The organism is Caballeronia sp. 11_S32 (genome assembly GCF_056930355.1).
The window spans coordinates 286,091-343,761 of the sequence record NZ_JBXOWH010000006.1 but is presented as its reverse complement, the minus strand read 5'-3'; the positions used below and the strand labels follow the sequence as shown (position 1 = coordinate 343,761).

Sequence of the window (57,671 nt, the reverse complement as noted above, 5' to 3'; positions counted from 1 at the left end):
GCGAACTTATGTCTTTCGGTTCACCCTTCCTCAACCATCGGACGGTCATCATGCGATTCATCAGCTTCGTACGCGAGGGCTCGCGCGGTCTTGCCATCCGCGCCGTGGATGGGCAATATCTGAGCTCGACATGTCTCGACTCGGATTATCCCGGCGATCTCGATACACTCCTTGCCAGCGGCTCGGCGGCGTTGATGCAAGCCGGCCAGCAGCTGCTTTCGAGCGGTAAACCACTGCATCTATCCGACTGCACACTCCTTCCGCCCGTCACGCGGCCGGAGAAAATAATATGCGTCGGTCTCAACTATGCTGAGCACTCGCAGGAGGCCGGCTACGAAGTACCTTCTTATCCGACACTGTTCGCACGATTTCGCAGCAGCCTGATCGCGCACGGCGCAGCGATCCGCAAGCCTCCCGAATCCGATCAACTCGACTATGAAGGGGAGCTGGCCGTCGTGATTGTCAAGCAAGGGCGGCGCATAGGGCGAGACGACGCATTGAACCACGTGGCTGGATATACGGTCTTCAACGACGCGACCTTGCGGGACTATCAATTCAAGACGCCGCAATGGACGGTCGGAAAGAACTTCGACGAAACTGGCGCACTAGGCCCCGAACTAGTAAGCGCAGACGAACTGCCCCCTGGTGCAGCCGGTCTCAAGATTCAAACCCGCCTCAACGGCGCCGTCGTTCAGGAGAGCAATACGAAGGATATGATCTTCGATGTCGCGACGCTGATTGTCACCATCAGCGAAGTGATGACGCTCGAGCCCGGCGATGTAATCGCGACCGGCACGCCCGCAGGCATCGGCATGGCGCGCCAGCCGCAACTCTGGATGCGTCCAGGCGATGTCTGCGAGGTAGAGATCGAGCAAATTGGCATCCTCAGGAATGTCGTTGACGCGTCGTGATTCGAATCCAGACGTTAGGGGCGGCGCGGTTCGGCCCAGCGCGGGCTCGCCCCCACCGCAGTGCCTTTGAGAAGATTTCTCAAGCAGGCGGTCAACACAGCACCTCACTGGCCAGAATCATCGCGCCGAAATTGGCCGGCCGCGGGCGTCCTGCCGGACGAAACACTTCGTCGCCACGTTTTATCTGCTTGCGCGAAAGCACGCAGATGCCGCAGCGACTAGCGATCCCGCGTCGCCAGTATTGCTCGCCGAAATGCCGGACACCGGGTTCGACCCAGCGAACCATCAACGCGCTTCCGACGCATTCCAGCACCGTCACCTGAACGTGCGCAAACTGACGAAAGAATTCCGCCCTTGCCACCTCATCCAATCGTGAACTCGAGTCAAGCATGTCGCGCTCTCAAAACCGTGCTGTCGGATATGGTTCCTGGACAGACGCGCATGCGGGACGCGGTGAACTCTACCGTAGCAGCGCGCTACGAGGTCGCCGAGCGAGAACACATTTAGCGCGCAGCCAATCACCCGGCCGACCGCGGGACCGATCATCATTTTATAAAGTTGAAAGGTTCGATATACGACGGCCTATTGTCCATTCACCCTCATCTACGGAGCGGACGAAATATACCTGTCGTGTACACGAACCGCCCCAGCAGCAACGGTGGAAGCGATATTTCGACCGCCAGGAGATCGTCGGCAACGAACCGGCCGTTCGACCATCTCGCCGATGAGGTCGCGTGCTGAGATCGGGAAGCTCCACTGCTCCATCTCCTCGCAAACGATATACGAGCAACGCCCGACGAGTGCGCCAAGCGCGAGCGAAGATGGACAATTTCCTGCGCGCGGGGTGTCAGACTTCGCGCATGTGCTCGACCGACGGCGGACCGGCGAAGAAAGGCCCGGCTAGTTCGCGCCAGCGCTGGTAATCGGCCGTTGCACGAAATGCATCATGGCGTTCGACACTTTCCCATTGCACCATCAAACGGTAGTGCGCCGGTTGCTCGATGCCGCGGTACAAATGCGCGCCCTGGCAACCGGGCGCGCGCTCGATCAGAGGCTTCGCCTCGGCGACCGCTCGCTTGAACCCCGGCTCGTCGTTTTCCAGGATGTCGATCTCGGCAATCTCGAGAATCATGGTTGGTTACTCCAGCTTCCTCGATGGTCGCGCCGCTATTGAGGTTTTGGGTTCGAGGCAGATCCGGCCCGGTCCAGCGACACTCACAAAGCGGATGAGGCGGGCCGAGCGACGCGCATCCTGCATAGCTGTCGAGTTGACCCACGTCGCGAACACCCGTCTGATTGCCCGACGCTCGGGCCGCCTCGCGCAGCATTGCCACTCTCCCGAAACGAAACATGTGCCGCGATTCAGCTGCGCTCGTCGCGAGCGTCGTGGTTTCTCGAACGCCGACCTTCGGCGTAGTCAAATCAACCATAGCGCCAATCCGCGGACTGCTCTACCCCCTCTCCCGGGGGGGTGAAAAAGGACCGCCATGTTGTCATGTTGGCGAGGGCGACTATCTTGCCGGGAGCAATCTCGCATTTTTGCGCTGCGTCGCCCGAAAGCCGCCACCATTGCCGGGCCACACTCAGGAACTGCCATGATTGCCGAGATATCCCATGCCCTAATTCCATTCTTCTTTTCAATCTTGGCAGGTTACTTCGCGGGAAAGCGCAATGGGAACAACATGCCGATCGCGTCAATCAACAAGATGCTGGTCGACTACGCGCTCCCGTTTGCCCTCTTCGTCTATACCGCACGGATACCACGCGCACAGCTCGACAGCCACTTGATGCCTGTTGCAGTCATTGTGATCTTCATGCTGGCGCCGTACTTCGCTTCGCTTGCGTTGTCGAAGTATGTCTTTCACGTAGACCCGAGCCGCGCTGCCGTGCGAGCGGTAACGATTGGCATGCCGAATTTTGCGGCAGTCGGCCTGCCGCTACTCGTCGCCATATATGGCGAATCGAGCACATTGACCGTAGCGTTCGCGATTACAATCGCCTCTGTCGTGATGTCGCCGGCCTGTCTGATCCTGCTCGAGCGAGCCCGCGGCGCCAAGCCTCCCCGCCAGCCACAAACACAGCTGCTCGCTGCGGCGCTGCTCAACACCTTCCTGAAGCCTGTTGTCCTCGCACCGCTTGCGGGTATCACCTTCTCGCTGGTCGGAATCCGGATGCCTGACCTGATCGCCCAGTCGCTGGGCATCATTGGGGGCACGACGGCCGGTCTCGCGCTTTTCTCCACCGGCCTAATCCTCGCCGCTCTCCCGATCCGCCTGAACACGGAAGTGTTCGTCTCGCTGTTGCTCGGGCATGTCGCTCAACCGCTGCTCGCGTGGCTATGCGTGCTGGTTTTCTCCGTGCCCGCACCCATCGCCGGTCAGCTCGTGCTGCTGGCTGCGATACCATGTGGCTCGTTCGGCATCCTTTTCGGGCTTGCTTACGACATCGACGATACGACCGCGGGTTCGACACTGGTCGCATCGAGCATCTCGTCCGCGGTGACCCTGACGATCACCATCTATCTGCTGCGTTTCGTTTAGAGGCTAGGCACACGCGGCTTATTGGTCTCCGTTGCCTCCGACGACCCGCTGCCATGCAGCGGCCTGTTCGTCGCGCACTAGCTGCTCCGCGGCTGCGGGCTTGACCGTGCGATATGCTGGCGCGTCCGCTTCGACCGCCTCGACGATTACCTGGATCGTTTCGGCTGACCAGTGGTGGGATCACGGCGAGCGCGTGGTGGCCCACTGTCCTAGACGAGAGCTGACTCGCCACGATCAAGCTCGCATTGGACGGAACCTCGACCTCGAACCTTTCCAGGGGGAGGAGCACATACTCGTCTCGAGCCGCCGGCGCGGCAATGGAGTCGAGGATGCTGCACTCGCCGAGCTTTGCGTCAAGCGGCGCGTGCGGCTGCAAAGCAGCCACTACTTCGTCGCATGCCGTGTTGTCGCGGAGACAGATCTCCTGATCACGATGCCCAAGCGCTATGCCCGATTGCTCAATGACCTGTCTGGCGCCCGGAGACTGGTGCCCCCGTTCGATACGTCACTCGACGTCGATCTGTACTGGCACACAAACACGAATGCAGATCCAACCAATGTCTGGTTCCGGGAGCGCCTCGGCGACGCGCTAGCGCATGCACCAGGCGCCACTGCGCCGCCGACGGACCGCACGGCCGCCGACGCCGAGCAAGCCACAGGTCACCCTCTTAGCTCGCGCCTCAGGATCTTCCCGGTCGGCGTCTTCGGCAGATCATCCATGATCTCCACGATACGTGGATACTTGTAGGCCGCCATCCGTTCCTTGCAGTGCGTAGTCAACGCGTCGGGCGTCGTCTGCGCGCCGGGCCTCAGGCTCACGACGGCTTTCACCGTCTCGCCGCGGTAGCTGTCGGGTACACCCACTACTGCCGCCTCGCGGACCGCGGGATGCGTGTATAGCACGTCTTCCACTTCGCGCGGCCAGACCTTGTATCCGCCTGCATTGATCATGTCCTTCTTGCGGTCGACGAGATAGAACCAGCCCTCCTCATCCATGAAGCCAACATCGCCGGTGCGGAAATAACCGTCGACGATTGCCTTCGCGGTCTCCGCAGGCTTGTTCCAGTAGCCTGGCACGACCATAGGTCCTCGCGAGATGATCTCGCCGACCTCACCCGCTGGCAGGGCTCGCCCGTCTTCATCACCGATGTACGACTCAACGTTGAACACCGGCAGGCCCACCGCAAGGGTCCCCGACGAAGGATCGACGGGCGCCTCGCACCCAGCCGGCACGCAGTGCGTAGGCGAGCTCGTCTCTGTTAGCCCGTAACCGTTGTGAATGTACAGGCCAAAGCGCGTGCGAAATGCTTCGATGATGCTCGGCGGAATCGGCGCGCCGCCCGAGTAGACCCGTCGCATCGACGCCAGATGTTCGCGCGTGGCCTCGGGATGAGACATCAGTGCATTGAACGCGGTGATTGAGCCAATCGTGAATTCGGCGCGATGCTCGTGGATCGCGTCGAGGACCACGCCGGGTTCGAAACGGCATGCGAGGATCAGCGGCGCCGCACTGATAAAAGCCGCACCGATATGGCCGACTAGTCCAGTGATGTGGAACAGCGGCGCAATACCTAGGATCGGGCCACCTTCGCGCAACCCCATCCAGTCTCGATAGACCTGCGCGTTAAACGCAATGTTTCGGTGCGTGTTCATCGCACCTTTCGGCACGCCGGTCGTGCCTGAGGTGTAGACGAGCATCGCCACGTCGGCCGGATCGAGCCGAAGCTCCGGCGGCCGGTGGCCGCGATACGCGGCAATCACCGCCGACAAATCCACCGCTCCCTCCGCGCTCTGGCGCTCCATATTGGCAAAAAGCCGCGCGTCGTTGCGGCGCTGGTATTCGAACTCGGATGTCGTCATCACGGCCGGCTGTACCGCCGGCTCGCCGCGCGCCGATGTCTCGCCTTCGCGCGCGAGAAGTGGGCGCACAACGTCGGCGAAGAGCGACTCATGGCAGACGAGCATTCGCGCGCCGGAGTCGGCCAACAGCAGACGCAGCTCGCGCTCGCGATTCATCGGATTCACCGACACAGCAATCATCCCGAGCTTCCATGCAGAAAGCAACGCGATCACAAATTGCGGTATGTTCTGCAGATGAATTCCGACCCGGTCGCCGCGCACACACCCTCGCTCGCTCCATGCGCAAGCGAGCGCATCCGATTGCGCGTCTAGTTCCGCGAAGGTCAGTACGCCGTCGAAATAGAGTACGGCCGCTCGTTGCGGCGCCCGCGCGACGGCCGCTCGAAACATGCTCAGGGCGTCTGTGAAGATCGGCGAGATCGCCGCCGGATAGTCGGCTGCGTACATCGCGAGCCAAGGCTTGCTGTCATATGGCGTCATGGGTGCTCCAGAAAAGGGGGCGGCGAGGCATCGCTCGCACGACTCGCCGAATTCGCTCGACGCGCCCGGCCGCTGGCGGACGCCGGACGCAGTGGGACTGCGAAGCGAAAACAACCTATTTGATGACCACTGGATTGACCGGCGCGCCGCTGCCGTTGACGACCTTGAGCGGCGCGGCCGTATAGAGGAACGACCACTGGCCGTCGCCGTCGCAATCGGCGGCGAGCGGATCGAGCTGCGCGATCTCTGTGAGCGTCACCCCCAAGTTGCGCATAAGCGCATTGTGCAGCGGCAGCGCGACGCCCGATTCGGGGTCAATCGTTACCTCGTTCGCGATTGTGTCGGTCACCAGATTCGGAATCTCCATCTTCTGAAACCATTCGATTAGCTCGGGACTGTGGGTCAAGCCCGGCTCGATAAAATTACTGTAAAACTCGGCCTTGTCACGCTCGTAAAATGAGCCGATCCAGCCCGTGCGGATCACGAGGACGTCGCGCTTTTCTATGCGCACGCCCTGCGATTCGGCGGCTTCGAGTAGATCTCGGTGCGTGAAAGTTTCGCCCGGATCGAGAACATCCTTGCCGCGATGGCGCGCCATATCGATCAGGACACCCCGCCCGACTACACCTCGTTCCGCAATCGGCAGCACGCTCGCCTTCGACAGCCCGCCAATCGTCGATTTCGCATCGTAGCCGTTCCAGATCTGGTCGCCGTACCAAACGTGGCCGAGTGCATCGTACTGCGTAGACCCTTGCAGATACATGATCATCATGTCATCCGCATATTCGAGAAGCCCCGGAAACAGCGGCCCCTTTCCGCACATGTAGTGACCCTTGTCCATCACGTTCATGCGGCAGGCCTGGGAGCGTCCCGGCCAGACTGGATCGCCCTTCGGGTTGCCCATCTGGATCTGCAGCGTGAACGTCTTGCCAGATCGCACGGCGGCCACGCCACGCAGCACCTCCTCCCGGGTCAGATAGTTAAGCGAGCCGACCTCATCCTCGGGCCCCCACTTGCCCCAGTTCTTCGGCGAGTCACGCAGCAACTCCGCCATCTCCGGAACGTTTTTCGATTCCACTTATCGTCTCCTATAAATTTGCTGCATACATTTCGCAACACGAGCTTAATGGTGAATGACAGCTATGAAAACGGAATTCTCGAAGCAAATGTACTGTTTTTACGACACTCGAACGGCCGCGCACATACCTAGTACTGCTACGGTATTTAATTCGGATCGGGACCTAGTCTAAGATCGGTGCGATAGTGAAAAGCGCGATCACATTGGAGATCGATAAACATGACGGATCACGTCAGAAATTGCGCCCTCACTCCGATGCGCACGCGACGCGGCCCATAATCTCGCGCGGCGCGGACTCCCGGTTCGTGAGGCGCGTGCCGGGCTCGTTGTCCTGCAGGTGCGGCACGAACAGGTTCCACAAGCCCTCCTCACTCGCACGCCCCTTTAGGTCCTCCATAACGACACCGAATAGCGGCCTGCATGGACCTGGTCGTGCAATTGCCGGATGCGCGGGACGATCAGCTCGTCCATGAATGCGCGCACGCGGCCGCGGAGAGTCTCCACTTTCCGAATATAGCCAAAGGCCATTAGCGTTTCCTTGATTCTGTTCGATCAGAAGGCCGAGACACCGCCGTCGACAGCGACGATCTGCCCGGTCAGATAAGAATTTTCCTTCGCGCACATCATCAGCATCGTCGCGACAACCTCCTCGGGCAGGCCGAGGCGTTTCATTGGCGAGCCTTGTGCGAGGAATTCCTTCCGGCCGCCCATATCGCTCTCGGTCACCATCGGCGTTACGCTGTAGAACGGGCATATAGCGTTCACGCGGATCCCGCGGCGCGCATACTCCACAGCCGCAGTTTTCGTAAGCCCGACGACCGCATGCTTGGCTGCCGCGTAGGCAGCGAGTTTCGGTGCGCCGCCAATTCCGGCCACGGAAGCGACATTCAGGATAACGCCGCTCCCCCGCGCAAGCATCTGGCGGATCTGATGCTTCATACCGAAGAACACTCCCTTCACATTGACTGAGAGGCTCAGGTCCAGATCGGCTTCTTCGGTGTCGATCAACGCCCTCATCGGCAATGCAATGCCGGCATTGTTGACACCGACGTCGAGGCGCCCGAAGCGCTCGGCAGCCGCCCGCACCATCGAGGCCACATCGGCTTCCAAGCGAACGTCGCAACGACGCGCGATCACATCGGCGCCGGCCTCGCGCAACGGCGCAACAACGCGTTCGAGCCCATCCGTGTTCAGGTCACCAACAACAAGCCGCGCGCCCATTGCCGCAAGCTCGCTCGCCAGGAGCGCACCGAATCCGCTCGCGGCGCCCGTGATCATCACGACCTGCCCTGCATAGCTGTCAATCTTCATCGCGTCCCTCAGATCGTGAGGCCACCGTCAACGACAATACACTCGCCATTCGTATAGCTCGACGCGTCCGACACGAGATAGAGCGTAGTGCCCGCCATCTCGCGCGGCTCCGCGTGGCGGCGCCGCCGAATCCTCGACTCCAGTCTTCGTAGACCGTCGGATCCTCGAACAGCGCATGCGCAAATCTTGTTTTCGTGAGGCCCGGCAGAAGCGCGTTCACACGAATGCCGAACGGCCCGCATTGCTTCGGGAACACCCGCGTCATGTTGACGACGGCGGCCTTCGTAGTCGAGTAGATGCCTTGCCTGTCGCCGGACTGCAACGCGTTCACGGACGCGGTGTTGACGATCGCGCCACTGCGCCTTGATCAGCTTTCCGGCCTCGACTGACATGAAGAAGGAGCCTCGCATGTTCACGTCGACGGCTTTCTGGTAGGCGGCGAGGTCCGTATCGAGGATATGGCCGAAGTACAGATTCGCGGCCGCATTGTTAGCGAGAATGTCGAGCCGGCCATGCTTGCCGCGGATGTGCTCGAACGTGGTAGCGATGGCTTCCATCCGGCCTACATGGCGTGCGTGTGCCTCGGCGCCGCCGCCAACTGCAACGATCCTGTCGGCGACTGCCAGACAGTCGACGAGCTTGCGGCTCGACACGACCACATAAGTGCCCTGGTTTGCGGGCAATTTCGCGATTTCCTCGCCGATTCCCCGGCTCGAGCCCGTAACCAGCACACTTTTCCCAGACAGGTCGAACAGATCCGTTGCCATACTTCGCTTCTCCATAGTGCTTAATTCGTCCCGCTTCTCAGCGATGCGCGTCGATCATACGGACAGCCGCCTCGGCCAGCTGCCCGGTCATTTCACCGACACGCAGTGCCGCGTCGCTCGATGCGTTGGATTGCGGCGCGCGCGACTTCACGCCTTACGCGATCGCTGCGAGCCTGAAGAAGCTGAACGCGAGATAAAAATGCCAATCACGGATCAGTTTGATCCTGCGAAGCGCGCTATAGCGCGCGACGATACTCGCCCTTCATCCGGCACGCCAAGCGCGAACCGGTCCTGGCCCGCGAGCCCCGAATATGGCCCTCTGGAGGCAACCGCAGGCACATGCGGAAATACGCGAGATCCGCCAGCGGAGTGCCGAGCGTCGACAGTTCCCAGTCAAGCAAGGCCTTCACGCCATGGCCGTCGCGTTCGGACATGACGTTGTCGAGGCGGAAATCGCCATGCACGAACGTCGGCCGGCACGAAGCAGCGGGACGGGTCTTTGGCAGCCAGTCGATCGGCGTTTCCATCGCCTCGGCCCGTCCGGTCTCCGCTGCGCGATATTGCCTGGTCCATACGCCGATCTAGCTCATCACGTAAAACATGCTGCCGATCACGCTACGGTCCGCGCACAGTTGATACGGCTGTGCGACCGGCACCCTCGTGGCGAACAGCGCAGTCAAGATGCGGAATTCACAATCCACCGCATGCGCAGACTTCAGTAGTTCGCCCAGCGGTTGTCGCCGCAGCACATAACGGCCGCTGCGCGCACGCAAAAGGAAAGTCGGATTTGACTGGGCGCCGGCAAACTTCTCCGCATCGATCGGGCCTTCAAATCCGGGCACGTGGTCTTCCAGATAGCGTGTGAGGCGGGCAACGTCGAGTTGCTGGGGGTGTTCGTCATCGTCCCGCTCGTTCGTGAATGCATGAGTACATGTGTACATCGGCTCCGGTCAGCCGTAGGTCCGGAAGGCATGTCGTTCAGGTTCCTCCAGATGTGGGATCCCATTGAACGACGCCAAGTGGAACGCGTTGGCATTGAAGAAGAACTGAGACAGGCTGCTGTTCCGGATCTGCAGGTTCAGCGCGATCGCGCTCGACGGGGAAGCGGCGAGCACCTGCTGCAAAGTGACCGCGATCGGGCCGCCGGAGCTCACTGCCAGCACGTGCTGGCCGCCCGCGCGTTGGATTGCGGCGCGCGCGTCGGCGACGCGTTGCTGGAAGCCGGTCCAGGTTTCGGGTGCTAAGTCGCCCAGCTTGCCTTCCGACCACAGGTGCAGCACCTGCCGGAGTGCACGGAAATGCTCTTTCATCGAACCGGCCGCGAGGCGCGCGATTTCAGGGTAGTCGTGGGCGGCCGCCGCGAAGAGGCCGTGGAAGTCGTATTCGTTCAGGCCAGAATGCTGCTCGTAACGAATGCCCTCCCGGCCCATGCCGCGCAGTATCGCGTCCACTGTCTGCGCGTGCCGGTGCAGCGTGCCGCTGATCACGTAGTCGACAACGAAGTCCTGCTGTGAAAAGTATTCGCCGAGCCAGACGCTTTGTTGCTCGCCCGCCGCGGAGAGTCTGTCGTAGTTCTCCGCTCCGAACGACGCCTGCCCGTGCCGTACCAGATAGAGTTCAGCCATTGCATGCTCGCCAGTCGAGATTCCCCGAATATCGGACACACATACTTTCTCGAACGTTATTTCGAGAATAAAGCCTCTTCGACCGCGCGAGGCGTGTCTGCGTCGCTACTGCGGTGAAGCCAACAGCCTGCACGACGCATCCCAAACTCCGGATGTTCTCAAGTATCTTCATTTGGCTCGTCTTCAATCACTGCCCCTGGACAGGACGTTCGATCGGAAATCCGGTCCGCTGCGAAACGTGCAAATTGACGGCTTCGGCCGTCTGGCGAACGCCCGCTTGTCGCGTCTGCTGCGTACTCCGCTCGCAACCACGCGCACAGTGATCAAGTGTCCTGCATTTGGCGCCGCACACTAGCCCCCTGCATGGGGGGCCGGTGTAAAGATTTGATCATGGTATTTTAAAATCGTAGTGCTTATCTTACGAGTTCTCACACTCGATCGGAGACGGACGTGTAGGTGGATCCTCGAGCATACGTCGTCTTTCTTGTGATCACATGCGAAATTCCGATGCTAACTGGCGAGAACGAAGAATCCTTCCTCTGGTATGAACCGCGCGTCGCTTGCTCATCCGACGGTCTTTGCTCAATTGAGGTGTTGAGGTTCTTTACCCCCTGATCTCGGCAGGTACTAGGCGGCGTCAATCCGGCGGAGCTCGACGCGAACTTCTGCGGGGAATAGGGTGTCACTCATCGGTGCCTCTTCGACCACTGACCGGTGTCGCCGTCCGCCTCCGTGGTTACGTGCACTTCGCGCCTAAGCTACCCTTTCGAGAGCGGCCTCGTGCGCCGCAACATTCGCCGGCATTAGTCCACCTACGGCTCGATAAAGTAACCGCCCCCCTGTTTGGGGGGCAGTGCTTTGCCCCGCTTCCGGCTACACTGGCTTCCGGTATAGAAAATACCCGCGTATCGTTTAGGCTCCTCCGCCGCACTATTCACAGGCGGCTGCTATGTCAGTTCGAAATTCGTTCACGAATTGTTGCTTGCCAGCACGGCGTCGTGCGGCAACCGCGGGGCACGCCATTCACTAGCCGGGATTGGCACGACGAGAGGGATGATGAATTCCCCGCGCACGCTACCTCGGCGAATCTACTGTCTACAATTTCCGCAGATGGAAGCCTCGCCCAATGCGGTCGTTCGAGCAAGCGACTACGGCCAAAGCCGCACGGATGGGCGTATCGCGGAATGCTCTCGCAAGACGCCAGTTCTCGTGTGGAGACGGTGCTCGTCAGGCAATGCAGGGGCTCTCGGGTACTCGATACGAAGAGGAAAACTCAGGATTACAGTTGATGTCGCGAAATGATTTTCTGACGGATGCGAACATCGTTATTCTAGGTTGAATTCAGCGTCAATTAAACTCACCGGAGAGGGCTAATGGCTTACGATGACTACAAGTGCTTCCAGTTCGAATTTAATCGCGGCGTCGCTTTCGTCAGTATGAACTATCCTCCGTTCAATCTGCTTGATGGAGTTTTCTCCGCCGAGTTTGACCGACTTGGCCGTGAACTCGAGGCAGACGACGAAATCAGGGTTATCGTCCTTCAGAGTTCACTGCCAGAATTCTTCATTGCGCACTCTGGTCTTGCACGTGTCGCCGCAGCGTCGACTAGTGTCTCGTCGACGCGCAGCTTCCGTATGACGCAGACCATTGGCGAACGCTTTCGAAATATGCCCAAAGTGACCATTGCCAAGGTCGAGGGGCGTGCACGTGGAGGCGGTAGCGAGATCGCATTGGCCTGCGACATGTGTTTTGCTGCACGGGATAAAGCGATATTCGGTCATCCGGAGGCGGGAATAGGTCTGGTCCCGGGTGGTGGATCAACCCAACGGCTTCCTCGACTGATGGGGCGAGGTCGCGCACTTGAGATCCTGCTCGGCTGCCAGGATGTCTCAGCTGAAACCGCGGAAAGATACGGTTATATCAACCGAGCATTGCCCGACGATGAACTCACGCGGTTCGTCGAAGAACTGGCATACAGGATCGCGGGTTTCCCAATTCATACGCTAGGTCATATCAAACGTGCGGTGGACCGGGGCGCCGACGGGCAACTCTCCGAAGGGCTCTTGGTTGAAGCTCATGAAGCTGATCTTTGTGTCGCAAACCCAGTCACCCAGGCTCGCGTCAAGCTTGCGATCCAGAGCGGCTTCGAAACGTATCCACAGGAACTTGATATAGAGGAGTTGATCGGCAGGCTTCCACCCGCTCAGTGACATGCCGCGTCGAAAGAAGGCCCACCGCCCCCCAAGCGAACAGGTCGTCCCCGCCCGTCGCTCAGGCGTCGCGGATGAACCGCTAACGCCCACGCGGGTTGGGCACGCCTCGGCCGAAGCCTCGCGCCCCGGCGATGGCGGCGTGGCTGGCGCCGAACTCCTCTGTGCGCCACCCTTGAGCGTCGTATTGGCACGCATTGGCGACCGAAGGTGGTTTTCTCTGCGGGGCTTCGTTATGCGCAGGAGTGACGATGGCGAGCATGACGGCTTCGGTATCGATATCCTCATAACTACTATTTTTTTTACCGCTCGGCTCTCGCCAAAAGTTGATCAATGGAGCAACGCGTCAGCCAGCGCCCTCCTCGCTTAGCGACCGATCCCCGTCGTCCACCCTCTCTCGCGTGCGGACAGCTTTCGGGTGGCTTCCGTGGATGAGTACAGTCGCATGAAGGGTCGGTCAGACGCCCGCACCGCAGGAAAGACATGCGACTCTCACCTCTCGCCGTGGGAACCGCCATCCGAACCGACCAAGTCACCGGAAACTGCACGAGCGTAGTTTGTGCTCAGGTCGCTGGTGTAAGTCTAATGCCCGACCACGATCTCGACGACTTGCGAGTCCGCAACTGCGCCGCTACTGAGCTCCCAGTGCTAGCGTCGTTCTCCGCGTAGATCCCACTGGCACAATCAGTCGGGCAGGAAGATGCGGACCGCTGACACGTAATGGACCTTGTGTTCGCTGGCAAGATGTAGTTGAAAACCGTGGAAAACTCTTCGCTTCAGTTGATTTTGGGTTTACCCGCTCACTCCGGCCAAGGAAAGAGACCGAACATTCGCCCACCCTCTAACTCACTCAAAAAGCGACGCATTGTCTCGACGCAGGGTCGCTCACAGAGGATGCCATCGATGCCATAGGGATTCGTGTACCAAACGAAACCGTCTCGCTTGTCATAGATCACAAAGTGTTGATGAACCTTCACTGATCGTCCAGCCAGGAGTTCGTCGGTCATCTTCTCGGGCGTGATGGTGTTCTGCTCGCCGGGGCTCTCGTAATCACCATGTGTCATCTCTGTCTCTCCGGTTGCTTTGGATACTCTGTCGCCGAACCATGAGCATGACTAACCGCCGATGCCCATCTCGGGACCCCCTATCTGCTTTTGCTTCCGGGGCATGCCTTGACCGTCGTTCCTCGGCCCATCTTTGCCGTAGCTGTTCTCGGCATGACGCTGAAGCTGATTCAGTTCAAGCGCGGCGGTCTTCTTCGCCTCACGCAAAACCGCTGCAGGCAGGCGCTTTTCATCATCGGTGAAGATCTCCGCTTCGTAGCGCGCGCGAGACACGGCCACGTAGTAGACGTCTTTGGCCGTCGTGAGCGAGCGCGTATCGAGATTGATCAGCACCTTGTCACTGGTCAGACCCTGCGCGCTATGCACGGTGGACGCGTAGGCGAGTGCTGCATACATCCCGAGTGTGGCGTCGAGCGTGATACGACGCCCACCCGCCTCCACGACGACCTCTTTCTCGCGAATCTCCTTCACCGTCAGACGGTCACCATTCGCAAGATCCCGGTCTTTGTCGTTGCGCGTGATCTTGATCTGGTCGCCGACGGCGAGCTCGATGCGCTCAGGCTTGTAGACGGATAACTGCGTTGTTTGCGCCGGCGAGAATGTGAAGACAGCACCGTCCGGCCCCCTCACCGTGAGGCGGTTGCCCGGACCGGTATCGAGCACGGTATATTGCTCGCCACGAAGCAGACCGATCTTGTAATCGCGCTCTGGGATGATGACCGCGCCCTGCTCGTAGTATTTGCTGTGCCGCCGCTCGGCTTGCGTCGTGTCGAGCCGGTCGAGCAGCGTGTACTCCCGACCGTTGCCCTTCAGCCCCAATGCTCGCTGAATCCCGTCATTGATGGCCTTGCGGCTCTGGTTCGTGCCCGTGATGACGAGCGTTTGCGCGCGCTGCGCGGACGTCAAACCCGCATAGGCCTTGACGACCTGATCGTACCGCGCGCTCGAATCTTTGACCTCCCGCACACGGGTCACGTGCGCAAGCGATGCCGCGGTCTTGCCGATCGCCGCCAGTTCGACCGCCTTCAACAGCGATGGATCCTTCTGGCGCTGGATCGTTCGAATCTCAGTCGACTGCATCCCGGCGTTGAGCAGTTGCTCGAACGGCTTCCCTGCTTCGATCGCCTTGGTCTGCGCCGTGTCGCCCAGGAAGACGACCCGGGCGCCATGTGCTTCGACGATTCTCATGGTGTCGAGCATCTGACGCGCCGGAATCACCCCCGCTTCGTCAATAAAAACCACCGAGTTGCTGTCGAGCTTCTTGTTCTTCGCCTTGAGAAACGACTGCAGCGTGCGCGCTTCGATCCCCTCCGATTCAAGGGCCTTCTTCTGGCTGCCATAGGGGGCGAGCGCGGTGACGGTGTAGCCGTGCTCTTCGAGCAACGCTTTCGCCGATCGCGTCATATAGCTCTTGCCCACGCCGGCGAAGCCAGGAACGGCCATGAACCGGTTCGTCGTGTCGGCGATCCGTGCGACAGCGCGCGCCTGCTCAACATTCAGCCCCGGCCGGTCGGGCCTTTGCTTGCGCGTCGCCAGATACGCCTCAATGTGATCCGGACCCAAGCGCGACGTGACGGTGTCGCGACCGGCCCGCTCCAGCGCCAGAATGTCGCGCTCGCGCCGCTGGGCGATGTGTGTCGTGTAACGGGGCCCCAGGCTCTCCAACCGACCCTTGACGATCCCGTTGTCGACGAGGGCCTTCGCCTGCGCGCGCGTGCGTCGATCGTTCATTAGCGAACCGATCCACTGCTCGCGCGTGTATGCCGGCCCCTCCGGTGTCGCCTTCCCGTGCGCGCCCTTCGCCGGGTTCATCGAACGATACAGCGTCTCCTCCTTGATCAGGTGTCCACTCGCCCTCGCGCGGCCGATCGCCGCGCGAATGTCCGAGGCCGTCAGACGCCCATAGCCGTGCTTCAGAGCGACCGCCAGCAACTGCTCGCCGGTCACAATCGCCTGCCGTTCAGTGAGGCTCTGAATCGCAAAGCGCACGGTCTGGTCCGCGTGGTATTCGAGCGGCTGGTCGATCTGCGGCGCGCGGTGCGCAGGCTCCTTAGGTCCATCGTTGCCCACACCCGCCCATTCGCGACTGTAAAAATCGATGCCGAGCTCTTTCGCGCGCGCCTGCCACCCAGCGCGCACGTCGTCACGATCGGTAGCCGTCTTACGCTCGCGCGTCTGCATCGCGGCCCGGTCGCGTTGCTCGGGCGTCGCACTGTCGCGACTCACCCCCCATTCGGCCAGCTTCGCATCGATCTGATTGCGTCGCGCGCTGAACTCATTAATTTGGTGCTCGGTGAAATGCGCCAAATCAAACGTGCCGTTGCGATCGAACTTGAGCTTGAAACCCTGAAGCTCGAGCGCCTTCGCCAGCTCGGCTTTATACACATTCCCGAGATGACTCAACGAATTCACCATGCCGTCGTTCACGAGGGCGCGCCACTCGCCGCTTTTTCGTTGGGTCATGTTGAGCACGAAGGCGTGGGTATGCAGATCCGGATCCACCTCGCGTGACGTTTCATGCCGGAAGGTCGCGACAACCAGTTTATGGGTGCGCTCGATGCTCGTTTTGCCGTTCACGGTGTAACGGGCCGCGGCGAGTAGCTCGGCCTCGCGCAGAGCCGCGGCAACCGCCTGGTCGTGAGCCGCAATGATCCGCTCGTCACCGTGTACGAGCGCTTGCAGGGAGACCCCCTTGGGCGCTGAAAACGTTAGGTCGTAGCCGAGCCGCTCCTTGCGCGCTTCCGACGGCTTCGTCCGGCGCAAATGCGTGTGCGCATCGATCCGGCCGTCCAGCAACGCCGCGAAGCGGCTTTGTTCGACTGCGCCGACCAGGCCGAGCGCTTCGGCGCCCTGGCCATGCCACTGCATGGCGCTGCCGTCCTTCGCATAGTAGTCGTCCGCGCCGTCGGCGTAGTAGCTCACCACCTTGCCGACGTTCTGGCGCTTGATGGTCGTGATGTTCAGCATCAGGACGCCCCCAGGATTTCGCCATCGGGCGACACGATGCCCGGCACTCGGCTCCTTCGGGTGTAGGTGACCGATTCGGTCTTGAATTTCGCGATCGGCAGGTCACCGGGGAACGCGAGATACCCTTCCAGGTTCGGCAAGCGCATCAGCTCCGACGCGAGCACGACCGATTCCGGCTTGATCTCCTCGTTCTGACTGTTCGTCCCGAGGCCGCCGAACGCGCGGCGACTGCGTCCCGAACGCTGGCGCATGATTTCGTGCTGACCCAGGGCGCGCGACATTTTCTCGGCAGTTTTTTCACCCATGCGGCCGACACCGAGCGCCACCATCGTGCGATGGTTGCCAAGCATGGTCTCCGCCAGATTCTCGCCATAGACGTCCACCAGCTGCGTGTAGGTCTGGTAGCCCGATACGACTCGCAGCCCCTTTTTGCGGCCTTTGGTCAACGCGTCGCCTAAGGTCGGCAGGCGCGCGAGGGATTCGAGCTCGTCGAGATAGACCCAGAGGCGCCGGCTGAGGTCCGCACTCATGCCGAGCACGCTGCTGAAGATCGTGTCGGCGAAGCAGGAGATCAACGGCACGAGCGCGGCACGCATGTTTTCGTCCCAGGTGATGAACAGGTTCCCTCCGTTCGGATCAGCCATCCAGTCGCGCAACGAGAAGCTGCCGTGCCGCATTTCGAGGTGTGGCGGCAACTTATTGGAGAGCACAAAACGGGCGCTTCCGGACGCTCGACTGTTTCCCGTAAAAAGCGCCTGCGCGTTCGTGCCTTGAACATACGCCTCGAGTTCTTCAAGGGTTTTCCTGTTTGTCCACTCGAAAACCTCTTCCATGGTTGGATTCCTGGACGTCGAATAGACTTTTCTTGCGACCTCCGAGAACAGAAGGCGCCCGTAGTCATTCCATTCCTCCGAATCAGCGCTGCCCGATCGCTGGATAATCGAAGAGGAGTACCGCTTAAAGTCATAGTCCGCACGAATCTCATTGAAGAACGACCAACCCTCCGAGCGTGCGTCATAAGGATTTAATACTTTGTCTCCCTTCCGATAGAAGTTCGACAAAAACTCTCCATCGGGATCGAGCACGACCATCCGATCACCGCGAGCGAGACATCCGACCATCATCTCCTTGAAGAGCGTCGATTTTCCAGTACCCGTTGAGCCGCCAATCGAAACATGTGTATTTTCCGCTTCGGTGGGCACTGGAACGCCGGCAATCGTGATTTGGTTTTTACCTTTCTCCAGCGTTTTCCTCGATAACTCGTCAGCAGTGACGACTTCCGTTCCGCGGAAGAACTTTGAGAACGCGGCGCCTTTAAATGGCTTTTTCGCCGCGTTCACTGCGGCCACTATCCCTAGAATCGCCATCATTTCGCCACCAAGTAGCGCGATCCAGAGCGGAAACAGATGAAAAGTGTTACGGATCAAGTACGGCATTACGTCGCGAACGTTTTGTGGCGTGAACCCATAGGCGAACTTTGCCGTGACAAACCAGACAAATGCCGGCACCAACACCAAGGCAGCGATTGCTGCTTGTCGCCTCTGAATATTATCCATGGGCTCTCTCCTGATTCGGTTCCCATGAGGGGATATCAAGACGATCGAGCTCAGCTCGCGCGCCCCTGATCTTGTCGGGCGGCAAGGCCATCCGAAGCAAGATCAGCACTTCCATGAGCATGGTCGACGAGCGATCCGCCACTCGGGTTTCGCGCCCGCCAAATGATCCGTTTGATAGTCTCGACACGTAATCGGTCAATTCATCCAGGCGAGACAAGATCTCGTTGGCCTGCTCGTTTCGAGAACCAAAAAGGGCATCCTTGATGTAGTCCGATACGTTGCCGCTGTAGCGCGCGGAGCGCTCTTCAAGCTCGAATTTCTGTGCGTCGGTAACACGAACACTAATCGTCGGCATGCAAGCTCTCCGGTAATACGCGTGTCCTACACGATAAGCCTTATGCGACAGCATCTTCAAGGGTGCTTGTAGGACCCTCGTTTTACACATCCGAACATCGCATCAAGTAAATATTGCGCAACATCAATCACTTAGGCAATGCGAAGCATTGCGTATGGTGTATAGCCTTTAAGGGCTAGGGCGAACCGCTGATTTAAGGGGAAGTCGGGAATGTTTACAGCCCATTTGCGCGTCCAAAATACGTTTTTTCCTATCCTTCACGCATCGCGTGAAGGCAACCGCACAAATGGACCGAAAGAGGACACTAAGGAGACACGTCGATTGCCACCCGAGGCAACAGGGAAGACTGAATAGCCACTTTCAAGAGCCAACATGCTTGCGTCGAGTCGCTGTGATCATTAGAGTGACTTCAAGCTCACGACAAAGCGATCCACCGGGAGGGAGGGCCAATGCCGCTATCGCAACTCAAGCCGAAAAGCGATTCGGCGGTCGTGCGCAACATGCTTGGAGAAATTGAAACGGCGTTAAGCGTAGGTGCCTCACGCGAGTCAATCTGGAAGATGCTTTGCGAGGAACAGGGCCTAAAACTGACATTCGACGGATTTGTAAAAGCATTGTGGCGGGCCAGAAGGTCTCACGATCGGCCGACCTTGAATCGCTCGGAACCACAGGAATTCGAATCTCGCATCACGGATTCGATGATTCGCTCGACTGAACGATCGTTCCCGGGTGAGAAGAATCACGAGACATCAGAGAATTTTCAAGATGCCGCATCAAAACGCAACCGCATTAAGACAACGCGAGATTTTGAAAGCGTTCACAGCATGGACTTCAGTGAGTTCGACGATAAATTCAAGTGAGGTGCAAATTGAAGATTGCCGTCTTAAATTACAGCGGGAGCGTGGGTAAGACAGTCGCCGCGCACTACCTTCTCAAGCCGCGCATGCCCAATGCAGCGTTCTTTTCAGTTGAGACCATCAATCAATCTGCGAGCGATCTCGGCGCGGACCAAGTTTCACAATTGCAAGGTAAGAAGTTCGGTGAGTTGCTTGAGGCTTTGGTTTTGGAAGACGACGCCATTATCGACGTCGGCGCCTCCAATATCGAACCGTTCTTTGAAGCCATGTCACGGTTCTCCGACTCCGAGCAGGAGTTCGACCTTTATGTGATTCCGGTGACGCCGGATCAAAAGGCGTGGCAGGAGAGTTTAAAGACAGTCGAAGCGCTCTCGAATATCGGTGTTCAACCGGCGAAAATTCGCCTGTTGCCGAACCGGATTTCGTCGGAACCGGCTAGCGAGATTCCAGCAGTGTTCAATTACGTCAAGAAAACCAAGAAGGCGTGGATCGATCCGAGCGCGTATCTGTTCGAAAGCGACATATACGGTTATCTGGCAGCAAAGCGGATCGGCTTTGACCAGTTGATCGATGACGGCGTGGATTACCGGACGCTCGCCAAATCCGAATCTGACCCGGACAAGGCCAAGGATTTTGCTCGCATGTATCGCTGGAAGAAGCTGGCCATACCGGTGCGGAACAACCTCAACGATGCATTTGCGACGCTGGTGTCGTGATGGATCGGCCGCCGTCCAAAGAGGAGGTCCTTCTCGACTGGTTTCTTGGCGACTCGAAGGAGATCGTCGCCGACCTGAAGTTGGCGGTGGCCGACGCTGAAAGTGTCCGGGAAGGGATTGTCACGGCAAAGGGCGAACTGGATTCAACGGTCCAGGCGGCGACGCGCGAATTGGTGGCGGCCCACCGCGAACTGGCTCAAGCACTCCGCGATGCAAAGGCCGGTAACGCCGACGCGACCCGGTCTGCCATTGCAGCCAGTCAAAGCGCGGTTGCGACGGGCGTGCGACGGTCGCTTCCCCTGCTTGTGGTCTGTTGCGGCGCGACCGCAACTATCGGGGCCACCCTCGGCGCGGCGGTCGCTTTCCTGGTGGTCCGCTATTTCGTCTAGAACGGTGCAGCAGTTTGGCGGCAACGCTGACAAGGAGATAAATGTGGACCGGAGCGACGCGCTTTGGGTCGCCTCGGAGCCGGGTACTTCTCGGTTAGGCTGTTTGCTTGATGCGTGCTTTCGCTTCATCAGCCATCTGCCGAACTTGCGCAGCGAGTTCAGGCGGCAGCCAAACCTCGACCTGCACCCAATTCGCCGGGTACTCTTGCGACACAGCCAGCACGGATTTGATCACTGCGCCGACGCGTTGTTTGGTCAATCCGCTTTCATTCGCGGCTTCAGTTTGTGAGACACCATCGACCAGTACGCGACGCGCGACTTCAACGTTGCCGACAGTCATCCGTTTAAGACGGGGCATGAGCGACTTAAAGTCCTTCGCTGTCATCCTCTCTCCTGCCATGTTTACGCCCCCATCTGAATGCGTGACTTTGGGGCTAGATTATCAACCGGGAGTCAATAGCAGTCAATATTACTCAACAGCATGCCGCACAACGTTCTACGTGCGGCATGCTGTCTTCTCGCGTCAGTGGTGCTGAATCTTCTGCGCGATCAGCGGGTGAGGCAGTGTCGCGACTCCTCTAAATCGCCAGTAGCGCGAACCCTTTCGGGCGTAGATGAAGGTGATGTTCCCCTCGACGGGCTCGCTACCTTTGAACGATTCAACGCCATCGCCTAATTGCCAGACGAGCGGCGGCCATGGGCCGGACATGGCTGCGTGATATTCGGCCTCGGTGATTTCCTCCGGGTTGGTCGATAACGCGCGCGCCTGCTGCTCGATGAAGCAATCTTCTTCGCCGATCACCACGCCCGGGTGGCGCTGCGCGAGCTGTTCGAGTGTTTCGCGTGTCCAGTTCGTGACGTAAGTTACGGTTGGGCCGTCTGTCAGTTCCAACGCATAATCGATCGCGGTCGGCTCGCCCGGAATATAAAAGACCTTGCTCATGGTGTTCTCTCCATGTGTCCGAGGGAACTACCGGGCGGCTGCGCTCGCCCGGTAGCCTATCCGCGTTAGCCGATCATCTTGCGCATCTCGTCGGCGAGAACCCACAAAGCCCGATTCAGTTTGACGTTCTGGTCGATGCCGCTGACCGCACGGGTGGTCGTCGTGCGCCCGGTGGTGCTGCGCCCGCGCAAGCCACCCTTGACCATGTTTTCCTGAACACGGTTAAAGGTCGTCCACAGGTCCGACCCGCCGTCCTCCATGCGGCGCGGGCGGAGAATCTGCGTCTCGGTAACAGGCGCGGATGCTTCTTCGGTGTCGTACTTCAATTCGAGGGCCGCGCGCGCAAAGGCGTTCTGTGCGCCGGTGTCGAGCGTTACGCCCTGCATGCCTTCGCGCTGCTCGTCCACAACCTCGAAGTTATCGAGCACGCGAAATGCGCCTTCGATCACTTCTCCGACGACATCGCCCTTATGCGGGACGCGCACCTCGCCCACGTTCGTGCCGCACACCATGCCGTTGCAGCACACGAAGCGGAACATACCGGCGAGCATCTGGTAGCTGCTCGTTCCGTCGTGGCTGTTCAACAGGATGATTTCGTTCGCTTCCTTGCCGCTGATCTGATCAGCGTGGCGCAGACGAATCATGTGCTTGGTGAAATCGCGCTTGTCTTCGTTGCGCACGCGCGTCTGCGCAACCATGAAGGGCTGGAAGCCTTCACGGCGCAAGCCGTTGAGCACGTCGATCGTTGGAATGTAGGTGTAACGCTTCGAGCGGCTGTCGTGTTTGTCAGCGGCGAAGATCGACGGTGCGATGCTTTGGATTTGGTCGTCCGTCAGGGGGATTTCCGAGCGGAGAACGGGGGCGTTGTAACCGAACTTGGATGCGAGTTGCATATTCGTACTCCTAAATTGCGGTGTTGTGAAAATTCCGGGAGCGGTTGCCGCCGCTTGATTCCCGGTATCGAGACGCTGTGCTGTTTAGCGTGTCGATGTATGTATGATAGGACGAATCTCGATAAAAGTCAATACATGTAAATATAAATATCGAATGTGTTTACCACTTGGTCTCGGTAAGTTTGCATTCAAGGTGCTGCCCCGAGGACGAGTGAGGGAGCGGATCGTTTAATCCAGACGGGCGCTTCAGCGCCTGTCTCACTTCCCCCGGCGTCAAGCACGCGAGGACACCCGTTGGTTCTGCTCGTCGGAGTCGGTCGGTCGCGGTAAGCCCGTTCTGCTACGCGAACCGGCGCGGTCAAGGGAACGTGGAATACCGCAGGCCGCGCAGCGGTCGAGGATATGCCGCGAAAGTCCCTTGACCGGGAAAGCCGGGGCGTGTGGCAGATTCAAGGGCGTGAGCGACTGGCCGACTCCGACGAGCAGATACGCTCGACAAGTCGTGCGACACAACCAGCCAGCCCCATGAGGGACGCGAGGGGGGCGCAGCGCCGCCAGGCGCGAAGGCCGGTGTTTTGCTTGGTGTTTCGCAGCCGCGCCGATATAATGGAATCAGTTGGATGCCCGTTCTACTCCTGCGGTGTTGGACGGTAAGGCTCGAAGCGTTGCCGCGCTCCGAGCCTTTTGTTTCTTATCAAGGAACCTGCGGACTGAGCGGTCATGCAACCGCCCGTCCCTCAGTACGTCCTTCCAGTCACTGATCTTCTTCTGCGTCGATTTCTTCGCATCCGTTCCCCTCTTCGTCCGAATCTTCTTCGTCAGTCTCGGGAGAGGCAAAGTTGAAATCTCTCGGTACATCGCGATTCGCCAGCACTTCGGGAAGCCAGTTAGTCGCTGACAATAAGCATTCAGCCATCGACGCGGCTTCCTGCTTCTTGTTCGATGCGAGCGGTGCTGCTGCGTCCGCTGATACTGCGGCAGCGACGATCTCGGAAATCCGGTCCTTCGAAACATGGCTCAAGTAGCTGGCTTGCGTGGCCTTCCAGTACTGCCCCATATCGAGATTCAACACGTCGCGCAGCGCGTTGACCGGATGAGCGCTGTCGGTCCCGCTTACGCTATCGAGGGTCGCAGCAACGCAAAATGCGAAGAGATTGGACGTGACGTCATCGCTCTGCTGTAGTAGCCAAGGCAGAAGCTCAGCACATCTTGTCGGCAACATCGCAGACCATTTCGCACGCTGGGCGTCGATCTGCTGCCATGCGGGGCTGTCTGCCATGTCGTCCGCTTCGCGCAGCAGCTTCTCGTGCGCCGAGGTGAACTGCGCTTCGAGCGTCTTCCCATTGAATCCATAGCCATATTTCTCCCGGAAAATGGTCGGAATTATGTGGTGCATGAGCACGGCAAGTGCAACGCCCGGTTGAGCGGCAAGTTCGACTTGGACTGCGGCTGTACGATGCGCGGTCAGGCGTCGGCACAGCTTTTCGCTGTGGAGCGGCTTTTCCTTTTTCGCGGGTCCGACCGTACCGCCACAATCGGCCGTGCCCCGTTCGGGATTGGCCTTGTCCTCAGGCTTCAAGAAGCCACGTTCAATGACGACCTCGCCCGCATAGTTCAGGAACACAAATGCGCCGCCGCTCGCGAATTGCTCGGGCGACCACGTTTCCATGCTTTCGATAAAAGCATCACATGCGTCGCTCGCGGCGTTCGCAGCCTCCTCCAATGCGTCGCGCTTGTCTTCGTCCTCCTCCCCTGACTCATCGTCATAGTAGGCATTGAGTGCGCCGCTCGCGGTGTCTCGCGCTTTCTGAAGGTTGGCGAACTCGCGTTCCTCCTTCTTCGTCATGTCACGCGTGTGAGACGACAATCGGCCGTACGCGCTCAGTTCGCTGAAGTCGCGTTTGACGCGGGTTTCAACCCACTTCCACCCTTCTGCGCTGATCGTCTGCGCGATCTCGATCAAGCGATCCGTCGCAAGTTTCTGCAACAGCGCGGCGTCGCCGATATATCCCGCGTTGTCATCCTCGCTGAACAGGTCGCGGCGCACAAAGCCACCAGCGGCCTCGTAGGCGTCAAGCGTCACGAAACCCACAAGCGGATTGTTCCGAACTTCGATTTCTTCCTTCGTGATCGCGGCGCGAAGTTGGTGCGGGTCGCGCAGCCACGACTGCGGAGCATCAAACCACAGCCGTTCCTGCAACTCTGGGTCGTCGGTCAACGCGAGTGCGATCACCTGCTCAATGCTCATGCCGTCATCACGGAACACGTCCAATAGTCGCGGCGAGACGTTGGCGATTTTGAGGCGTCGCTGTACCGTCAGAACCGGGACCGAAAAAAGCGCTGCGATGTAGTCTGCGCTTTTCCCTTCCTCAATCAGCATTCGAAAAGCCATCGCCTGATCTGCGCCGTGCATCGGTTCGCGCGCGTGATTTTCGATGAGCGAAGCAGCGACAGCTTCTGCCTCGGTGACCACCCGAACCGGGATCAATTCCTCCGCACTGATCGCGCCACGTTCCGCGAGCAATTGAAGCGCGGCGAGTCGGCGCTGACCCGCACATACGCACAGTTTCGGATTCTTGCCGCGTGCGCCCTTCAACGGGTGCGCAACGAGGTTTTGCAGTAGCCCTTTCGCGGCGATGCTATCGGCAAGACCTTCGATGCCTGTGGCGGCTTTACGGCGCACATTCCGTGGTGAAGGGCTCAGACGTGACAGCGCGACTTGCTCGATGGCGCTGTCGCCGCCGAACGTGCTTTCTAGGATCGCGGGCGACGGTGCTGCGCCGTCAAGCTCAACAATGTCGTTCTGAACTTCGATGGTTTCGTTGCGTTCATCCATTTTCAAACTCCCAGAATGTGCCAGCAACCGAGCAACACGCGACGAGAAGTGCCGTGCCGGTCGCTGGCGGGTGTGGAAACAGGATCGATGCGAAACGGGAAGCGATGGCAGGAGCGCGATCGCCTCAACGTCGCGGTTGCTGCCCAGGTGAAATGTTCATCAGTTGTGGTTTGGAGTCCATAATGTAAAATTGAAAACTAGAGCGTCGTAACACTGACGTTCCACCACTGGCATCCGTCGTACTTCATCTGGATCCGTGATCCGTTAATCATCACCACGCGGATGTCGCCGGCGACATATGCCCTTTGGTGGGCCTCGGAGGGTGCGGGAGGAACGCCCGCTTCGTCGGTGGGGTTGCTTGTGCGGGTGGTCGTTGCGCTCATCACTACCTCCTTTGTCTGTCGTTCAGTTTCATCTGCTCTTCGGAGCCGCCTCGGCGCATGATTTGCACGGGCCGGATTCGGTGCAAGGGCGCGCCCGGAGGCCGCAGCGAAGCGCAGCCGCAGGCGAGCATCGAACGGGTGAGGACGTGGCGAAGCGGACTCTTGCACCGAATCCGGTTCGTGCTATGCGTCGATTACGGGGCGGCTCTGGAGGGCAGATGAAACGGGCTTTGAACGGCAGACGAAGGATGGAGCGCGACGACCTGCTTCCCGCGCAAGCAATCCCGCAGCACAAGGACCGCCAGGTGCTTGTGCTCACCCGGCGCTGTGCGCCGCTGTTCAGGGTGTGACGGGAGCCGCCAGGCGACCTGCTTTGGACGGGTCTTTGAAGTTCTCCAACCGAGGGGTCGGCCGTTCAGGGTCGGCCGGTTTTCGATCCTGTCCGCGTTGCGTCAGGCGGCGACGCATTGAATCGCCGCAGCCGCGCTAGTCGACGAGCGCTGGTTCTGGTTCGTCTGGTTCGTTCGGTTCGCTGGATTGGTACTTGTGGGACGCTGGCTTCAGGCCTGCAAGCGCTCGCTGTCGCAGCGCTTGCTCATTCAGCAATAGACGGATTTTCTCCAAAGCCACCAGTTGACCGAGATTCTCCTCAATCCACACCTTATGCAGGCAGCCGAAGTAGTCGCCGATCTCCTGCATCACTTCGCGCGCCTGTGCAATCTCGAGCAGCATGCGCTCGACGTCGGCGTTGCCGCGATACTTCCTCCAGAGCGCACGTCCCTCAACAATGCCGATGGGTTCAAAGCGCGGAAGCTTGCGAGCCATTTGGATCTACAACAGGGAGGATCCGAACTGCCGAGATCAGCGGTCCCAGTGCGTGCGAATGCACGGTCTTGTGCTGGCGTCGATGCGTGGGAGGGTGGTCCATATGCGTCGCCCGTGGCCATGAAGCCACGGTGCTGTGGTGTGTGGCATCTTCGCCCATCCTTCCTCCCATGATGTGTTTCACGACATGCTAGTCAGAATCAGGACAATCGGCGTCCGCTTTCGCATTGTTGCTTCAATGTCTGTGCAAAAAAGAGGCGCGCCGCGCCAGAAGGTTGGGCGGGCAAACGGAGCGCGTGGCGAGCGTGTGAAACCGAAAGCTCCGAGATGCGCTGCGATCAACCTCCAATTCGAAGAATCTCGTCGGCCGATCATCGCCTATGATTCATTTGTCTCCACGCTCCGTCTCGACCATGAGAGCGATTCGGCGTCATGGGTTGCGAGAACCCATGACGCCTTTTTTCGTCTTCGAGTACTGAGGGTGTTCGACGGGCGTCGTCACGGGTTTTTGGGTGCACTCGCGCCCATCCGCACCCATCAAGGTACGACCAGCCGTTCCACCGATCCGTGGCGCCCCGCTAACCTGGCGTGTCAGCCAGCTAGATCTTCGAGAGAGTCACCCGCCTACGCGGATCGCGCACGCCGACTTCTACTACTGCAGCGGTAATGCGGTGTCGATTGAGCTCAAAGGCGAGGCGCAGTTGCGCCGGCGACATGTCTTTCGCGCCAAGCCCCTGGATTGCGAGGCGAGCCGAAACGGCATAAGAGCAGAAGTCCCAACCCAGTCCGAACGCGGAGAAATGAATCTCGCCGTCGGCGACAGTAGGTTGCGAGAGCTTCAACTGTGTTCGGGCATCTGCTGGGAAATCATTCATCATCGCGCTCCAAAGGGGCATCGAATTATTCCAGCATCTCTAGGATTGCGCACCCGCGTCGGCCGTCCCCTTGATGCCTCATGCGCATAAGTCACATGAATGAAACGCGGCGCCGAGTACACAAAGCGATGCACCTCTCGCGGCGGCCTTCAGTCGCGGTTCTGAATGAGCACCCTCACAGTGTCGGAAGGCCGAGATGGCACTGGCCTACTACGGGGTTCGGGAAGCGCATTTCATCAGTAGCGACGTCGGAGTGTATTTCATCGGTGAAGCCAGAAGGAGTCCAAGCGTCAGACACAGGGTGATTAGGCTACCTGTTCGGGCAATTGGTCAAGATCTCCGACCGCTACACTGCTTTCCGTGATGCAGCTAATCGCAGCCACAGCGAGACGATACAGACTGAGCGCACCGGCTCACCTACCCATCTTACCGGCAGCAGGACGTATCGAGATCGCAAAAGCGTAAGTGCAGGAACGCAGTATTGGCTTCATCAATAAATGAACAACCGCAGCACCGCTGCAAGTTTTGATGTCGAAGTTGAAGTGCGAAGATGGCGGTATCCGTTGGCCCCAGCGAGCATCGTCGGCTGGGGCCTCTTCTTTTTCGGAAACTGCGCCAGGGGCAATCGGGTACTCCTGTTACGCGAGAGCAAGCCGTCAGCGCGGAAGTTTTCAGCGCTCTTACGGGATGGGACGCAGCTTGGGCGATGTATTCAGTAACCCAGTTCCTTTTGATGCCGAACAGCCAGAATTACCGGTGTCTCGCCATCGAGACGATAGAGCGCGACGTATCCGCTGTCTCCGAAGTCGATGAGCCATTCTCGGAATTCGGAGTCCATATCATCAATGGGGCGGCCTGCTCGCGGCTGGTCCGCCAGCACCTTTACGCCAGCACGAATCGCCGCAACGGCACGGCGCGCAGCGTTGATATTCTGGGGCTTGAGGAAACGATACAGGCGTTGCACATTATTGAGTGCGGGCGGAGTCCAGATCACTCGTGGCACTTAGGTGGCTCCGCGTCCTCGCCGGCTTCCAACTTGGCCAACCACGCGTCGGCTTCTTCGTGCGTAACATGAAGGCCCGTCGCTTGATACTCGTCCCACGCGCGTTTTGCGTCCTGTTTGAACGCCTCGCGCTTTTCCTCACGATCAACGTATTGGGTAATGGCCTCGCGCATGATCCAGTGCGCCGACCGGTCACGCAGACCTGCGAGTCGCTGAACACGGTTTTTCAGTTCGTCGTCGAGCTTGATACTCGTTGCCATATGGCACCTATTATTCAGAGGTAGTACCTTCGAATACTATAGCGCATCGCCGAGAATCCGTCGGAGTTTACGAACGCAGGCTTGTGCCACCTTCCGCGCGACCGTTCAGCCACGAAGTGGCGATCAAACGCCTCTGTTACGCCGCTGTCACTACGAGGGTGTTTGAAGGCGTCGGTGCGGTCCAACTTTGAAGCTCCGCAACGTGCAGGCAAAGCTGGAAGGCACCGGACAGGTAGTGCAACAAGTCTTTCTCTCTTTGTCGAGGGACGACGCGCGAGTCTGATTCGACTCAAGCCGCCAGCTTGTGCTCGTAGTACGGTCTATCGCGATCGTCCAGAATCGCGTGCAGCGCAGCGAGCTTGGACGCATCCGGGTTCAGCCAGGCATCGACATGCTCAGGCTTGATTGGCACGATGCAACGATCGTGTCCGGCTGCGGAGACTTCCGGCGGCGGCTCGTCCGTAATCGCCGCAAACGACAGCAGGTCGGGCTGCTCCTTGGCCGTCCAGCGCGACCACAGGCACGCGACCAGCATGTCGCCGCCGGAGTCCGGCGTGAACTCGAGCACGACGTTCTCATCCTTCTCGCCCTCCGCAAGCGTGCGCCCTTCCATGCGCGCACGGCTCACGTTCTCGTAGAAGCGGCTCACAATCATGAGGCCATGCGAGTAACCGAAGAGCGGCTTCCAGAAGCCTTCCAGATTGTCGCGCCGAGCGTTGTAGGTGCCTGGGAAACGCGTGTCGTAGTTCGCAGGTTTTCCGGCAATGCGGCACTGGTAACGCATTGGCTTCACGACGTACTGCCCATTCTCGACGACGAGGACCGGCGCGTAGTGTCCCGGAAAGATCCGTGAGTCACGGTCCTTCGGCGTCGTGCGCCGCAAGTCGTCGACCCGACGCAGACTCGAGTCGATCTTGTCGGTCGCAATACGCCGGCTTTCGGTCGCGGCCTTCGTCACTTTCGTCTGCAGCGCGCGCTCGGCATCGGCCAGCCGGGTGCGCTGTTTGAAGAGATCCTGTTCGAGCGCGGTCGCCTGTTCGATGTTGAACCGGTCGATGAATTCCTTGATCTGATGCTCGTCGTCGCCTTGCGGCTCGAGGAAAGCGCCTTCCATCGCCTTCGGGACCTTCGCCTTGCTGCCTTCGGCGCGCTCCCAGAACAGACGCGCGAACTCACGAATGTCCATCTGCGCGCCGAACATTCTCACGTAGCGTCGATAGTCAGCTTGAATCTGCGCCGAATAGCACACTGCTGCCCCCTTCGATCTCGATCGGTTTATGTCGCCGTGCCCGTTGCCTCGCGGCACAGTCTCATCATCTTCTGGACCACTGTGCTCGCATGGTTCAGCCCCATGTCGCCGGTGAAGAGCGCCTGCACGTCCGACTGGCGAACCGCGATGCCCGCTTCTTTCAGATCGCGGCGAGCGATTTTGAAGGCCAGTTGGCCGATCCGGATGCGCTCAAGCCAATCCATCGTGACGAGGTTGCGCTTGAGCCAGATTCGGCAGCTCTCGACGACATGGTCCACGCGCCACTCCTGCGTCAGCGCGTAAGAGGCGGCAACGGTCGCCACGAGAAAGCACAAAAGATCGGCTCGCGCGCCTGTCAGTTCGTCAATATCGGGCATGTTCATCTCGTTTCCTATTCCCATGATACTCACCACCTGATCCCCAACTACCTGCAGGTGCGGACGAGCTCGGGACTTTCAACGGCGGATCAACCGCCGGTCGCTGCAGCGCAGTCCCGTCCCGATGCATGAACCGTCTCACCCTGCGCAGTAATGGCGATCGCGTACGCTGTCGTCAACCTGCCAGCGATTGAAATCCTCCCCCGACTTCGACCCGACTGTTCGGCCATTCTCTTGTGCGAAGCATGTCGGCTCGCCCGCCTTGCCGCGGGCGACGGCCTCGTCGATGGTCGCATCGCCGAACGCCTCCCGCAGCTTGGCAACGAAGTCAGCGAACTCGGGCATCGGGTGTCTGGGTGCAAGCATATTGTTCAGTTTTTTCTGCGGCTAGCTAAAAGGGCGCAATTCACTGCTTCAATTTCTGCGCTACACTGACTACTGTACATCCATACAGTATTTTAGCCAGCCCCTTTCCCATGGCCGCTTTGCCTAAACACATCGAAGCGATTCACCCCGCGCTGTGGCGGGGGTCCCAGCTCGCGCGCACCTACGGCAAGACCCTCGACACCGGCTACGCCGCCCTGTCGGCGGAACTGCCAGGCGGCGGCTGGCCCGTCGGCGCCTTGGTTGAGCTGCTGGTCCAGCAACCTGGGATTGGTGAAATGCGGTTGCTCAAGCCCGCACTCGTGGCCGCAAGCAAGCGGCCGGTCGCGCTACTCCAGGCGCCGCACGTGCCGAACAGTCTGGCGTTTTCCTATCTGGGCCTGCCGCTCGACAAGTTGATGATGCTGCGCGCACCGAAGACTGCCGACGCGCTGTGGTGCGCCGAGCGCGTGCTGAACGCCCGAAGTTGCGGCGCGCTGCTCTTCTGGCAACAGCACGTCCGATCTGAAGCATTACGCCGATTGCATCTGGCGGCCCAAGCGACCGAAACCCTGCTGATTCTGGTCCGACCGCTTGCCGCCGCCCAGGACTCGTCGCCAGCGGCCTTGCGGCTCGGTGTGCGACCCGCCGACGGAGGCCTCGCCGTCGATGTCATCAAGCGACGAGGCCCAACCCGAACCGATCCACTGTCCATCCACCTCCAACCGTCACCGATTCTGCTCAGCCCTCATGGCCGTGTTCGTCGCCATCTTCCTGCCCCGGCTTTCGCTGGAGGTGTTCCGTCCGAGATGGTCGTCTCCGACTGAACACGGCTGTGTGGTGCTCGAGCGCGACAAGGTGATCGTCCTCGATCAGGCAGCAAGAGACGCAGGCGTGATGGTGGGCATGAAGCGCGGCGGCGTCACGACGCTGACGGCTGACGCGCTGATGTATGACCGCAGCCCGGCCCGCGAACTCGACGTTCAGCGCGAAGTTGCATTCGCGCTGCTGCGCTTCTCTCCTCAGGTGGCCGTGCGTGAGGAGGAAACCATCGTCGTTGACGTGACAGCGAGCTTGCGACTTTTTGGCGGCATCGCTTACGTGTGCCGGCAGATCCGGGAGGCGGTCAATGCAATCGGCGTGACTGCTCGCATGAGCGTTGCGCCCACGGGTCAAGGCGCGTGGCTGCTTGCGAAGCGCGGTCGCCGGCGCGTGCTCAAGATGAGTTCGCTCGAACGATATCTCGGGGAGCTGCCATTCATGGTGGTCCCCGAAGTTCGATCGTTCGCCGAGTGGTTTAACGGCCTCGGATGCCGAGTGCTCAACGATATTCGACGCCTGCCGCGCGCAGGTCTCAAAAAGAGGTGCGGCGTGGACCTACTGGATTCTCTTGACCGCGCCTATGGCCTGTCGCCCGAACTCTACGAGTGGCTGGAGTTACCCCCCTCCTTCAGTGCGCGCACCGAACTGCCGGACCGCGTCGAGCATAGCGAAGCGATCTTGTTTTCCGCGCGACGCCTGATCGTGCAGTTGTGCGGATGGCTGAGCGCGCAGCAGCTCGCGCTTACGCAGGCGACGATCACGCTGGAGCACGAGCGCGGCCGCCAGGCGATCGAGCCGACGATCATTGACATCGCGCTAGCGGAACCGACGTGGCACGAGGAACACCTCGTCCGACTGCTCAAGGAGCGGCTCGGGCGCATCGAGCTCGAAGCGGCCGTCATCGCGGTGCGCTTGACGGCCTCGAAAGTACAGCCGGCCGAGCCCCCAAGCGATTCGCTTTTCCCCGATCCGGGCGGCTCCGCCCAGGATCACAACCGCCTGCTCGAATTGCTGGTGGCGCGCCTAGGCGCCGAGAACGTCTTGCGCCCGGCCCCAACGTCGGATCATCGCCCCGAACAGGCGAATTGCTGGGTGCCGGTCCAGGACACCATCAAGGCGTGCCCTCCCCCCGCCGAACTTCCGCGTCCGACGTGGTTGCTCGACACGCCCGTGCGGCTGATGATCAAAAATCACCGGCCGTTCTACGGCTCGCCGCTCAAGCTCGTCTCGACGGGCGAACGTATTGAAGCCGGCTGGCACGATGGCGAGCTGGTGACGCGCGACTACTATGTCGCGGAAGCTGCGGATAAGAGCTGCTACTGGATCTACCGTGAACGGCCGAGCCTGAAGACCGAAGAAGTTCGCTGGTTTCTCCATGGGCTCTTCGGATAATCGGTGGTGTCGCCGTGGATCTTTTTTCGTCGTCCCTACCCGACTACGCGGAGCTGTTCGCGTTCACGAACTTTTCTTTTCTGCACGGCGCCTCGCACGGCGAAGAGCTCGTGCTGCGGGCGTCCCAGCTCGGCTATTCCGGGCTGGCGGTTACCGACGAATGCTCGCTGGCGGGTGTGGTGCGCGCGCACGTCCAGGCGAAGGAAGAAAAGCTGCCGCTGATCATCGGCTCCTACTTCCGGCTTGTTCATGCGGACAAGAGCCCAGCGTTCGGTCTCATCCTGCTCGCGCAAAACCGCAACGGTTACGGCAACTTGTCCGAGCTCATCACGCTCGGTCGCATGCGTGCAGCGAAAGGCGAGTACCTGCTCACGCCTCACGATCTTTCGAAGCCTGAGAAAGAGCACGCGCATCTGCGAGGGATGCCTGATTGCCTGGCGATCCTCATGCCCGACTTTCCCGCGAAAGAAGATGCGCTCTCCGCGCAGGTCGAATGGCTCAACGAGACTTTTCCTGCTCGCGCATGGGTGGGCTTGATCCTGCATCAGCGCGCCATGGATGACATTCATCGCGGCAGCGTCGAATACATCGCCGAGCAGCACCGTGTACCGGTTGTCGCACTCGGCAACGTCGTGATGCACGTGCGCTCCCGAAAGCCGCTGCAGGACACGATGACGGCGATCCGCATTGGAAAGCCCGTGGCCGAGTGCGGCTATCATCTTGCGCCCAATGCAGAACAGCATCTTCGCTCACGGCTTCGGCTCGCCAACCTTTACCCCGCGCATGCGATCGCACAGACGCTGAACATCCTTGAGCGTTGCACGTTCTCGTTGGATGAGCTGCGCTACGAGTATCCCGACGAACTCGTGCCGGATGGCTTCACGCACGAGGCATATCTGCGTCAGGAGACGTATATCGGCGCGCATAAGCGCTTTCCGGCCGGCATTCCCCTTGAGGTTCAGCAGCAGATCGAGCATGAGCTGCAGCTGATCCGCGAGATGCGCTATGAGGCGTACTTCCTGACGGTCTATGACATCGTGCGATTCGCGCGCAGCCAGCAAATTCTCTGTCAGGGTCGTGGATCGGCCGCAAATTCGGCCGTTTGCTACTGCCTCGGTGTGACGGAAGTCGATCCCTCGCGCGGCAATATGCTCTTCGAACGGTTCATCAGCAAGGAAAGAGGCGAACCGCCTGACATCGATGTTGACTTCGAGCATCAACGGCGTGAAGAGGTCATCCAATACATCTATCGCAAGTACGGACGTGATCGAGCCGCGATCGCTGCTGCCGTGTCGACGTATCGGCCGCGTGGCGCGCTGCGCGAAACCGGCAAGGCGCTCGGCATCGATCCGCAGATCGTCGACAAGGTCGCGAAAAGTCACCAGTGGTTTGATCACTCGCAGGACCTGTTGCGTCGCTTCGAGGAGTCAGGGCTCGATCCGGCCAACCCGCTCATTACGATGTGGGCGAAGCTTGCCGCCGAGATCCTGAATTTTCCGCGGCATCTGTCACAGCACTCGGGTGGCTTCGTCATCAGCCGAGGCAAGCTCACGAGGCTCGTTCCTGTCGAGAACGCCGCGATGGTGGACCGCAGCGCAATTCAATGGGACAAGGACGATCTCGAGGCACTAGGACTTCTGAAGATCGACGTGCTTGCGCTTGGCATGTTGTCGGCGATTCGCCGTACGCTCGATATCGTCTCGGAGCAGCGCGGTGAGCGGTTTGAAATGCAGGACATCCCGGCAGAAGACCCCGAGACATACGAGATGATCTCGCAGGCGGATACGGTCGGGGTTTTTCAGATCGAATCGCGCGCGCAGATGAGCATGTTGCCGCGCATGCAGCCGCGCACCTTCTACGACCTCGTCATCGAGGTGGCGATCGTGCGTCCGGGGCCGATTCAGGGCGGCGCTGTCCATCCTTATCTTCGACGGCGTCAGAAGATCGAGCCCGTCACGTACCCGAGCGCAGCGCTGGAGACGGCGCTTGGACGCACGCTCGGCGTGCCGATATTTCAAGAGCAGGTGATGCAGGTCGCCATTCTCGCGGCGGGCTTCACACCGGGTGAGGCGGATCAACTGCGCCGCGCGATGGCGGCATGGAAGCGCAAAGGCGGTCTGGAAAAATACTATGACCGCATCGTCAACGGCATGCGGGAGCGCGGCTACGACCAGTCCTTCGCGGAAGCTATCTTCGAGCAGATCAAGGGTTTCGGTGAGTACGGCTTTCCCGAGAGTCACGCAGCCAGTTTCGCGTTGCTGGTCTATGCCAGCAGCTGGCTCAAATGCCACGAACCGGCGGCTTTCCTTGCCGCGATGCTCAATTCGCAGCCGATGGGCTTCTACTCGCCGTCACAACTCGTGCAGGACGCGAAGCGACATCGTGTCGAGGTGGTGCCGATCGACGTCACGATCAGCGGCTGGGACTCGGTGCTCGAGCGTCGTATCGATCATGCGAAGCCCGTCGTTCGTCTCGGACTGTCGTTGCTCAAAGGAATGCGTGACGGTGCAGCGGAGCGCATCGAGAACGCACGGGCGGTGAAGCCCTTCGCGAGCGTCAGTGACTTGGCGCGTCGCGCGCAGCTTGATCGGCATGACTTGCAGGTGCTGGCGGCGGCAAATGCGTTGCTGTCGCTCGCCGGAAATCGTCGTGAAGCCCTTTGGCAATCGGTCGCGGCAATCCCTGACCGAGACATCTTGGCCGACAGCCGGATCGATGACGAGACACCAGCGCTTGGTGCGCCATCCGAGGCTGAAGACATCGTGAGCGACTACAACGCGGCAGGGCTCACACTGGGGCGACATCCCCTTTCGCTCTTGCGCCCAACCCTGCTCGAACAACGACTGATGCCAGCCGCTACCCTGCGCACCTATCGAAACGGCCGGCTCGCACGCGGCTGTGGGCTGGTCACCGTGAGGCAAAGGCCCGGCACGGCGAAAGGCGTGATGTTTGTGACGCTGGAGGACGAGACGGGTAACGTCAACGTCATCATCTGGCCTTCGCTGCTGGAAAAGCAGCGCCGCGAAGCGTTGGGTGCCGCGTTGCTCGCGGTGTACGGGACGTGGCAATGTGAAGGAGAAGTCCGCCACCTTGTGGCTCAGCGGCTCGTCGACCTGTCACATCTGCTGGGTGGGCTCACCACCGTCAGCCGCAATTTCTGCTGACGCCAACCTGTCTGTGCCACAACGGTCACCGCGAAGCAGACTGGCTTTCGTCAGCCACAGCCTTCCGAGGCTTCTTCGTTCGAGTGGGCGCCGTGTCGGGTGTCGACTTGGGTGCCGACTCGGGCGCCGAACCAGACACTTCAACCGCCTTCGTCTTCCTGGCCGATTTCGGTTTCGCAACGACCTCGGGCTTCTCAGTTGTTTTGCTGCCCTCCTTCGTTGACGCCTTCTTGCCTTGCTTCGCCTTCACTGCGTTGCCTACTTCAACCGCGCCGGTTTTTCCAGCGGACGTCGCTTTCACTTTCTTCGCGCTTTTTGCGGCAACACCGTTATCTTCTTGTAGGACCTTCTTGGGTCGCGCAACCTTGCGCGCCTTTGCGGGTGCATGCTCGAGCGGCGCACAGCTCTCGCCTTGAAGTTGCGCGAGCGCCTCGGACCAGTAGTGATCGTCGCGGCCATCCTGGCGACCATCTGCCTCCCACAGCAGGTAGGCGCGATAGCGAATGTTCTCCTCGGACGGCGTGGGATTCGACGTCGATTGCATACTGACTCCGTAGACAAGGCATCCACGCGACCATAGCAGGTTGCGACTGCTCGCTCAACTCGCCATTTTCGATAGCGCATTGACAAGCTGCTGGGTCTTCGATGCGCGTTCAAGTTCGAATGAGGCCACTCCCGCCTCCGCGTTTCTCCAGAAGAATAACTAGATTGCGGTCAGGTTGTGGTGTGCGTCAGCGTAGTCCCAATTGATTGCGAGACACCGCTCGTAGCTCTCCTTGTCCTCGTCAAGCCGATCGAGGAGGCCACGGGGGTGTGCTTGGCGGCGAGGCCGAACTACTTGGCCTCGCAACCTCGCAGGTACACCGCTTGCGAGGTCGAAATCGCAAAACGGAGGGTCCTATGCTACGTGCTGCAATCTTTGATATCGACGGAACGCTGGTCGATTCGGTTGATCTTCATGCGCTGGCGTGGCACGAGGCGTTTGTTCATTTCGGCCATGACGTCAGTTTCGAGCAAGCGCGCAGTCAGATCGGCAAAGGCGGAGATAATCTGCTGCCGACGTTTCTTTCCGATGACCAGATTCGGGAACATGGCACGCAGCTCGAAGCGTGGCGGGGAACGCATTTCAAATCGAACTACCTGCAGATGGTGCGCCCATTTGCGGCGGTACCCGAGCTGCTTCAGCGACTGAGGCACGAGGGACTAAAGCTCGCGGTTGCCTCATCCGCGAAGAAGGATGAACTCGAGATCTACCTCGATATCGCAGGAGTCACAGGGATCTTCGACGTCATGGTCTCATCGGAAGACGTCGAGCAGTCGAAGCCTGCACCGGATGTGTTCGAGGTCACCCTGCAGAAGCTCGAAGTGCCGCTCGACGCCGCCATCGTAATCGGCGATTCGCCCTATGACGCGCAGGCCGCAGGAAAGGCAGGCGTACGCACGATCGGGCTGCTGTCCGGGGCTTTTCCTGAGCAGTCGCTGCGCGACGCCGGTTGCATTGCGATCTATCCCGGACCGGCCGGGCTACTAGCTAATCTTGCCGCCTCGCCACTACTCGCCTGATCGAGTGGTCGCGTCACGCAGGACGCTGGACAACATCGAGCGGAACGCGAGTTCCGGTGCAACAATCGGGATCGCCCTTCCGTCTCTCTGTGGGCTAGAGAAGCGTTTGCCGCAATTCGCGTTGGGGCGATTGAATGCGTGGAGATGCGCCATGGACAACTTTCCGAAAAGCCGCTCGACTCTTGTGATCTTGGCGTTCCTACTGAAGGGATGTGCCGCCAGCGCTGTTCCACAAAGCGGCGCCCATCTGAGCCCGACGGAATGCCGCGACCTCGCTGCGCTCCGGACCAACGCGCCTCCTACGATGGCGCAACACCACAGCGAACTCTCGGCGCTGAAGAAAGCGGGCTACGATCCGTCACCGTGGTACGACGATCCGTACTATCCAGACGATATACAGGCCGCACAGCGCCTGGTCGACTATTGGTTTCAAACGGAGTGCCAGCGCCCCCAACCCGACTGAGTAGCCGAAGTAACCGGAGATCTTGCCGCGCTCAACGCATACCAACAGCACGTTTCATCGCAGCCGTGCCCCCGTCGCTTGCAGCGGAAGATCTTCATACCACGCGCGGAGCACCGCGAGGGACCTATCTCGGACGGGAAAAAACAAACTGAGCTGCGCCGATGCATGCGTTGATTTCCTGCGCCCACTTGATCAAAAGAGAAACTACTTACTTCCGTCCATATACCCGTTGTCAGCCTTTAGCGACGCTAATCAATCTACGCCCGGGCGGCTGTTGAACGCAGAAGACCGGCCATTCATAACGCCGCCGCGTCGAGCGCCAGCCACCCTTCATGTGAATGGGCAAATTCGTTTAGGTTTGTTCGACGCCTGCCCCCGACCATAGACTCGTGAGCGAACGACAACGCGTGCGGGCAGGCGTTGAATAAACCTCGAGGAAGGAAACCGCGGGCTGGTCCGATGCGGCCAGCGTCTTCACTATGGCGATTGATCGGTCTGACTGGTCCGTCTGGCGGGTCGACGGCGGGCGATGCGGGCGTCCGAAGAGGCGTGGCTGCGGCAATGGAGACAATGTCGCGTGCGATTCTGAGTTCGGAATACGGCCGTGGAACGGGTGAATGACACCGAAGGCACAACCGTCCCCCTGTCGGTCGCGCTGACGCAAAGCCGACGGTTGAAGAGTGCAGATCGAAGCGAGGTGCTCATCGCTGTGCTGCCTTTGGTGGCGCGCGAATCGGTACGGTGCGCGTCAGAATATCGATGACGAGCATTGGCGCACCGCAGTGGCGACAGATAAAGATCGGTTGATCGACGACGACTGCGTCGTGCGAGGACGGGCAGAGTTTGCGCGCAACCCTGAGCAGCGTGCGAATCTTCACCAGGTTGGCGCGGCGCACCGGATTGGCGAGTAACCCATAGTGGCGGATTCGATGGAAGCCGGCGGGCAACACATGGAGCAGGAAGCGGCGCATGAACTCGCTGGATTCGAGCGTCATGGCTTTATAGCGAGTACGACCCTTCTGTCGGTAATCTTTCCAACGGAAGCTCACGCGCCGTCCGTCGAAGGCGAGCAGGCGCTGGTTGGAGATCGCGACGCGATGGGTATAGCGTGACAGGTACGCGAGCACCGCTTCAGGGCCCGCAAACGGACGCTTGGCGTACACGAACCATTCGGAGGCGCGCAGCGGCGCGAGCCACTGTGCGAAAGCCGCTCGGTCAGCGAGCTGCGCGTACTCGCCAAAGAACTGAAGTCGTCCACGCTGATGAGCATCAGTGAGCGCTTCGAGGAAGCGCCTGCGAAACAGGCGCGAGAGCACACGCACGGGCAAGAAGAAGCCAGGCCGACAGGCGATCCAGCGTTCGCCATTGGCTGACAGGCCGCCGCCAGGGACAATGCCGTGCACATGCGGATGATGCGTGAGCGCTGAGCCCCATGTGTGCAGCACGAGCGTGGCGCCAATGTCGGCGCCCAGATGCTTGGGGTCGGCCGCGATGGTGCGTAGCGTCTCGGCTGCGATGTCGAACAGCAGCCCGTAGATGACGCGCTTGTTATACCAGGCGATCGCTGATCGGTGCGGGAAGCGTGAAGACGACGTGATAGTACTCGACCGGCAGCAGATCAGCCTCGCGCGCTTCGAGCCAGCGGCGTGCGGCACTGCCCTGACACTTCGGGCAATGGCGATTCCGACATGAGTTATAGGCGATCTCGGTTCGTGCACAGCCCGAACAGCGCAACACATGTCCACCCAGCGCCGCGCTACGGCACTGTTCAATGGCCGACATCACCTTCAGTTGCCCGAGGCTCAGTGCTACCGTGCGTCGCCACGTGGCCCCGCAGGCGCGGAAGATGTCCGCGACCTCCAACATCGGTCTGACCGCGCGTCCGTTACTCGGTACGCAGGCGCTCCAGCGGACTGACGACTTCGTGCAGCAAATCGGTGGCGACCTGTGCGTAGAGCGCTGTCGTTTCAAGCTTCTTGTGGCCAAGCAGCACTTGAATCACACGGATATCCACCTTCTGTTCAAGCAGGTGCGTGGCAAAACTGTGGCGTAGCGTATGCATCGATACGGGCTTGTCGATTTGTGCGGCTTCGGCCGCAGCGCGAATCGCGCGATTCAGTTGCCGCGGCGTCAGCGGGTCGACAGGATCGAGTCCCGGGAATAACCAGCCGCCATCCGGCATCTTGCCCTGCGAGCGGGCCACGCGCCACCAGACCCGCAAGCGCTCGAGCAGCACCGGTGAGAGCATCGCGTAGCGATCCTTACGGCCCTTGCCCTGTTCGACGCGCAGAGTCATGCGCTGGCTATCGATATCGCCCACCTTGAGCGCGACCACTTCGCCGGCACGCAACCCAGTGCCGTAAGCCAGCGACAACGCCGTCTGATGCTTTAAATTACCTGTTGCCGCAATCAGTCGCCGGACCTCGTCGGGGCTGAGGATAACCGGCAGTACGCGCGGCACGCGCACCGGCTGCATTCGAGCCATCAGTTCTGGTTTCTGAAGCGTGATCTCGAAGAAAAACTTCAACCCGGTGATCGCGGCATTCAGGGAAACGGGCGAGGTTCCGCGATCGACCAAATACAACTGGTAGTTTCGCAGGTCTTCGACAGTCGCCGTGTCGGGCGAGCGCTTAAGGTATCGAGCAAATTCACGCACAATGCGCAGATAGCCGGCTTGAGTCGCGGGAGAAAGCTGGCGCATGCGCATGTCGTCGGTCATACGCTGACGCAGCGGGCTGACGCCCGGTTGAGTGGAGGTCATGATGCGGCTCCGTTGAGGAACGAGGCGGATTGCCCCGATCATCAACATACGGAATCACGCCGCTCCCCTCTCAAGGCCCGCCAAGTCGGGCCGTAGCCCCCTACCGCGCGAGCGGTTTCGTTCCGCGACCCGTTGCTGCCAGTCGAGCTGTTGCTACTTCAAGGACGGATAGCAGGTCAAAGCGGACATCAGGTTTTATGTTCGTATGTTGCGCCGATTGCTTTTCACGTGTTTAGCGAGACTTAAGCAGGCCGACTAAAGCTTCATAGTTCACGGGTTTCGTCATGAAATGCTCGAATCCGGCGTCGAAGGCAGCGCGCCGATCGTCCGCTTGGTTACGCCCGGTCAGCGCAATCAGCAGCAAGCTTGCCTTTCCGACTGTTGCCCTCGACAACCTTGCCAAGTCATAGCCCGACATATCGGGAAGGCCAATGTCGATCAATACGACGTCGGGCCAGAGATCCGAGATAATTTCGAGGGCCTTTGTCCCGTTTGGCGCCGTGCGCGCTTCGTGCCCATCGATATCAAGCAATGTGGCGAGACTCAGTGCCGCGTCATCATTATCATCAACAATCAACACTCGGTGCGGACTTGGACGTGTGCCGGGATAATCTGCTGCCGTATCCGCCTTTGCTGTCTGTACAGGCGACAGCGGGAGCTGGACGGTAAACTTGCTTCCTTTGTCCGCGCCCTCGCTGGTAACGCCAACTTTGCCACCGTGACGTTCAGCCAATGCGCGAACGAGCGAAAGGCCGATGCCCAAGCCTCCTTGCGAACGCGACGCACCGGACGGGAGCTGGGTGAAAATCCCGAAAATTGACGGAAGATCCGCCTCGGCGATACCAATGCCCGAGTCCCGGACGGCGATGGTTGCGGTCTGCTCGTCGCGTCGTAAAGAAAGAGAAACTGTTCCCCCCGACGGTGTGTATTTCGCAGCGTTGGTCAGGAGGTTTTCGACGATCTGGATCAGACGGCCTGCGTCGGCGTCTACGAAAAGAGCTTGATCGGGAAGATCGACAATCAGCCGGTGCCCCGCTGTTTGGAGCACCCCCCGGGACACGTCGCTCGCCTGTCGAAGGACGTGCGTCAGATTCACGTGCTCCAACTTGATCTCGAGTTTTCCTTCGGCTACCCGCGAAATATCGAGCAGATCGTCGACCAGCCTCGCCAACTGCCGGGCCTGCCGGTCCAGCACCCTGCTGGACCACACAAGCCGCGGATCACTGAAACTCTGCAAGCCGAATAAACGTGCCGCCGCCTGTATCGGGGCAAGGGGATTACGCAACTCGTGCGCAATCGTAGCGACGAACTCGTCCTTACGGCGGTCCGCGTCGCGCAGAGCATTTTCGACGATACTTTTCTCGTCGAGCGCCCGCTGCGCCTGCTGTCTGACCCGCAGCAATTCCTGCTCATACTTGTGACGGTCCAGGACCAGCATGCAGGCAAAGTCGTCGTATTCTGCCCCGTCACAGACCTTGCGGACTGCATTGATCAGCATCGGCACCTTGTGCCCGTCATGGTGCCGTATTTCGAGCTTGACCTCTGCGACCGACCGCTGCATCTGCAACAGCGGCGCCCAGTGCGTCTGATGAAAGACCTTGCCCCCCATCGTCAGGAGATCCTGAATGCGGCGCCTGTCGAGGAGCTCCTCGGCGTCAAATCCGGACCATCGACAGAACGTCGCGTTCACGCGGAGGATCGTCCCGTCAGTCGCCGTCGTCAGAAGGCCGCAGGACGCCTGTTCGTAAGCGTCTTCAATCGGGGGCAGCGCCCGGCGGGACGTATCCATTCAAAGCCCCCGGCTGTGCAGGAACTGCTTGGTCGCATCAAGGCATGGGCCGGGCGCACTCAGATGCGGACAGTGACCGACGTTATCGACTATGGCAAGAGTGCTTTGGCTGATCGCGTCATGCATGTATTCGCCGACTGCAATCGGAGCGAGCAGGTCGTCATTGGACTGAATAATAAGGGTGGGCGTGGTGACGCGGGCAAGGTCAGCCCGGTGGTCCGCCAGAAAGGTAATATGCGCGAAATGCCGGGCGATATCGGGATCAGTGCTGCAAAAACTGTTCGTAAGCTCGTCCGCCAGCTCCGGCCGATCCGGTGCACCCATGATGGTCGGCGCCATATTGCTTGACCACCCCAGGTAATTGTTGTCGAGGGTCGTCAGCAGGTCCTCAATGTCGCCTCGCTCAAAACCGCCAACATAGTTGCCGTCGTTGATGAACGAGGGCGATGGCCCAATCATGACGTTGGCAGCGAAAAGCTCGGGAGCCTTGATTGCGGCAAGCATTCCAATCATGGAACTGACTGAGTGGCCGATGTAAATCACAGGGGAGCTGGCCGTCCCGGCGACGATTTCAAGGAGATCATCGGCGTAGCCGTGAAGTGACCCGTACTTGATATAGTCATAGAGCGACAGGTCAGATCCGCCGCTGCCAACCAGATCGAAAAGCACTGTTTTGTACTGCCTGGACAGATCCGCCACAAGCAGGCGCCACATGTTCTGATCACACCCAAAGCCATGAGCGAGAACTATGGTGCGCTCTCCCTCACCCGAGATATGGACGTTGTTTCGTTGAAGAAAACCCATATGAACGCCAAATAGTAGTTGACCATCCATCATCGCACAGGGTAGCCATGTTCCGCCCCGCGGCGCGCAGTGAACTGGATTGGAGACGTCCAGGATCACAGTTTTGTCGATCATCAGCGGCTCTCACCCTTCGGACGCGTCAGGACGAGCCTGCCCGATGTGGCGATGGTAAAGTCAATGCGGCGGCACATTACAATGGTGAGCGTCCGTCGTCTGTGGGCTGCCGACCCAATTTTTTTGATCGACCTTCGGTACGCCGAGCGTCTCTTGACGAGGTGCAACGGCCATTCGCTCGCCGGCCAAGCCGACGTTCAATGACAATACAAGGTGGCGGCGGCTATCGCTTCTGAGGAGCAGCGACCGATCCAGGTGACGACGACACGCCCCGTGCAGCCAACCGCATCTTTGCGTGAGGATCGACGCCGTCAGCCGGTACTGGCCTGCCAATCACGTATCCTTGCGCGGCATCGCACCCGAGCTTACTGACAAAGGCCAGTTGCTCCTCATTCTCCACCCCTTCCGCGACAGTTTGCATACCCAGCGCGCGAGCGAGCGCCACCATCGCTTCAATCATCGCTTGAGCCTGCCGACGAGTCTCGTCGACGGTGAGCTGCTGCACGAACGACTTATCGATCTTGATGCGGTCGACGGGCAACTTGGTAAGGTACGAGAGGCTTGAGTAGCCGGTCCCAAAATCGTCGAGTGATACGGTCGCGCCGAGCTGCCGGACAGCGGCGAGCGAGCGCGAAGCGGCCGAGAAGTCACTCACGATGACCGACTCCGTCACTTCAATGTCCAGCACTGAAGCGCATACGCCGGCTGCCTCAGCCGCCTGCGAGACCAGTGCAGCGAGATCGGAGTTCTGAATCATCGCAGCCGATAGGTTGATGGCAACCTTGAACGGCATACGGTCGGTAACCTGCCATTCCGCCGCCTGGCGCAATGCAAGGTGAATCAGCCACTCCGCCGTCGATTCGTAGGCTGGTGATTCGAACAGGACATCGAGAAAAGTGGCCGGCGCAAGTAGACCTAACTGGGGATGGTTCCATCGCAGAAGCGCCTCTGCACCATAGACACAGCCGGTGTGCAAGTTCAGTTGCGGCTGGTAATGCAGTTCGAACTGGCACGCCGCGCTGGCACTCTCCATGTCTGCGCGTAGCCGAAGACGACGAGAGAGACGCTGCTCGTCCTCATTACTGAACGACCACACAAGGGACCCGCCCAGGCGCTTCGCCTGATACATGGCAGTGTCGGCATTGCGCAGCAACAGGTCGGCACTCGCTGCCGAAAACGGATATCGCGCCAATCCAATGCTCGCGCTCACCGACGCGCGCACGGTCGGCGTCTCAATGCGCTCCCGCATGCGACCTATGATGTTGTTAGCAACGCGCGCGGCCTCGTTTTCGGGCGCGTCAATGAGATAGACCACGAACTCGTCACCGCCGATGCGCGATGCACAGGCTCGCTCACCGAGCGAGCCCGACAGACGCTGGCCGATCACACGCAGGATTTCATCTCCAGCCGCATGGCCAAAGGAATCGTTGATCTCTTTGAAACGGTCCAGGTCGATGAAGAGTACATCGACGGAATCGGCGGTGCCTTGGTCGATGAGGCGGTGGAGGCGGGTAAGCAGTTCCCTCCGGTTGATGAGGCCGGTGAGCGCATCATGAATCGCTTGCTCTGACAAACGCGCCGACATCGTGCGCGCCTCGCTGACATCGCGGACCAGCACGGTGACGCCGCCCTTGCATGGGAATGCCCGCGCCTCGAACCACGTATCGAGCGGCGCGTAGAACTCGGTGACGGTGCAGGGCAAGCCGGTCTCCGCCGCCTGCCGATATGTTTTTTCGTAGCTCGACCCGACCAGGTCGGGATATTCAGTCCAGATTTCGCGACCAATCAACTCCGTCGACGAACGCTGCAGCAATCGTGCAGCGGTTCGATTCACATTGCGAAACTTCCACTGCCGGTCGAGCAACATCACTCCGTCCGTGATGTGATCGAGCACTTGAAAATCTCCCGCGCTTTTGCCCCCGTCGACAGGCTGGTCGGTGAATCCAGTCATCTTCCTCTGCCGCGCGGATTGTTTGTCGCTGTACTTCGTCATGCTGTATTGCCGTGTTCGACCTGATAGCGAGTGTTGAGGGTTCGCCTCTAAGCGAAGCAGACTGAAACGGGCGGAAGCCGGATTTCTTGCGCACCATATGGTCAACGCTTCGTTTCATCGAGCTTTGTGCATAGGCGGATCCATTGCCGCAATAACGGCATTCCTCGCCAATTCTGAATAGCGTCCTAGCCGACCGCTACGCGTAAGCGCAACGATGCAATTTCTTGTCTAGGACACCGGCCTGTTAGCTCAATTTCGACAGCCTGTCAGCGCCGCTCCCATCATGAAATCGGCGTTTCTTGGCGCAACATGAACCGACGCCTCCGCGCCAGGGATACGGCACCGCAGAACGTTGACTGCCGCTCGCGGATGACTCACCGCAGCGGCTCTTAGTCGATGACTTGCGTCACAAAGTCGGCGCGATCGAGCCGATGCGCGCGGTGCTATGTCGACGCAACCGGATTGAGGTGAGCCACCGTCTTTGACACTATGGCTTCAGCACGACCTTGATGCAGCCATCTTCCTTGTCGCGGAATGTCTTGTACATCTCGGGTCCTCGATCGAGCGGCACGGTGTGCGTGATCACAAATGACGGATCGATCTGCCCATCCTGGATGCGTCGCAACAAGTCGTCGGTCCAGCGATTCACATGGGTTTGCCCCATGCGCCACGTCAACCCGTTGTTCATGGAGGCGCCGAACGGGATCTTGTCGATCAGACCGCCGTACACGCCCGGCACGGACAGCGTGCCAGCCGGACGGCAGACGTAGATCATTTCCCGCAATACGTGGGGCCGGTCGGTTTCCATCATCACCGCCTGCTTGGCCCGATCGTACATGGCATCGACTGAGCGCGTCGCATGCGACTCCATGCCGACCGCGTCTATGCACTTCTCGGGACCTTTGCCTTGCGTGAGATCGGCCAGGCGCTCCAGGACACTCTCTTCGTCGAAGTTTATAACGGTGGAGCCGCCCGCACGGGCCATTGCGAGGCGCTCGGGCACCCGGTCGATCGCAACCACCTGCTTCGCGCCGAGCAGAACGGCGCTGCGAATCGCCATCTGGCCTACGGGGCCTGCCCCCCAGATGGCGACGGTGTCTGTCGGCTCGATGTCGCATTGAACCGCCGCCTGCCAGCCGGTTGGAAAGATGTCACCGAGGAAGAGCACCTGCTCGTCGGTGAGGCCGTCGGGAATCTTCACGTGCGTCCTGTCCGCAAATGGCACGCGCACATATTCGGCCTGCCCACCTGGATACCCGCCTGTCAAATGCGTGTAACCGAACAAGCCCGCAGTCGTGTGACCGAAGACTTTGTTCGCGGCGTCCTGGTTACGATTGCTCCGTTCACAGACCGAGAAGTTGCCACGCTTGCACTGATCACATTCGCCGCAGATGATCGTGAAGGGAACGACAACCCGATCTCCGATCCTTAGCGCGCTATTTTCATTGCCGACTTCCACTACCTCGCCCATGAATTCGTGACCCATGATGTCGCCCGACTCCATGCCTGGCATGAATCCATCGAATAAGTGCAAGTCCGAGCCGCAAATGGCGCAGGTCGATACCTTTATGATCGCATCTCGGGGGTGTTCGATGACTGGGTCCGGAACCGACTCGCACCGGATGTCCTTCTTGCCTTGCCAGATAAGCGCTCTCATCGCTAGCCTCCATGGTGATTGAGCGGTTGTATCGCGCGTGATCTTCGCTTCTCAGCGACGCGGCAACCGAAGTGCGCTCAGCATTGCTCGTTCCGTTCAAGCCTCCTTTTCTGCTGTAATCAATTCCCCAATGGATTGTCGCTGTAACGATGAACTGGCAGTCGATGGCTCACCATCGGTGTCCATGTCAACGCACTATCTCGATTGCCGGCGAGCTGAGCAGTTGGCGAGACATCTTTCGGCTCCGCCAAGCCCGCCGCCAATCCAGTCGATCGTTGCGCTTCGGTGTCCTAGACAGGTGTTCCTGGCAATGCGTGCCGATACGAGCTTCGCCGGCGACGCATGCGTCAAGCACTTCACTCAGCTTCGAGGCGCTGTTGCAAAATATCCAGCTTCGTGCAACTTTTCCAGCGAATGCGCCACACCCGTCGCCCATCACGAATCGATGAGGTGATCAGGTCAACGACGCTCATCCGTGAGCCGCCTCCATCGATAAGGATCTGGCACACGGATAGCTGCCTACGCTCTCGCGTGCCGTCACGCGAAATTCGAAGCACATGGCGGTCACTGTTTAGGATAGCTATAGACTGTTCAGAACCAGCGGTTCATAGCACTCGCCTTTTTTCACCGCCCCTGGCTGGATGAGAGGGGAAGAAAGCCGATCAGGATTAGCGTCGCCAGCGATGAGATCACCGGTGCCGCAGGTGTGCCTGCGGGTTTATCGACGCCGTCAGCCGCCGAAGGTTTGACGCGGCTCAGGCTTTTTTGCTGTTGGCTCTCGGGAGAAAGATATGAAAGCCGTTGTATATCGTGGACCTCGCCAGGTCTCGATCGAGAATGTTCCGGATCCCAAGATCGAGCGTCCGACCGACGCTATCGTCAGAATCACCAGTACCAACATCTGCGGTTCCGACCTGCATATGTACGAGGGTCGAACGGACTTCGAGCAAGGTCGCATCTTCGGTCACGAAAATCTTGGCGTCGTTCAGGAGGTCGGGTTTGCTGTGGAGCGGATCAAGCCCGGTGACTGGGTGTGCCTGCCATTCAATATAAGCTGTGGCCACTGCGTGAACTGCGAGCGCGGCCTCACCGCATTTTGCCTGAGCGCGAACCAGCCAGGAATCGCTGGCGGCGCTTTCGGGTTTGCGGACATGGGCCCCTGGCCTGGCGGGCAGGCCGAATATCTTCGGGTACCTTGGGCGGACTTCATGTCCTTGAAACTGCCGCAGGACGCAGAGCAGAAGCAGACCGACTACGTGATGTGCGCCGACATCTTCCCGACCGGCTGGCACGCGACCGAACTAGCCGGCATGCGGCCAGGCGACGCTGTGGTGATATATGGCTCGGGACCAGTTGGTCTGATGGCCGCCCACTCGGCCATCATCAAGGGAGCCCGCAGTGTCATGGTGGTGGACTGCCATCCCGACCGGCTCAAGCTTGCTGAGTCGATCGGCGCAGTTGCGATCGATTATTCGAAGGAAGATCCGGTGGAGCGGGTTATGGACCTGACGCAAGGCATGGGCGCGGACGTAGGATGCGAATGCGTCGGCTATCAGTGCCACGATCCGGCTCCGCAACGCCACGAGCGCCCAAACCTCACGATGAACAACCTAGTGTCGTCGGTCAAGTTCACTGGCGGGATCGGAGTGGTCGGCGTGTTCGTTCCGGAGGATCCGGGCGCGCAAGACGAACTGGCGAAGGAGGGAAAGATTGCATTCGATTGGGGCAAGTGCTGGTTCAAAGGCCAGCACATCGCCACTGGCCAGTGCAACGTCAAGGCATACAACCGGCAGTTACGCGACCTGATACACGCCGGCCGGGCGAAGCCATCGTTCATCGTGTCGCATGAATTGAAACTCGACGAGGCGCCTGACGCCTATCAACACTTCGACGTACGGGAGCACGGCTGGACCAAGGTGGTCTTGCACCCCGGAGGGTAGCGAAGTGAAGCGACGATCGTAGCCGCACGCGGGCTCGAGCCATTCGCTCATCGAGGTCTTCTTGGGAACGCGAACCGGCCATCGCGATTTGGGCAATGCTCGCAAGGTGCAGTTGCGCGACTCATGGGCACGTGTGGGATGAGCGCAAGTGCTGCGAACAATCTCATCGATCCCGCTGCACAGGCCGGGCCGCGCAGCGGGAGAAGCCGCCTCGTCGCCTCGCCTGTTCATTAAGCTCGGCTTGAAAACGGCTTGCGATTCGATACCAGTCGTCAACTTTAATGCTGAAGCAAAGTGGCCGTCTCACTGTCCGACATGGATCCAGGCGAAGGTCCATTCATGGCAGCTTGTCGTCGACCGCCAACTTACGCCCAGACGAACGCGTCGGGCACCGTGCCTAGCCTTCCATTGCGTCTCGTGCGCGTTTCAAGGCAACAAGCGTCCTATGCAGGCAGAGAAGCACCGCTCGAGACTCTTTTGGCTCATGCCCGGTCTGCATTTGTCTCGCCAGCCGCTCGCACTGCGCTTCGATTTATTATGGCAATCGTTGATCTGCCGACTGATCGCCGTTAACTCCGATTGATCCTCGCGTATAAGCCCCATTTGGCCTCCGTTGCGTAGGCATAAGCAACTAGAGGATGCCATAGTCGGGCGACGACGAATACATCAATTTGTGACAGCCCAAACGACTTGAGTGCGGCGTGCCAAAGACTATGCAACCTCAGACATCAATAACGCTCATCTCCCCGTTGCAGCGTTCACGCGCGCGTGTCAACAGTCGCTTTCATGAGGATGCCAACCATGTAAGCAGCGCGAGCCTAGATACCGCTCAAACTTCGAGCGTTTATTGATCACGCGGCACTGAGGCTGAGGGAAAGGCTGGGTTACGTGCGCAACGCTTATCCAACGGTCCATTTGGAGTGCTGAGTGATGCAACGTCTCCAGTCGAAGTCCAGTACCCTTTTCCGTCGGCACAGATATGCCGACTCTGTCATCCTCGCATATGCTGTGACCGGCCGATGATCGATGAAAAGCCGACGTTCCGTCGGCCGGATAGATTCATCTGCGAATGACGCTTACTGGGCCGGTTCGGGAAGTTCCCGAACGGATGAAAGACATTGGGGAGCGGCGTCCACTTGGACTTACAGGTTGATTGTACTTGTCCACAGCTTACGTGGATAACCGTGTAGATAACGCGCACGACTAAGCGCTATGTCCCTGAACCGAAACAGAAACCCCAGCGTGATGCACCGAGCGACACGACGAGTTTATGTCAAGTACGCGATATTCCTCTATGTAAAATGGTGCTGGAGATTGATGGCTTCTCGCATGCGTCTGAGTTCGCAACTGTGACACATGAAAGTCGCACAAAACGCACCATTAGGATAATGGTGCGTTTTGTGTTGAATTAATAGTTCCAAAGCGATACGGAAATAATTGATTTATTACACGTCCTGCGAGCTTGCGCCGGTGTTCGCCTCGCATTCAGTTCATGGTGCCGCCCCTCATGCTCGCCATACGATCAGCAGGTCCTTAGCTTGGACTCGGTCTCCAGGCTTGACCAACACGCGTTCGATCACTCCCTCGCGTTCAGCCGTCATGTGGGTTTCCATCTTCATGGCCTCCAGCGATAGCAGTGTCGCCCCCGCCTGCACTTGTTGGCCAGCGACTACCGGTACTGTGACGATTGCGCCTGGCATGGGCGCGCCAACATGCAACGGGTTGCCGGGTTCTGCCGTCTCGCGCTGTGCAGAGGCGGCCACGCCAGCTCGCGCGACGTTTGTCATCCGCGACTGACCGTTCATCTCGAATTGCACCTTTGCGACGCCATCAGCCTCTTGGATGGTCTGAAGGCTAACCAGCAGAGTCTTGCCCGCATCAATCTCCAGCGCCACCTCATCGCCGGACTTCATGCCATAGAAGAAAGTCGGCGTGGGCAGGACGGAGACATCGCCATGCTTTTGCCGGTGCTGGTGGAACTCGCTGGCCACTTTCGGGTACATCAACGCGCTCGCCAGCTGTTGGTCGTCCATCTCATCAATGGAGATGCCACCCGCTTGCGCGGCGGTTATGCGAGCTGCTTCGAGGTCTACGGGCGGTAGATGGTCGCCGGGGCGATAGGCCGCTGGCGGCTCACCCTTGAGCACTTTGCGCGACAGATCTTGGGGAAAGCCGTCCGGCGGAAATCCGAGTTCACCCTTGAACAATGCAACCACCGATTCGGGAAACGCTACTTCATGCGCCGGATCGGCTACTTGGGCCGGCGTGAGGTCGTTGGCCACCATCATTAAGGCCATGTCGCCCACCACCTTTGAGGTAGGCGTAACCTTGACGATATCGCCGAACAGCCTATTCACGTCGGAGTAGGCCTGCGAGACTTCGGTCCAGCGATGCTCCAACCCGAGGCCGCGTGCCTGCTCACGCAAGTTGGTGTACTGACCACCGGGCATCTCATGGCGATAGACGTCGGCTGTGCCGGAGCGTATGTCGCTTTCGAACGGTGCATAGAACCGGCGCACTCCCTCGAAGTAGGTCGACGCTTGATGCAGCGCATGCTGCGACAGGCCTGGGTCGCGCTCGGTTGCCGTCAATGCTGCGGCCATGGACGAGAGGTTGGGCTGGGCGGTGAGACCGCTCATGGCGTCCAGCGCACCGTCCACCGCATCGCAGCCGGCCTCGACGGCCGCCAATACCGAGGCGGCGGCAATGCCGCTAGTGTCGTGCGTGTGAAAGTGCACCGGCAGGCCAGTTTCCTCCTTCAGCGCATTGACGAGCGCAGCCACGGCGCGCGGACGGCAGATGCCTGCCATGTCCTTGATCGCCAGAATATGTACGCCGGCTTGCTGCAGTTCCTTCGCGATCCCGACGTAATACTTCAGGTCGTATTTGCTGCGAGCAGGGTCGAACAGGTCGCCGGTGTAGCAGATGGCGCCCTCGCACAGCGCGCCCGACTCCAGGACGGCGTCGATCGACACGCGCATATTGCGCACCCAGTTCAACGCATCAAACACTCGGAACAGGTCCACGCCGGTGTCCGCCGCCTGCTTGACGAAGAACTGCACCACGTTGTCGGGGTAGCTGGTGTAGCCCACCCCATTGGCGCCTCGTAGCAGCATCTGGAACAGGATGTTTGGCACGCGTTCGCGCAGCTGGGCCAGACGTTGCCAAGGGTCTTCCTTTAGAAAGCGCATGGCCACGTCGAACGTTGCGCCGCCCCAGCATTCCAACGAGAACAGCTCCGACAGCTCGCGTGCGTAGAAAGGCGCGATGGGCAGCATGTCGGCTGTGCGCATGCGGGTGGCGAACAACGACTGGTGGGCGTCACGCAGGGTGGTGTCGGTCATGAGCACGGGCTTGCTGTCCAGCATCCACTGTGCAAACTTCTTGGGGCCAAGCTCCTTCAGGCTGTCGCGCGTGCCACGCGGTATCGGGGTGCTCAGGTCTACACGTGGCAGCACGGGCTTGGGAAACGGTAGATCCGGCATCTTGCGGCCCGCCATCTCGGGATTTCCATTCACCGTGACATCGGCCATGAAGCCCAGCAGCTTGCTGCCCCTGTCGCGTCGCTTGACGAATTCGAGCAGTTCGGGCGTCGTGTCGATGAAGCGCGTGGTCACCGTGCCTGCGGCGAAATCCGCATGATTGATCACGTTCTCCAAGAACAGCAGGTTTGAGGCTACGCCTCGGATGCGGAACTCGCGAAGTGCCCGGGTCATGCGCTGCACCGACTCCTTCGCCGTGGGAGCCCAGACGGTGACTTTAACCAGCAACGAGTCGTAGTACGGCGTGATGACGGCCCCGCCATAGGCAGTCCCTGCATCGAGTCGGACACCAAAACCGGACGCGCTACGGTAAACCAACAGTCGCCCGTAGTCGGGCAGAAAGCCGTTTTCGGGGTCTTCGGTGGTGATTCGACATTGCACGGCCGTGCCATTAATGCGGATTCGCTCTTGCGCGGGGACGCCGCTGGCATGGGCACTTGGTTGCTCATCTTCTGTGACGCCGATATGCCCGCCTTCGCTGATGCGCAGCTGGGCTTTAACGATGTCTACGCCGGTGATCAGTTCAGTGACGGTGTGCTCTACCTGTATTCGTGGATTGACCTCGATGAAGTAGAAATGGCCGCTGTCGGCGTCCATCAGAAACTCAACCGTGCCCGCGTGCGTGTAGTTCACGGATTGCATCAGGCGCACGGCGCTCTCGCACAGAGCCTGGCGCTGGGCATTGTCAAGATAAGGCGCGGGCGCTCGCTCTACTACCTTCTGGTTGCGGCGCTGTACAGTGCAGTCACGCTCGAACAGGTGCACGACGTTGTTGTGACGGTCGCCGAGTATCTGCACCTCGACGTGGCGCGCTCGCTCGACCAGCTTCTCGAAATAGACCTCGTCGTTACCAAAGGCCGCCAGCGCCTCGCGTCGAGCCGCCGCTAGCGCCTCGGGCATTTCAGCTTCGGTACGGATGATTCGCATGCCACGTCCGCCTCCGCCCCAACTGGCCTTGAGCATCAAGGGATAGCCGATGCTGGCCGCCAGGTTCTTGCACTCGTCCAAGCTCGGTGGCAAAGGTGGCGTAGCCGGCATCACCGGCACTCCGGCGGCCACGGCGGCGTTTCGCGCTGCGACCTTATTGCCTAAGGTACGCATGACCTCGGGAAGCGGGCCAATCCATTCGATACCCGCAGCAATCACGGCCTCCGCGAAGTCGGGATTCTCCGAGAGAAATCCATAACCTGGATGGATGGCATCCACTTTGGCAGCGCGGGCGATACGCAAGATGTCATCGATATCCAGATAAGCCTGTAGCGGCTTCTTGCCTTCGCCGACCAGGTAGCTTTCGTCGGACTTGAATCGGTGCAGCGCCAGGCGGTCCTCTCGCGAGTAAATCGCTACGGTGCGAATGTCCATCTCCGAAGCGGCGCGCATCACACGGATCGCGATCTCAGAGCGGTTGGCGATCAAGACAGATCTGATCTTTCGAGAAGGATTGGTATTGAGCGGTTGCATAGTCGTACGCACAATTAGTTGGTCGTCCACGAGGCCAGAAAGGAAATTCGTCGAGTAAGCGCCAGGAGCAACAACGACCGCATCAGCGTGGATGAGTTTGGAAGGCCCCGGCTTGCGTAGCGTCCCACGGGAAGGATGAAATTCTTGCGCAAATTGATGCCCTTCGAATCTGTTGCACGCCGAGTCTCGCGACCCGCCGATCCAAGTCGCGACCACTCAGGCGCCCATGACCTCGGGCGGATGTTTCGCAACGTAGCGCCCAGGCGCCGGTTCGATCGGCTTATAGGTTGCGTTGCCCGGCTTTTTCGGCGCCGATATCGGCTTGCCCGCGTGCGATTGGAGCCAGGTGATCCAGTGCGTCCACCAGCTTCCCGGTTGCGACTTCGCTGACTCCAGCCAGGCTTGCGCATCGCCGCCCAGCGTGCCGTCGATCCAGTAGCTGCGCTTGTTCTTCGACACCGGATTGATCACGCCCGCGATATGACCGCTCGCACCGAGCACGAACTGCGTGTCGCCGCCGATGAGCTGGGTCGATCGATAGGCGCCCTTCCACGGCACGATGTGATCTTCCTGCGTGCCGAAAATATAGCTCGGCATGTCTATCTTGCCGAGATCCACCGGCGTGTCGCAGATGGAGAGCCGGCCCGCCTTGCACAGGTTGTTCTCCAGATACATGTTGCGCAGATACCAGGCGTACATCGGGCCGGGCAGATTCGTGCCGTCGGCGTTCCAGTAGAGCAAGTCGAACGCTTGCGGTGCGCCGCCCTTCAGATAGTTGTTCACGACATACGGCCAGATCAGATCGTTGGCGCGCAAGGTCTGGAACACGAAACCGAGTTCGCCGCCCGAATAGATGCCGCCGCGCCCGATGGTGTGCTCGCGCTGTGAAACGCCCCGCTCGTCGATGAAGACGCCGAGGTCGCCCGGATCGCTGAAATCGAGCATCGTCGTCAGAAGCGTGAGGCTCGCGACCGGTTCGTCGCCACGCGCGCGCAGCACGGCGAGCGCCGACGATAGAATCGTTCCGCCGACACACCAGCCCACCGCGTTGACCTTGTCGGCGCCACTGATCGCCCGGCCAACTTCGATCGCCTTGATTGCGCCTTTTTCAACGTAGTCGTCCCACGTGATGTGGCCGAGTTCGGCGTCAGGATTGCGCCACGACACGAGAAACACGGTCTGGCCCTGCTCGGCCGCAAAGCGTACGAAAGAATTCTCCGGTTGCAAATCGAGGATGTAGAACTTGTTGATGCACGGCGGCACGATCACGAGCGGCCGCTCGGCGACCTTTTCCGTGAGCGGCGCATACTGGATCAACTGAAACAGCTCGTTCTCGAAGACCACCGAGCCTTTCGACACCGCCACGTTGCGGCCAACTTCAAAGGCTTTTTCATCGGTGATCGAGATGCGTCCGCGCTTCAGGTCTTCGAGCAGATTTGCAAAGCCCGTGCGCATGCTCTCGCCCTGCGTTTCGACGGCCGTCTGTATCGCCTCGGGATTCGTGGCGGCAAAGTTGGCAGGGCTCATCGAGTCGATGAACTGGCGTGCGTAGAAGCGCAGCTTGTGCTTTTCCTTCTCGCTGACGCCAGACGCCTCGACCATGTCGTTGAGCAATCGCGCGTTGAGCAGGTACGTCTGCTTGAGCAGGCTGTACCAGGGGTTCGCGCTCCAGGCCACGGCGTTGAAGCGTCGATCACCGCGCTCGGGCTGGACCGCCGGCTCCGATTTCTGTCCCGTTGCATTCGCAATCATGCCAGCGTACAGCGCCATCTGCTGTTGCCAGTAATGCGCTTGTGCCTGCGCCAGCGCGAGCGTGGGGAGATTCGCGGAAGTCGCAGGCGCTCCGCCGAACTGGCCAGACGCGCCGGTGTAGGCCTGCAGTAACGTCTGACCGGCTTTGAAGAATCCCTGGATAAACTCGTCCGGCATGTTGAAGGGCGCGGCCATACTGTCTCCCGAGAATTATGATTACCGCCCCCGTCAGGGCAAGACTGCTCGCGTGACGGGCGCAGGGGTGTGCGCTATTTGCGCTGGAGCATCTGTTGGATCTCCGCCGCATGTTCATTCGCACGCTTGGTGAGACTTGCCATTGCCTCGACTTGCGACTTGCGTGCAATTTCGGCCAGATCCTTGATGTCCTCGACCGCCTTCAGACACGCATTGCGCGCCACTTCGGCGTGCTTCCCAGGGTCCGTCGCGCCGACCTGTGCGGCTGCCTGAATGTCCTGCATGGCCTGCGTCAGCATCTCGGTCTGCTTGCGGGCGAACGCCTGCATTGCCTCATACGCGGACTTGTTTGCCTCGACGATCGCCTCGATGTCCTTCTTGCGCGACTCGACCAACGCGGACATATCGACGCCCGGAACCTTGAACTGCTCAAGCACCTTCGCCAAGTCGCCAAAGGGATTTGTTTGTTCAGTCATGACCGTCTCCTGGGTTTTTACGAGAACTACGTCCTTCGAGCTTACACCCAATGTTGAGCGACATCGGAATCACAAGCACATCGTAACCATGACGCAGCGAGAGTCTCGGTCGAAGCGTCACTTAGGTGTAAGACACCATACATAACAACGACTTTCTATCGATTTTTTTTGCAAAGCGTCGGTCCTTTTGGCTTCCGAGCAGCGCGCTCAGACGTTCCCAAAGCAGACGTACTTTGCCTCCAGATATTCTTCGATGCCGAAATGCGCGCCTTCGCGGCCCATGCCGGACTCTTTGGTGCCTCCGAACGGCGCAACTTCATTAAAGACAAGGCTGTCGTTTATGCCGACCACGCCGCATTCGAGCGACTCCATGACTCTGAAGGCGCGATTCAGATCCTTCGTGTAGAAGTACGCGGCGAGTCCGGTGCGTGTGTTGTTAGCGAGCGCTACGACGTCGTCTTCATGCCTGAAACGCAACACGCTCGCAATGGGACCAAGAATCTCATCGCCGCACACGCTCATGTGCGGATCGACGTCGATGAGCACGGTTGGTTTGAAGAAGGTCGCGCCTGGCGCGAGACACGCTCCGCCTGTCGCGATGTTAGCGCCGGCGCGCACCGCGTCATCGACGAGTTGCTCGATTCGCGCGACAGCGGCATTGTTGATGAGCGGGCCGATCTGTGCCCCTTCCGCCATACCATCGCTCACTTTCATGCTTGCGACCGTCGATACAAGCTTTTCGACGAAGCTATCGTAGATGTCCTCGTGCACGAAGAACCGGTTCGCGCACATCGCGGCTTGGCCCGAATGGCGAAAACGCGCGTCGACCGCGCCCTTCACGGCCAGATCAATGTCCGCGTCCTGGAACACGATGAACGGGCAATTCGCACCCAGTTCGAGCGACACTTTCTTGACAGTCTCTGAGCACAGCGCCATCAGCCGCTTGCCTTCCTCGATGGAACCCGTGAAGGCGATCTTTCGCACGCGCTCGTCCGACACCATCACAGATCGGATCGTTTCGCCGGTGCCAGTCAGCACGGATAGCACGCCGCGCGGCAAGCCAGCGTTTTCGCCAAGCACGGCGAGCGCG

The 57,671-nt window shown here is 59.8% G+C and carries 45 protein-coding genes and 6 pseudogenes (1 of these 51 cut by a window edge); 13 read left to right on the top strand and 38 right to left on the bottom strand.

Features of this window, described 5'->3' with window-relative positions:
- Positions 1-50 precede the first annotated feature (50 nt).
- Positions 51-911, top strand: a complete 861-nt coding sequence (locus AC1Z32_RS40340; protein ID WP_483484439.1) for a fumarylacetoacetate hydrolase family protein — start codon at positions 51-53, stop codon at positions 909-911.
- A gap of 91 nt (positions 912-1,002) precedes the next feature.
- Here the strand turns inward: AC1Z32_RS40340 and AC1Z32_RS40335 are convergent, their stop codons facing one another.
- Both AC1Z32_RS40335 and AC1Z32_RS40330 read right to left on the bottom strand, forming a co-directional pair.
- Positions 1,003-1,302, bottom strand: coding sequence for a DUF3331 domain-containing protein (locus AC1Z32_RS40335; RefSeq protein WP_483484438.1), 300 nt, complete (start codon positions 1,300-1,302; stop codon positions 1,003-1,005).
- Positions 1,303-1,758: 456 nt separating this feature from the next.
- Positions 1,759-2,043 carry an antibiotic biosynthesis monooxygenase family protein gene (locus AC1Z32_RS40330; protein ID WP_483484437.1) on the bottom strand — a complete coding sequence of 95 codons (285 nt, stop codon included), beginning with the start codon at positions 2,041-2,043 and terminating at the stop codon, positions 1,759-1,761.
- A 463-nt stretch (positions 2,044-2,506) separates the two neighbouring features.
- On the opposite strand from AC1Z32_RS40330, the gene AC1Z32_RS40325 reads away from it, so the two are divergent.
- Both AC1Z32_RS40325 and AC1Z32_RS40320 read left to right on the top strand, forming a co-directional pair.
- Entirely contained in the window at positions 2,507-3,451 is a 945-nt protein-coding gene (locus AC1Z32_RS40325; RefSeq protein WP_483484436.1) for an AEC family transporter, read from the top strand.
- A 106-nt stretch (positions 3,452-3,557) separates the two neighbouring features.
- Complete coding sequence (locus tag AC1Z32_RS40320; protein ID WP_483484519.1) at positions 3,558-4,199, top strand: LysR substrate-binding domain-containing protein; 642 nt, start codon at positions 3,558-3,560, stop codon at positions 4,197-4,199.
- Here AC1Z32_RS40320 and AC1Z32_RS40315 read toward each other — a convergent pair.
- The 9 genes and pseudogenes from AC1Z32_RS40315 to AC1Z32_RS40275 form a co-directional block, all read right to left on the bottom strand.
- A complete protein-coding gene (locus AC1Z32_RS40315) occupies positions 4,112-5,791 on the bottom strand; it encodes a class I adenylate-forming enzyme family protein (protein WP_483484435.1) in 1,680 nt (559 codons plus the stop codon). The genes AC1Z32_RS40320 and AC1Z32_RS40315 overlap by 88 nt on opposite strands.
- A gap of 115 nt (positions 5,792-5,906) precedes the next feature.
- The gene (locus tag AC1Z32_RS40310; RefSeq protein ID WP_483484434.1) at positions 5,907-6,869 is read right to left on the bottom strand and encodes a cyclase family protein; all 963 of its coding nucleotides are present in this window, start codon (positions 6,867-6,869) and stop codon (positions 5,907-5,909) included.
- Between the two features lie 250 nt (positions 6,870-7,119).
- Positions 7,120-7,397, bottom strand: a pseudogene (locus tag AC1Z32_RS40305) (acyl-CoA dehydrogenase); the annotation flags it as partial.
- Positions 7,398-7,421: 24 nt separating this feature from the next.
- Positions 7,422-8,180 carry an SDR family NAD(P)-dependent oxidoreductase gene (locus AC1Z32_RS40300; protein ID WP_483484433.1) on the bottom strand — a complete coding sequence of 253 codons (759 nt, stop codon included), beginning with the start codon at positions 8,178-8,180 and terminating at the stop codon, positions 7,422-7,424.
- An 8-nt stretch (positions 8,181-8,188) separates the two neighbouring features.
- Positions 8,189-8,422 (bottom strand): SDR family oxidoreductase, encoded by a 234-nt coding sequence (locus tag AC1Z32_RS40295; protein ID WP_483484518.1) that lies wholly within the window; start codon positions 8,420-8,422, stop codon positions 8,189-8,191.
- Positions 8,377-8,511 (bottom strand): annotated as a pseudogene (locus AC1Z32_RS40290) (SDR family oxidoreductase); the annotation flags it as partial. The pseudogene AC1Z32_RS40290 and the gene AC1Z32_RS40295, both read right to left, overlap by 46 nt.
- Before the next feature lie 43 nt (positions 8,512-8,554).
- A pseudogene (locus AC1Z32_RS40285) lies at positions 8,555-8,947 on the bottom strand (SDR family NAD(P)-dependent oxidoreductase); the annotation flags it as partial.
- A 37-nt stretch (positions 8,948-8,984) separates the two neighbouring features.
- A pseudogene (locus AC1Z32_RS40280) lies at positions 8,985-9,888 on the bottom strand (phosphotransferase family protein).
- A 9-nt stretch (positions 9,889-9,897) separates the two neighbouring features.
- The gene (locus AC1Z32_RS40275; RefSeq protein ID WP_483484432.1) at positions 9,898-10,572 is read right to left on the bottom strand and encodes a histidine phosphatase family protein; all 675 of its coding nucleotides are present in this window, start codon (positions 10,570-10,572) and stop codon (positions 9,898-9,900) included.
- Positions 10,573-11,945: 1,373 nt separating this feature from the next.
- Here AC1Z32_RS40275 and AC1Z32_RS40270 point away from each other — a divergent pair.
- On the top strand, positions 11,946-12,782 hold the full coding sequence (locus AC1Z32_RS40270) for an enoyl-CoA hydratase/isomerase family protein (protein WP_483484431.1): 837 nt from the start codon (positions 11,946-11,948) through the stop codon (positions 12,780-12,782).
- A gap of 800 nt (positions 12,783-13,582) precedes the next feature.
- Here AC1Z32_RS40270 and AC1Z32_RS40265 read toward each other — a convergent pair.
- The 4 genes from AC1Z32_RS40265 to AC1Z32_RS40250 are packed head-to-tail and all read right to left on the bottom strand — an operon-like array spanning position 13,583 to position 18,724.
- Positions 13,583-13,846 (bottom strand): hypothetical protein, encoded by a 264-nt coding sequence (locus tag AC1Z32_RS40265; protein WP_483484430.1) that lies wholly within the window; start codon positions 13,844-13,846, stop codon positions 13,583-13,585.
- A gap of 51 nt (positions 13,847-13,897) precedes the next feature.
- A complete protein-coding gene (gene mobF, locus AC1Z32_RS40260) occupies positions 13,898-16,813 on the bottom strand; it encodes a MobF family relaxase (protein WP_483484429.1) in 2,916 nt (971 codons plus the stop codon).
- A complete protein-coding gene (locus AC1Z32_RS40255; RefSeq protein ID WP_483484428.1) occupies positions 16,813-18,369 on the bottom strand; it encodes a type IV secretion system DNA-binding domain-containing protein in 1,557 nt (518 codons plus the stop codon). Before AC1Z32_RS40255 ends, mobF begins: the two co-directional genes overlap by 1 nt.
- Positions 18,362-18,724 carry a hypothetical protein gene (locus tag AC1Z32_RS40250; RefSeq protein ID WP_483484427.1) on the bottom strand — a complete coding sequence of 121 codons (363 nt, stop codon included), beginning with the start codon at positions 18,722-18,724 and terminating at the stop codon, positions 18,362-18,364. Before AC1Z32_RS40250 ends, AC1Z32_RS40255 begins: the two co-directional genes overlap by 8 nt.
- Positions 18,725-19,173: 449 nt before the next feature.
- On the opposite strand from AC1Z32_RS40250, the gene AC1Z32_RS40245 reads away from it, so the two are divergent.
- The 3 genes from AC1Z32_RS40245 to stbC are packed head-to-tail and all read left to right on the top strand — an operon-like array spanning position 19,174 to position 20,686.
- Positions 19,174-19,584, top strand: a complete 411-nt coding sequence (locus AC1Z32_RS40245) for a hypothetical protein (protein WP_483484426.1) — start codon at positions 19,174-19,176, stop codon at positions 19,582-19,584.
- A gap of 8 nt (positions 19,585-19,592) precedes the next feature.
- A complete protein-coding gene (gene stbB, locus AC1Z32_RS40240) occupies positions 19,593-20,297 on the top strand; it encodes a StbB family protein (RefSeq protein ID WP_483484425.1) in 705 nt (234 codons plus the stop codon).
- On the top strand, positions 20,297-20,686 hold the full coding sequence (stbC, locus tag AC1Z32_RS40235) for a plasmid stabilization protein StbC (protein ID WP_483484424.1): 390 nt from the start codon (positions 20,297-20,299) through the stop codon (positions 20,684-20,686). The genes stbB and stbC overlap by 1 nt, the downstream gene beginning before the upstream one ends.
- A gap of 94 nt (positions 20,687-20,780) precedes the next feature.
- Here stbC and AC1Z32_RS40230 read toward each other — a convergent pair whose 3' ends face one another.
- From AC1Z32_RS40230 to AC1Z32_RS40175, 12 genes are all read right to left on the bottom strand, one after another.
- Complete coding sequence (locus tag AC1Z32_RS40230; RefSeq protein ID WP_483484423.1) at positions 20,781-21,071, bottom strand: TrfB-related DNA-binding protein; 291 nt, start codon at positions 21,069-21,071, stop codon at positions 20,781-20,783.
- A gap of 138 nt (positions 21,072-21,209) precedes the next feature.
- A complete protein-coding gene (locus tag AC1Z32_RS40225; RefSeq protein ID WP_483484422.1) occupies positions 21,210-21,629 on the bottom strand; it encodes a hypothetical protein in 420 nt (139 codons plus the stop codon).
- A 65-nt stretch (positions 21,630-21,694) separates the two neighbouring features.
- Positions 21,695-22,522 (bottom strand): DUF932 domain-containing protein, encoded by an 828-nt coding sequence (locus tag AC1Z32_RS40220; protein WP_483484421.1) that lies wholly within the window; start codon positions 22,520-22,522, stop codon positions 21,695-21,697.
- 754 nt (positions 22,523-23,276) lie between these two features.
- Positions 23,277-25,358: a ParB/RepB/Spo0J family partition protein gene (locus AC1Z32_RS40215; RefSeq protein ID WP_483484420.1), complete on the bottom strand. Its 2,082-nt coding sequence runs from the start codon at positions 25,356-25,358 to the stop codon at positions 23,277-23,279.
- Positions 25,359-25,555: 197 nt separating this feature from the next.
- On the bottom strand, positions 25,556-25,741 hold the full coding sequence (locus AC1Z32_RS40210) for a hypothetical protein (RefSeq protein WP_483484419.1): 186 nt from the start codon (positions 25,739-25,741) through the stop codon (positions 25,556-25,558).
- Positions 25,742-26,227: 486 nt separating this feature from the next.
- Positions 26,228-26,566, bottom strand: coding sequence for a hypothetical protein (locus AC1Z32_RS40205; protein WP_483484418.1), 339 nt, complete (start codon positions 26,564-26,566; stop codon positions 26,228-26,230).
- 599 nt (positions 26,567-27,165) lie between these two features.
- A complete protein-coding gene (locus tag AC1Z32_RS40200; protein ID WP_483484417.1) occupies positions 27,166-27,444 on the bottom strand; it encodes a hypothetical protein in 279 nt (92 codons plus the stop codon).
- A gap of 709 nt (positions 27,445-28,153) precedes the next feature.
- On the bottom strand, positions 28,154-28,444 hold the full coding sequence (locus AC1Z32_RS40195; protein ID WP_077161467.1) for a type II toxin-antitoxin system RelE/ParE family toxin: 291 nt from the start codon (positions 28,442-28,444) through the stop codon (positions 28,154-28,156).
- Complete coding sequence (locus tag AC1Z32_RS40190) at positions 28,432-28,704, bottom strand: CopG family ribbon-helix-helix protein (protein ID WP_483484416.1); 273 nt, start codon at positions 28,702-28,704, stop codon at positions 28,432-28,434. Before AC1Z32_RS40190 ends, AC1Z32_RS40195 begins: the two co-directional genes overlap by 13 nt.
- A 289-nt stretch (positions 28,705-28,993) precedes the next feature.
- Positions 28,994-29,953 carry an SOS response-associated peptidase family protein gene (locus AC1Z32_RS40185; RefSeq protein WP_483484415.1) on the bottom strand — a complete coding sequence of 320 codons (960 nt, stop codon included), beginning with the start codon at positions 29,951-29,953 and terminating at the stop codon, positions 28,994-28,996.
- A 26-nt stretch (positions 29,954-29,979) separates the two neighbouring features.
- Positions 29,980-30,336, bottom strand: coding sequence for a hypothetical protein (locus AC1Z32_RS40180; protein WP_483484414.1), 357 nt, complete (start codon positions 30,334-30,336; stop codon positions 29,980-29,982).
- Between the two features lie 132 nt (positions 30,337-30,468).
- Entirely contained in the window at positions 30,469-30,675 is a 207-nt protein-coding gene (locus tag AC1Z32_RS40175; RefSeq protein WP_483484413.1) for a hypothetical protein, read from the bottom strand.
- Positions 30,676-30,806: 131 nt separating this feature from the next.
- Here AC1Z32_RS40175 and imuA point away from each other — a divergent pair, with 131 nt between their 5' ends.
- From imuA to AC1Z32_RS40160, 3 genes are read left to right on the top strand one after another with little or no spacing between them, the layout of a single operon-like run.
- Positions 30,807-31,520 carry a translesion DNA synthesis-associated protein ImuA gene (gene imuA, locus AC1Z32_RS40170; RefSeq protein ID WP_483484412.1) on the top strand — a complete coding sequence of 238 codons (714 nt, stop codon included), beginning with the start codon at positions 30,807-30,809 and terminating at the stop codon, positions 31,518-31,520.
- Positions 31,444-32,907 (top strand): Y-family DNA polymerase, encoded by a 1,464-nt coding sequence (locus AC1Z32_RS40165; protein ID WP_483484411.1) that lies wholly within the window; start codon positions 31,444-31,446, stop codon positions 32,905-32,907. Before imuA ends, AC1Z32_RS40165 begins: the two co-directional genes overlap by 77 nt.
- A 14-nt stretch (positions 32,908-32,921) precedes the next feature.
- On the top strand, positions 32,922-36,071 hold the full coding sequence (locus tag AC1Z32_RS40160; protein ID WP_483484410.1) for an error-prone DNA polymerase: 3,150 nt from the start codon (positions 32,922-32,924) through the stop codon (positions 36,069-36,071).
- A gap of 25 nt (positions 36,072-36,096) precedes the next feature.
- Here the strand turns inward: AC1Z32_RS40160 and AC1Z32_RS40155 are convergent, their stop codons facing one another.
- Positions 36,097-36,615, bottom strand: coding sequence for a DUF2934 domain-containing protein (locus tag AC1Z32_RS40155; protein ID WP_483484409.1), 519 nt, complete (start codon positions 36,613-36,615; stop codon positions 36,097-36,099).
- Positions 36,616-36,971: 356 nt separating this feature from the next.
- On the opposite strand from AC1Z32_RS40155, the gene AC1Z32_RS40150 reads away from it, so the two are divergent.
- Positions 36,972-37,634 carry an HAD family hydrolase gene (locus AC1Z32_RS40150; protein WP_483484408.1) on the top strand — a complete coding sequence of 221 codons (663 nt, stop codon included), beginning with the start codon at positions 36,972-36,974 and terminating at the stop codon, positions 37,632-37,634.
- Between the two features lie 151 nt (positions 37,635-37,785).
- Positions 37,786-38,097 carry a DUF4148 domain-containing protein gene (locus AC1Z32_RS40145; protein WP_483484407.1) on the top strand — a complete coding sequence of 104 codons (312 nt, stop codon included), beginning with the start codon at positions 37,786-37,788 and terminating at the stop codon, positions 38,095-38,097.
- 701 nt (positions 38,098-38,798) lie between these two features.
- Here AC1Z32_RS40145 and AC1Z32_RS40140 read toward each other — a convergent pair.
- The 6 genes and pseudogenes from AC1Z32_RS40140 to AC1Z32_RS40115 all read right to left on the bottom strand — a co-directional run bounded on the left by AC1Z32_RS40140 (position 38,799) and on the right by AC1Z32_RS40115 (position 47,215).
- Positions 38,799-39,963: pseudogene (locus AC1Z32_RS40140) on the bottom strand (IS91 family transposase).
- A 19-nt stretch (positions 39,964-39,982) separates the two neighbouring features.
- On the bottom strand, positions 39,983-40,858 hold the full coding sequence (locus AC1Z32_RS40135) for a tyrosine-type recombinase/integrase (protein WP_483484406.1): 876 nt from the start codon (positions 40,856-40,858) through the stop codon (positions 39,983-39,985).
- 232 nt (positions 40,859-41,090) lie between these two features.
- The gene (locus tag AC1Z32_RS40130) at positions 41,091-42,647 is read right to left on the bottom strand and encodes a hybrid sensor histidine kinase/response regulator (RefSeq protein ID WP_483484405.1); all 1,557 of its coding nucleotides are present in this window, start codon (positions 42,645-42,647) and stop codon (positions 41,091-41,093) included.
- The gene (locus AC1Z32_RS40125) at positions 42,648-43,451 is read right to left on the bottom strand and encodes an alpha/beta fold hydrolase (protein WP_483484517.1); all 804 of its coding nucleotides are present in this window, start codon (positions 43,449-43,451) and stop codon (positions 42,648-42,650) included.
- A gap of 337 nt (positions 43,452-43,788) precedes the next feature.
- Positions 43,789-45,558, bottom strand: coding sequence for a putative bifunctional diguanylate cyclase/phosphodiesterase (locus tag AC1Z32_RS40120; protein ID WP_483484404.1), 1,770 nt, complete (start codon positions 45,556-45,558; stop codon positions 43,789-43,791).
- Positions 45,559-46,045: 487 nt separating this feature from the next.
- The gene (locus tag AC1Z32_RS40115) at positions 46,046-47,215 is read right to left on the bottom strand and encodes a zinc-dependent alcohol dehydrogenase (RefSeq protein WP_483484403.1); all 1,170 of its coding nucleotides are present in this window, start codon (positions 47,213-47,215) and stop codon (positions 46,046-46,048) included.
- A gap of 791 nt (positions 47,216-48,006) precedes the next feature.
- Here AC1Z32_RS40115 and AC1Z32_RS40110 point away from each other — a divergent pair.
- Complete coding sequence (locus AC1Z32_RS40110) at positions 48,007-49,155, top strand: glutathione-independent formaldehyde dehydrogenase (RefSeq protein WP_483484402.1); 1,149 nt, start codon at positions 48,007-48,009, stop codon at positions 49,153-49,155.
- 1,505 nt (positions 49,156-50,660) lie between these two features.
- Here AC1Z32_RS40110 and AC1Z32_RS40105 read toward each other — a convergent pair.
- From AC1Z32_RS40105 to AC1Z32_RS40090, 4 genes and pseudogenes are all read right to left on the bottom strand, one after another.
- Positions 50,661-54,158 carry a pyruvate carboxylase gene (locus AC1Z32_RS40105; RefSeq protein ID WP_483484401.1) on the bottom strand — a complete coding sequence of 1,166 codons (3,498 nt, stop codon included), beginning with the start codon at positions 54,156-54,158 and terminating at the stop codon, positions 50,661-50,663.
- Positions 54,159-54,374: 216 nt separating this feature from the next.
- Positions 54,375-56,087: a PHA/PHB synthase family protein gene (locus AC1Z32_RS40100; protein ID WP_483484516.1), complete on the bottom strand. Its 1,713-nt coding sequence runs from the start codon at positions 56,085-56,087 to the stop codon at positions 54,375-54,377.
- Positions 56,088-56,179: 92 nt separating this feature from the next.
- Positions 56,180-56,581, bottom strand: a complete 402-nt coding sequence (gene phaP / locus AC1Z32_RS40095; protein ID WP_483484400.1) for a TIGR01841 family phasin — start codon at positions 56,579-56,581, stop codon at positions 56,180-56,182.
- A gap of 207 nt (positions 56,582-56,788) precedes the next feature.
- Positions 56,789-57,671, bottom strand: a pseudogene (locus tag AC1Z32_RS40090) (NAD-dependent succinate-semialdehyde dehydrogenase) (it continues 569 nt past the right edge of the window).

Coding starts and splice junctions, on each gene's coding strand:
- AC1Z32_RS40340 (WP_483484439.1), top strand. CDS start 51: ATGCGATTCATCAGCTTCGTACGCGAGGGCTCGCGCGGTCTTGCCATC.
- AC1Z32_RS40335 (WP_483484438.1), bottom strand. CDS start 1,302: ATGCTTGACTCGAGTTCACGATTGGATGAGGTGGCAAGGGCGGAATTC.
- AC1Z32_RS40330 (WP_483484437.1), bottom strand. CDS start 2,043: ATGATTCTCGAGATTGCCGAGATCGACATCCTGGAAAACGACGAGCCG.
- AC1Z32_RS40325 (WP_483484436.1), top strand. CDS start 2,507: ATGATTGCCGAGATATCCCATGCCCTAATTCCATTCTTCTTTTCAATC.
- AC1Z32_RS40315 (WP_483484435.1), bottom strand. CDS start 5,791: ATGACGCCATATGACAGCAAGCCTTGGCTCGCGATGTACGCAGCCGAC.
- AC1Z32_RS40300 (WP_483484433.1), bottom strand. CDS start 8,180: ATGAAGATTGACAGCTATGCAGGGCAGGTCGTGATGATCACGGGCGCC.
- AC1Z32_RS40295 (WP_483484518.1), bottom strand. CDS start 8,422: ATGCGGGCCGTTCGGCATTCGTGTGAACGCGCTTCTGCCGGGCCTCAC.
- AC1Z32_RS40275 (WP_483484432.1), bottom strand. CDS start 10,572: ATGGCTGAACTCTATCTGGTACGGCACGGGCAGGCGTCGTTCGGAGCG.
- AC1Z32_RS40270 (WP_483484431.1), top strand. CDS start 11,946: ATGGCTTACGATGACTACAAGTGCTTCCAGTTCGAATTTAATCGCGGC.
- AC1Z32_RS40265 (WP_483484430.1), bottom strand. CDS start 13,846: ATGACACATGGTGATTACGAGAGCCCCGGCGAGCAGAACACCATCACG.
- mobF (WP_483484429.1), bottom strand. CDS start 16,813: ATGCTGAACATCACGACCATCAAGCGCCAGAACGTCGGCAAGGTGGTG.
- AC1Z32_RS40255 (WP_483484428.1), bottom strand. CDS start 18,369: ATGGATAATATTCAGAGGCGACAAGCAGCAATCGCTGCCTTGGTGTTG.
- AC1Z32_RS40250 (WP_483484427.1), bottom strand. CDS start 18,724: ATGCCGACGATTAGTGTTCGTGTTACCGACGCACAGAAATTCGAGCTT.
- AC1Z32_RS40245 (WP_483484426.1), top strand. CDS start 19,174: ATGCCGCTATCGCAACTCAAGCCGAAAAGCGATTCGGCGGTCGTGCGC.
- stbC (WP_483484424.1), top strand. CDS start 20,297: ATGGATCGGCCGCCGTCCAAAGAGGAGGTCCTTCTCGACTGGTTTCTT.
- AC1Z32_RS40230 (WP_483484423.1), bottom strand. CDS start 21,071: ATGACAGCGAAGGACTTTAAGTCGCTCATGCCCCGTCTTAAACGGATG.
- AC1Z32_RS40225 (WP_483484422.1), bottom strand. CDS start 21,629: ATGAGCAAGGTCTTTTATATTCCGGGCGAGCCGACCGCGATCGATTAT.
- AC1Z32_RS40220 (WP_483484421.1), bottom strand. CDS start 22,522: ATGCAACTCGCATCCAAGTTCGGTTACAACGCCCCCGTTCTCCGCTCG.
- AC1Z32_RS40215 (WP_483484420.1), bottom strand. CDS start 25,358: ATGGATGAACGCAACGAAACCATCGAAGTTCAGAACGACATTGTTGAG.
- AC1Z32_RS40210 (WP_483484419.1), bottom strand. CDS start 25,741: ATGAGCGCAACGACCACCCGCACAAGCAACCCCACCGACGAAGCGGGC.
- AC1Z32_RS40205 (WP_483484418.1), bottom strand. CDS start 26,566: ATGGCTCGCAAGCTTCCGCGCTTTGAACCCATCGGCATTGTTGAGGGA.
- AC1Z32_RS40200 (WP_483484417.1), bottom strand. CDS start 27,444: ATGATGAATGATTTCCCAGCAGATGCCCGAACACAGTTGAAGCTCTCG.
- AC1Z32_RS40190 (WP_483484416.1), bottom strand. CDS start 28,704: ATGGCAACGAGTATCAAGCTCGACGACGAACTGAAAAACCGTGTTCAG.
- AC1Z32_RS40180 (WP_483484414.1), bottom strand. CDS start 30,336: ATGAACATGCCCGATATTGACGAACTGACAGGCGCGCGAGCCGATCTT.
- AC1Z32_RS40175 (WP_483484413.1), bottom strand. CDS start 30,675: ATGCCCGAGTTCGCTGACTTCGTTGCCAAGCTGCGGGAGGCGTTCGGC.
- imuA (WP_483484412.1), top strand. CDS start 30,807: ATGGCCGCTTTGCCTAAACACATCGAAGCGATTCACCCCGCGCTGTGG.
- AC1Z32_RS40165 (WP_483484411.1), top strand. CDS start 31,444: ATGGCCGTGTTCGTCGCCATCTTCCTGCCCCGGCTTTCGCTGGAGGTG.
- AC1Z32_RS40155 (WP_483484409.1), bottom strand. CDS start 36,615: ATGCAATCGACGTCGAATCCCACGCCGTCCGAGGAGAACATTCGCTAT.
- AC1Z32_RS40150 (WP_483484408.1), top strand. CDS start 36,972: ATGCTACGTGCTGCAATCTTTGATATCGACGGAACGCTGGTCGATTCG.
- AC1Z32_RS40145 (WP_483484407.1), top strand. CDS start 37,786: ATGGACAACTTTCCGAAAAGCCGCTCGACTCTTGTGATCTTGGCGTTC.
- AC1Z32_RS40135 (WP_483484406.1), bottom strand. CDS start 40,858: ATGACCTCCACTCAACCGGGCGTCAGCCCGCTGCGTCAGCGTATGACC.
- AC1Z32_RS40130 (WP_483484405.1), bottom strand. CDS start 42,647: ATGGATACGTCCCGCCGGGCGCTGCCCCCGATTGAAGACGCTTACGAA.
- AC1Z32_RS40125 (WP_483484517.1), bottom strand. CDS start 43,451: ATGGGTTTTCTTCAACGAAACAACGTCCATATCTCGGGTGAGGGAGAG.
- AC1Z32_RS40120 (WP_483484404.1), bottom strand. CDS start 45,558: ATGACGAAGTACAGCGACAAACAATCCGCGCGGCAGAGGAAGATGACT.
- AC1Z32_RS40115 (WP_483484403.1), bottom strand. CDS start 47,215: ATGAGAGCGCTTATCTGGCAAGGCAAGAAGGACATCCGGTGCGAGTCG.
- AC1Z32_RS40110 (WP_483484402.1), top strand. CDS start 48,007: ATGAAAGCCGTTGTATATCGTGGACCTCGCCAGGTCTCGATCGAGAAT.
- AC1Z32_RS40105 (WP_483484401.1), bottom strand. CDS start 54,158: ATGCAACCGCTCAATACCAATCCTTCTCGAAAGATCAGATCTGTCTTG.
- AC1Z32_RS40100 (WP_483484516.1), bottom strand. CDS start 56,087: ATGCCGGACGAGTTTATCCAGGGATTCTTCAAAGCCGGTCAGACGTTA.
- phaP (WP_483484400.1), bottom strand. CDS start 56,581: ATGACTGAACAAACAAATCCCTTTGGCGACTTGGCGAAGGTGCTTGAG.